Origin of the sequence: Streptomyces sp. SID11385, from assembly GCF_010548245.1 — a bacterium.
Taxonomy (GTDB): Bacteria; Actinomycetota; Actinomycetes; order Streptomycetales; family Streptomycetaceae; genus Streptomyces.
This window is the reverse complement of record NZ_JAAGLR010000308.1, coordinates 1-44,620: the sequence shown is the minus strand read 5'-3', so window position 1 is coordinate 44,620 and position 44,620 is coordinate 1. Positions and strand designations below refer to the sequence as shown.

Here is a 44,620-nt window from a genome sequence, read left to right as displayed (position 1 = left end):
CGGCCCGCGCTCCTGGCGACCGCCGCCACCGCCGCCGCCGCGCCGCCCGCCGCGCTCCGCGCCGATCTCGTCGTCGAGCCGCAGCGTCAGCGAGATCCGCTTGCGCGGCAGGTCCACGTCGAGGACCTTGACCTTCACGATGTCCCCCGGCTTGACGACCTCGCGCGGGTCCTTCACGAACTCCCGGGAGAGCGCCGAGACATGGACCAGACCGTCCTGGTGCACGCCGATGTCCACGAAGGCCCCGAAGGCCGCGACGTTCGTCACGACGCCCTCCAGGACCATGCCCGGCTCCAGGTCCGAGAGCTTCTCCACGCCCTCCTTGAAGGTCGCCGTGCGGAAGGCGGGCCGGGGGTCGCGCCCCGGCTTCTCCAGCTCCCGCAGGATGTCCGTCACGGTCGGCAGGCCGAAGGTGTCGTCCACGAACTCGTCCGGGCGCAGCGAGCGCAGCGTGCCCGTGTCGCCGACAAGCGCGGCCACGTCGCCGCCGGTCGCCTTCGCGATCCTGCGCACCACCGGGTACGCCTCGGGGTGCACGCTGGAGGCGTCGAGCGGGTCGCTGCCGCCCCGGATGCGCAGGAAGCCCGCGCACTGCTCGTACGCCTTCGGGCCGAGCCGCGCGACCTTCTTCAACTCCGCACGGGAACCGAAGGGGCCGTTCTCGTCGCGGTGGCGCACGATGTTCTCGGCGAGCGTCGCGCTCACGCCGGACACGCGCGAGAGCAGCGGCGTGGATGCCGTGTTGACGTCGACACCGACACCGTTCACGCAGTCCTCGACGACCGCGTCGAGCGAACGCGAGAGCTTCACCTCGGACAGGTCGTGCTGGTACTGGCCGACCCCGATCGACTTCGGGTCGATCTTGACCAGTTCGGCGAGCGGGTCCTGGAGGCGGCGCGCGATGGACACCGCGCCGCGCAGCGAGACGTCCAGCTCGGGGAGCTCCTGCGAGGCGAAGGCGGAGGCCGAGTAGACGGAGGCGCCCGCCTCCGAGACGACGACCTTCGTGAGCTTCAGCTCCGGGTGCGCGGCGATGAGTTCGCCCGCGAGCTTGTCGGTCTCGCGCGAGGCGGTGCCGTTGCCGATCGCGATGAGGTCGACGTGGTGCCGCTCGGCGAGCCGCGCGAGCGTCGCGAGCGCGTCGTCCCAGCGGTTGCGCGGGGCGTGCGGGTAGATCGTGTCGGTCGCGACGACCTTGCCCGTCGCGTCCACGACGGCGACCTTGACCCCCGTACGGAGGCCGGGGTCGAGGCCCAGCGTCGCGCGGGTCCCGGCGGGCGCGGCGAGCAGCAGGTCGCGCAGGTTCGCCGCGAAGACCGTGACGGCCTCGTCCTCGGCCGTCGTGCGCAGCCGCAGCCGCAGGTCGATGCCGAGGTGCACGAGGACGCGGGTGCGCCAGGCCCAGCGGACCGTCTCGCGCAGCCACGCGTCCCCGGGCCGGCCCCGGTCCGCGATGCCGAAGCGGTGCGCGATGACCCCCTCGTACGAGGAGGGCGTACCCGGCTCGGCGGGCGGCTCCTCGGGCTCCAAAGTGAGGTCCAGGACCTCTTCCTTCTCGCCGCGCAGGAGGGCGAGGACGCGGTGCGAGGGGAGTTTGGCGAAGGGCTCGGCGAAGTCGAAGTAGTCGGAGAACTTCGCGCCCGCCTCCTCCTTGCCCTCACGGACCTTGGAGGAGAGGCTGCCGCGCGTCCACATGCGCTCGCGCAGCTCACCGATGAGGTCGGCGTCCTCGGCGAAGCGCTCCGAGAGGATCGCGCGGGCCCCGTCGAGGGCGGACTGCGCGTCGGCGACGCCCTTGTCCGCGTCGACGTAGGCGGCGGCCACCTCGGCCGGCTCCCGCGAGGGATCGGCGAGCAGCCCTTCCGCGAGCGGTTCGAGCCCGGCCTCGCGGGCGATCTGCGCCTTGGTGCGGCGCTTGGGCTTGAAGGGGAGGTAGACGTCCTCCAGGCGCGCCTTCGTGTCCGCGCCGAGGATACGGGCCTCGACCTCCTCGGTGAGCTTGCCCTGCTCCCGTACGGAGTCGAGCACCGCGGCCCGCCGCTCCTCCAGCTCCCGCAGGTAGCGCAGCCGCTCCTCCAGGGTGCGCAGCTGCGCGTCGTCGAGGGTGCCCGTGACCTCCTTGCGGTAGCGCGCGATGAAGGGCACCGTCGAGCCGCCGTCCAGCAGCTCGACGGCCGACCTCACCTGCCGCTCCTGGACTCCGAGTTCCTCGGCAATGCGTCCCTCGATGGACGCTGATTCGGTGGACCCCGTGCGGGCTGTCGTCACGTTCCCGTACCGCCTTCTGACTTGCGAAGCTTGGGGCCATTCTGGCAGGCGGCACCCGGGCGGCGGGGCAGGACCGGCGGGCTCAGGCGCGGTGGGCGGTGCTGGAGGCGCCGCCGAAGAGGCGCGCGACGGCGCGGAAGGGCAGCGTGACGACGGTGGCGATCGCGGAGCCGATCTGTCGCAGGACATCGGCGATGGCGCGGAACATGGTGTTCTCCTTCCGGGGGTGTCGCCGGGGGAGTTCCCTTTCCGGCGTACGGAGCGGGTTGCCCCGCGCCGTACGCCTAAACCCGCCGTGATCAGCGGCGCCGTGCGCCCGGCTGGGAGCTACTCCTTGCCGAAGATGCCCGCCGGGAACGCTCCCGCCGCGATGCCCGCGCGGGTGAAGCCGATCGCGAGTTCGGTGAGGCGGGCGACGTCCTCGGCGCCGAGGTGCGCGTACGGGGCCGTGTCGAGCGCGTCCGTCTCCGCCTCGACCCGGGCCCGCAGGGCCTGCCCCGCCTCGGTCAGCTCGCCCTCCGCGTCGAGCAGCCCGCGCTCCCGCAGCCGGGCGACCGCCGCCTCCCAGTCCGCGCGGTGCCAGCCCCGGCTCGTGATGACGAAGCGCGGCACCATGCCGCGGCCCGTGGCGGTGTGCGTCACGAGCGCCTCCACCGGATCGAGCCCGGTCCGCAGCAGTACGTGCACGTGCGCGTCGCCCCGGTGCTCGCGCAGCAGCGTCGCCGCGTGCCAGTAGGCGAGGTGCGGCTCCTCGGGGACGGGGAGGTCCGCGTGCGCCGCGTAGAGCGGGCGCGCCTCGGGGCGGCACGCCTCGGCGGCCTTCAGGGCGAGCCGCGCGGCGTCCTTCATCTCCGCCGACTCCACGGCGGCGTCCCCGAGCAGGCGCCGCAGCGAGCGGTCGACGGTGCGCAGACGGGCCCGCAGCACGGCCTCGGGCGCGGCCGTCTCCCACACGGCGGGCACGTGGCGGGCGACGAGTTCCGGCGAGAAGTTGTAGAAGCTCGCCGTGACCGCACCGGCCCCCACCCGGCCGAAGGCGGCGGCGCGCGTGGCGAGATAGACGGCGGAGGAGTCGCCGAGCCCGATCTTGCCCATCTCGTCGGCGAGTTCGGGCGAGAAGTAGTGGAAGGAGTGCAGCGGATTCACGGCGTTGTGACAGCGGCGCGCGGCACGCTCGGGCAGCGGGGTGCGGGTCGGTTCGCTCATACCCGTACGTTACCCACTGGTAGGTCCGCGGCGGCAGGGGCCGGGGAGCGAAGGCCCCGTTATTGCCGGGCGGATGCCCCGCCGGCCACGTACCGTCGCGCCGTACCCGCACCGCCCGAGAACCGGGAGCCCCCGTGCCGCTCATCGCCCTCGTCCTCTTCGACGGCTTCACCGCGCTCGACGCGATCGGCCCGTACGAGATGCTGTGCCGCGTCCCCGGCGCGCGCACCGTCTTCGTCGCCGACCGGCCCCGGCCCGTCCTCGCCGACCGCGGCGAGGTGACGCTGGGCGCGACCCACGCGTACGGGGAGGTCCCGGCGCCCGACCTCCTGCTCGTACCCGGGGGCCCCGGGCAGAGCGCGCACATGACCGATCCCGCGCTCCTCGGCTGGCTGCGCGCCGCGGACGCGCACACGCGCTGGACGACGTCGGTGTGCACGGGCGCGCTGCTCCTCGCGGCGGCGGGTCTCCTGACCGGACGGCGCGCCACGACTCACTGGCTCTTCCCCGACGTCCTCGCGGAGTACGGGGCCGAACCCGTCGCCGAGCGCGTCGTCAGCGACGGCAAGTACGTCACCGCCGCGGGCGTCTCGGCCGGGATCGACATGGGCCTCGCCCTCGTCGGCGCGCTCGCCGGGCGGGCCCGCGCCGAGGAGGTGCAGCTCGCCACCGAGTACGACCCGGAGCCGCCCTACGACACGGGTTCCCCCGCGAAGGCCCCGGCCACGCTCGTGGCCCGGCTGCGCGCGGGCCGCAGACCGGCCGTGGACGACGGGACGTACAGTCCTGTGCGGGCGGCCCGGCCTGGGGCGGTGAGCGAGGGATGGCAGGATGAGTGAGGTCGCGGCGGGCCGTGGGTCCGCGGGGGTCGGCCGCGCGCCGCTCGGCGCGATGGTCGTGCGCGTGGCACGGCTGCACCGGGTGCTCGCCGGCCAGTTGCTGCGCGAGGTGGGGCTCCACGTGGGCCAGGAACTCGTGATGCTGGAGCTGTGGGAGCGCGGCACCCTGCGGCAGGTGGACCTCGCGGAGATCCTGGGCGCCGACGCGGCGACCGTGACCCGCACCGTGCGGCGCCTGGAGCGGGCCGGATTCGTCCGCAGGGCGCCCTCACCCACCGACCGGCGCTCCGTCCTCGTCGAGCCCACCGTGGCTTCGCTCGGCGTCCGGCGCCGGGTCGAGGAGCTGTGGGACGTCCTGGAGTCCTGGCTGACCGAGGACCTCGGCGAGGACGAGAAGGCCGAGGGCGTCCGCTTCCTGGAGCGGCTGGAGGAACATCTGGCGCGGCGGGTGGAGCCGGGCGGGACGTGCTGAGCGGTGCCGAGGGCCGTCGGCACCGCCGCGCAGTTTCCCGGCCGGCCGGATGGTCAGTCGCCGAGGGGCGGGTAGTCCGTGTAGCCGCGCGTGTCACCGCCGTAGAAGGTCGCCACGTCCGGCGTGTTGAAGGGGCCACCGGCCCGCAGCCGGGCCGGGAGGTCCGGGTTGGCGAGGAAGAGCGCGCCGAGGGCGAGGAGGTCCGTCGTGCCGTCCTCGACGAGCTTCAGGCTCTCGGGACCGGTCGGGGTCGCGCCCGTGTAGGGGTTGAGCACGAAGGCCCCCGGCCACTGCTTGCGCAACCGCAGCACGAGGTCGCGTGCCCCTTCCGCCTCCATCTGGTGCAGGTAGGCGAGGCCGAGTGGGGCGAGCGCGTCGACGAGCGCCGTGTACGTGGCCTCCAGGTCCGCCGGGTCGGTCTCGGCGATGCCGTTGAACGGGTTGCCGGGCGACATCCGGAAGCCGACCCGCTCGGGGCCGATCGCGGCGGCCACGGCCTTCGCGACCTCGACCGGGAACCGGATGCGCCCCTCGGGGCTCCCGCCCCAGGCATCGGCGCGGACGTTGGTGTTGGGCGCCAGGAACTGGTGGACCAGGTAGCCGTTGGCCCCGTGGATCTCGACCCCGTCGAAACCGGCCTCGATCGCCTTGCGGGCCGCATCCGCGAAGTCCGCGATCGTCTCCTCGACCTCCGCGCCGGTAAGGGCGCGCGGCTCCACGAAGTCCCGCGGGCCCTCGGCGGTGTACACCTGCCCCGCGGCACGCACCGCCGAGGGCGCCACCGGTGTGAGCCCGGTCAGGCTCGGGTGCCCGATGCGGCCCGTGTGCATGATCTGGAGGAAGATCACGCCGCCCTCGGCGTGCACCGCCTCGGTCACCCGGCGCCAGGCCGCGACCTGCTCGGCCGAGTGGATGCCTGGCGTGGCGGGGTAGCCCTGGCCCACCGGTGAGGGCTGCGTGCCCTCGGTGACGATCAGTCCCGCGCTCGCCCGCTGCGCGTAGTAGACGGCGGTCAGTTCGGTCGGGGTACGGCTCTCCGCGTCAGCGCGGCTGCGCGTCATGGGGGCCATGACGACGCGGTTGGCCAGCGTGGTGCCGGCGAGGGGGAAGGGATCGAAGACCAGGGACACGTGCTGCTCCTTCATTAATTACTGTTCGGACAAGTAAAACGCGCAGAACCATGGGGAGGCAAATGGGAGGAGGATGCCCCAGCCCGGCAAGTCGGCGCAGAGTGATAGAAGTTCTCGCATCGGGTCAAGAGGTGCCGATACGCGAAGCGAAAAGAGGGCCGGGCAAGTCAAGCCCCGGAATCGACAGAGGTCCCCGGGCGGCCGGGGCGGCGGGAGTGGCGGCCGGGTGATCTGGACCAGGCATCCTGCGGCCCGTTCCGTTCAGCGCGTGACCGAAGGCAGTCGAAAGCTGTCGATCCCCGGCCATTTGCGGTCAGTGCGGTGGTACGGACCTGAGAGGTCCCGACACTCGGGCGCGTGGTGACTACCGAACGCGACGACGAACCGGACAGGGACAGCGACGGGAACGACGGGGGTGCCGGGCCGCGGCCCTGGGAAGGGGTGTGGCGCTTCACCGCTCCGGCCGTCGACGTCTCCGTGCCGCAGGCCAGGCACGCCGTACGGGACCTGCTGCGCCGCCAGGGCGTCCCGCTCGCCCCCGACCTCGTCCAGGGACTGCTGCTCATCGTCTCCGAACTCGTCACCAACGCGGTCCGGCACGCGGCCGTCGTCTCGCCCGAGCTCGCCGTCGAGGTCGCCGCGGGAGCGGACTGGGTGCGGGTCGCCGTCGAGGACGGCCACCCCTACCGGCCCACCGCCCTGGAGGCCGACGCGGGACAGACCGGCGGTCGCGGGCTGCTCCTCGTCAGGGAGATCGTCCGCGAGGAGGGCGGCGCCTGCGACGTGGAGCACACGGCGGGGGGCGGAAAGGTCTGCTGGGCGGCCCTGCCGCTCTCGCCGCGCGTCTGAGGGCTGTCGGCGCGCGCCCCGCGGCAGCGGAGCCGCCGCCGCGGGGGCGGGCTCACCAGCCCGCCGTACCGCCCGTCAGCTCCCGCACCGCGGGCCGCACCGCGTCCAGGACGGTCGGGAACCACGTCGAGAAGGTGTCCCGCGCGTGCCGCTCGGCCAGTTCCCGCGGCGTCACGAAGACGGTCTCGGCGATCTCCTCGGGGTCCGGGGCCAGCTCGCTCGGCGCGAGCCCGACGAAGAGGTGGTTGTACTCCTGCTCCACGAGTCCGGAGAGCGGGTCGGGGTGGTTGTAGCGGACCGTGCCGGCCTCGGCGAGCAGCGTGGGCGCGATGCCCAGCTCCTCGAAGGTGCGGCGGGCGGCGGCGGCGAAGGGGGCCTCGCCCGGGTAGGGGTGGCCGCAGCACGTGTTCGACCAGACGCCGGGGGAGTGGTACTTGCCGAGCGCGCGGCGCTGGAGCAGCAGCCGCCCCTCGCGGTCGAAGAGGAAGACGGAGAAGGCGCGGTGCAACTGCCCCGGGGGCTGGTGGGCGGCGAGCTTCTCCGCCGTACCGATGGTGGTCCCCTTCTCGTCCACCAGCTCCAGGAGGATCTCCTCGGTGCTGGCGGAGGGGGAGGACTTGTCGGCCGCGGTGGCTGATGAGATCGGCATGCGCATCCTTCGCTTCTGGCTTGCCCCAAGTCTGCCGTACGCCGCACGCGCGTCCCGCAACCGGCCGCCCACGCGTCGTGCCCGCCCCCCGCCGCTTCCCCCAGGGCCGGGGACCCGCCTACAGGCAGCTACCGGCCTCGTGCTCCGCGTGCCCGGCGGGCTCCAGCTGGAAGGTGCAGTGCTCCACGTCGAAGTGGTGCCCGAGGCAGCCCTGGAGTTCGTGGAGCATCTTCTCGTGGCCGACCGAGTCGAGTACGGCGGAGTCGACGACGACGTGCGCCGAGAGCACCGGCATCCCCGAGGTGATCGTCCACGCGTGCAGGTCGTGCACCGCCCGTACCCCCGGCGTGCCCAGGATGTGCGCCCGCACCTCCGCGAGATCGACCCCGCGCGGCGCCGCCTCCAGGAGCACGTGGAGCGTGTCCCGCAACAGCCGCCACGTGCGCGGCACGATCATCAGCCCGATCAGCAGCGAGGCGATCGTGTCCGCGTACGGCCAGCCCGTGAGCCATACGAGGAGCGCCGAGACGATCACGGCGAGCGAGCCGAGCGCGTCGGCCATGACCTCCAGGAAGGCCCCGCGCACGTTGAGGCTCTCCTCCTGGCCGCGCAGCAGCAGCCCGAGCGAGACGCAGTTCGCGACGAGACCCACGACACCCACCACGAGGGCGAGCGAGCCGTCGGTCTGCGCGGGCTCCATGAAGCGCCGCACCGCCTCGTAGACGACGTACCCGCCGACCCCGAGCAGCAGCAGACAGTTCGCGAGGGCCGCCAGGATCTCGGCCCGCGCGTACCCGAACGTCGCCGTGTCGCTCGGCGGGCGCGCGGCGACGTGCACCGCGAGGAGCGCCATGCCGAGGCCGAGCGCGTCCGTCGCCATGTGCGCGGCGTCGGCGACGAGCGCGAGCGAGTGGGAGAGGAGGCCGCCGGCGATCTCGACGACCATCACGGTGAGGGTCAGCGCGAGGGCGAGGCGGAGCCGGCCGCGGTGGGCGTGCGTCGCCGTGCCGTGCGCGTGGTCGTGGCCCATGGGTGCCTCCCCTTCTCGCGGTCAGTGAACCCTTACCCGCCGGGGTGAGGCAACACGAGGGTGAACACCGTTGTCATTGCGCTGATCAGCGGCTTTCACGGAGCGCCGCCCAGGACCCCGTCCCGCGCCCCGTCGCACATCCCGTCCCGCACCCCGCTCCGCGGTCGCCGAAGGGGCCCGATCAACGGGACCCCGTTCGTCCGCATACGCCCCCGCAAGTTTGGGAACCCACGCCCCGATCGCGCATGATGATCACGCGCTTCGGCGGTCCTCGGGCCGTGAACGGGTGGTGAACCCCCGGTACACGGCATCCGATAACCTCAGCCGACGCCCGCCCACCACGCTCCCCCCGGTGTGGTCCGCGGTGCTGGTCACCCCCTTCGCTGCCCGGCCCTCGCCGGGCCGGCCCCCAAGGAGTGAGTTCCTCTGTCGACCGCCATCCTCACCGGTCCGCCGGTGCCCGGCTCGCCCCTGGAGGGTGAGCTGCGGGCGCTCGGCTTCGGGGTGCGGGTCGTCACCGAGCCGTCGCAGACCCCGAGCGTCCTCGCGAGTGTCCCCGCCGGGGAACGCGTCGCGCTCGTCGACTCCCGGTTCGTGGGCCACACGCATTCCCTTCGGCTCGGACTCACCGACCCCCGGTTCCCCGCCGCCGCGGTCCCCGGCGCCGTCACCGCGCGGCCCGAGGCCCGCCCCGCCCTCGCGCACGCGCTCGCCACCGCCGTCCGCGGAGCGGCCCCGGCCGGCCACGGCGCCCCTCTCGCCCCCGCCACCCACCCCCTGCGCCAGCCGATGCCCGCCGAGGGCGGAGCGCCCGGCACCGAGGTACTGCCCCAGACGGACACCGGCGGCGGCCCGCTGCCCGACCGGCTCGCGGGGCTCCTCGACGCGGACGGCACCGCCGTGCACCGCCCCGACCTCGGCTCGCTCGTCGCCGTCGTCCCCGCGAGCCCGCAGGAGCGCAACGAGGCGCGGCAGTCCGTCGAGGCGGTCGACGAGGAGGCGGTCCGGCTCCGCTCGGCGGTCAAGGCCCGCGACGGCTTCTTCACCACGCACTTCATCAGCCCGTACTCGCGCTACATCGCCCGCTGGTGCGCGCGCCGCGGCCTCACCCCGAACCAGGTCACGACCGCCTCGCTGCTCACCGCGCTCATCGCCGCGGCCTGCGCCGCCACGGGGACACGGTCCGGGTACGTCGCGGCCGGCGCGCTGCTCCTCGCCTCGTTCGTCCTGGACTGCACCGACGGCCAGCTCGCCCGCTACTCGCTCCAGTACTCGACGCTCGGCGCCTGGCTCGACGCGACCTTCGACCGCGCCAAGGAGTACGCCTACTACGCGGGGCTCGCGCTCGGCGCGGCGCGCGGCGGGGACGACGTGTGGGCGCTCGCCCTCGGCGCCATGGTCCTCCAGACCTGCCGCCACGTGATCGACTTCTCCTTCAACGAGGCCAACCACGACGCCGCCGCCAACACGAGCCCGACCGCGGCGCTCTCCGGCAAGCTCGACTCGGTCGGCTGGACGGTGTGGCTGCGCCGCATGATCGTGCTGCCCATCGGGGAGCGCTGGGCGATGATCGCCGTGCTCACCGCCTGCACGACGCCCCGCATCACCTTCGTCGTCCTGCTCATCGCCTGCGGCCTCGCCGCCTGCTACACGACCGCCGGACGCCTGCTGCGCTCGGTGACCCGCAGGGCCACCCGCACGGACCGCGCCGCCCAGGCCCTCGCCGACCTCGCCGACTCCGGCCCCCTCGCCCGCCTCTTCGCCCGCGTGCTGCGCCCGCTCGGCCGCGCGCTGCCGCGGATCGGCGTACCGCTGCTCGCGCTGCTCGGCGCCGCCGCCGTCACCGCCAGCGCCGCGTTCACCTCGTACGGCTCGGCCTGGCCCGTCCTCGGCGCCGCCGTCTACGTCGTGTCCTCCGCGCTCGCCGTCGCCCGCCCGCTCAAGGGCGCCCTTGACTGGCTCGTACCGCCCTTCCTGCGTGCCGCCGAGTACGGCACGATCCTGCTGCTCGCGGCGCGCAGTGACCCGCACGGCGCGCTTCCCGCGGCCTTCGGGCTCGTGGCGGCGGTCGCCTACCATCACTACGACACGGTGTACCGCATCCGCGGTGGCACCGGCGCTCCGCCCCGCTGGCTCACCCAGGCCATCGCCGGACACGAGGGCAGGACCCTGCTGGTCGCCCTCCTCGCGGCGGTTCTCGGCGGGAGCGGCTTCGCCACCGCGCTCACGGTCCTGGCCGTGCTCGTAGCCCTCGTGGTGCTCTTCGAGAGCATCCGCTTCTGGGTGTCCGCAGGGGCACCCGCCGTACACGACGAAGGAGAACCCGCATGATCGGCCTCGTGCTCGCGGCCGGCGCCGGAAGGCGTCTGCGCCCGTACACCGACACCCTGCCCAAGGCGCTGGTGCCGGTCGGGCCCGAAGGCCAGGAGGAGAGCCTCACGGTCCTCGACCTGACCCTCGGCAACTTCGCCGAGATCGGCCTCACCGAGGTCGCGGTCATCGTCGGCTACCGCAAGGAGGCGGTCTACGAGCGCCGGGAGGCCCTGGAGGCCAAGTACGGGCTGAAGATCACGCTGATCGACAACGACAAGGCCGAGGAGTGGAACAACGCCTACTCCCTGTGGTGCGGCCGTGACGCGATCAAGCACTCGGTGATCCTCGCCAACGGCGACACCGTCCACCCCGTCTCCGTCGAGAAGACGCTGCTCGCCGCGCGCGGCGAGGGCAAGAAGATCATCCTCGCCCTCGACACGGTGAAGAAGCTCGCCGACGAGGAGATGAAGGTCGTCGTGGAGCCCGGCAAGGGCGTCCGCAGGATCACCAAGCTCATGGACCCGGCCGAGGCGACCGGCGAGTACATCGGCGTGACCCTCATCGAGGGCGACGCGGCCGAGCAGCTCGCGGACGCGCTGAAGACCACGTACGAGCGCGACCCGCAGCTCTACTACGAGGACGGCTACCAGGAGCTGGTCAACCGCGGCTTCACCATCGATGTCGCCCCCATCGGCGAGGTCAGCTGGGTCGAGATCGACAACCACGAGGACCTGGCCAAGGGGCGGGAGATCGCGTGCCGGTACTGACGCGGCTGATTCCCTCGCCGCTCGCCGTCGACATCCGCCCCGGCGCCCTGGACGATCTCGCGACCGTCCTGTGCGACCAGCGGATCTCGGCGTCGGGCAAGCTCGCCATCGCGATCAGCGGCGGTTCCGGGGCCAGGCTGCGCGAGCGGCTGGCCCCGGCCCTGCCGGGCGCGAGCTGGTACGAGGTGGGCGGCGGCACCCTCGACGACGCGATCCGGCTCGCCGACGCGATGAAGTCGGGGCACTACGACGCGGTCGTGGGCCTCGGCGGCGGCAAGATCATCGACTGCGCCAAGTACGCCGCCGCGCGCATCGGGCTGCCGCTCGTCGCCGTCGCCACGAACCTCTCGCACGACGGGCTCTGCTCCCCGGTCGCGACCCTCGACAACGACGCGGGCCGCGGCTCCTACGGGGTGCCCAACCCGATCGCCGTCGTCATCGACCTCGACGTCATCCGCGAGGCCCCGGCCCGGTACGTGCGCTCCGGCATCGGCGACGTGATCTCCAACATCTCCGCGGTCGCCGACTGGGAGCTGTCCCACCGCGTCACCGGGGAGTCGATCGACGGGCTCGCCGCGGCGATGGCCCGGCAGGCGGGCGAGGCGATCCTGCGCCACCCCGGCGACGTGAGCCAGGACGACTTCCTCCAGACGCTCGCCGAGGGCCTCGTCATGACGGGCATCTCGATGTCGGTCGCCGGGGACTCGCGCCCCGCCTCCGGCGCCTGCCACGAGATCAACCACGCCTTCGACCTGCTCTTCCCCAAGCGCGCCGCGAGCCACGGCGAGCAGTGCGGGATGGGCGCGGTCTTCGCGATGCACCTGCGCGGCGCGGGCGAGCAGGCCGGCTACATGGCCGAGGTACTGCGCCGCCACCACCAGCCCGTACTGCCCGGTGACATCGGCTTCTCGGTGGACGAGTTCGTCCAGGCCGTCGAGTTCGCCCCGCAGACCCGCCCGGGCCGCTACACGATCCTCGAACACCTCAACCTGTCGACAGACCAGATCAAGGACGCGTACGCCGACTATGCCAAGGCCATCGGTAGCTGAACTCCGCCCCGTCGTCCACCCCGCCGGGGTCAAGGACCGACGCAGCGGCGAGCACTGGGCCGGCCGGCTCTACATGCGCGAGATCTCGCTGCGCATAGACCGGTACCTGGTGAACACCAAGGTCACGCCGAACCAGCTGACCTACCTGATGACGATCTTCGGTGTCCTCGCCTGCCCGGCCCTGCTGTGGCCGGGCGTGCCCGGGGCCGTGCTCGGGGCCGTCATGGCCCAGCTCTACCTGCTCTTCGACTGCGTGGACGGCGAGCTGGCCCGCTGGAAGAAGCAGTACTCGCTCCAGGGCGTCTGGCTCGACCGGGTCGGCGCCTACCTCGCCGACGCGGCCGTCCTCGTCGGCTTCGGGCTGCGCGGTGCCGACCTCTTCGGCACCGGCCGCATCGACTGGCTGTGGGCCTTCCTCGGCACGCTCGCCGCGCTCGGCGCGATCCTCATCAAGTCCGAGACGGACCTCGTCGGCGTCGCCCGCCACCAGGCCGGACTGCCCGTCGTCAAGGACGCCGCGGCCGAGCCGCGCTCCTCCGGGATGGCGCTCGCCCGCCGGGCCGCCGCCGCCCTCCAGTTCCACCGGCTGATCCTCGGCATCGAGGCCTCGCTGCTCATCATCGTGCTCGCGGTGATCGACCAGATCCGCGGCGACCTCTTCTTCACCCGTCTCGGGATCGCCGTTCTCGCCGCCATCGCGCTCGTGCAGACCCTGCTGCACCTCGTGTCGATTCTCGCCTCCAGCCGGCTGAAGTGAAGCGGTCCGTGACGGGCGAACACGTGCGACGAGCGATATGAGCGCCGCGTTCCGGGCACCGGGTCCGCCCGGGCTCCGGGGCGCAAGAAGGAAGAGGAAGCAGGCATGAGTCAGTCCGCGCCGACGGTGGGCGCCGTCATCATCACCATGGGCAACCGGCCCGAGGAGCTGCGACTGCTCCTCGACTCGGTCGCCAAGCAGGAGGGCGAGCCCGTCCAGGTCGTCGTCGTCGGCAACGGCTCCCCGGTGCCCGAGGTGCCCGAGGGCGTCCGCACCGTCGAGCTGCCCGAGAACCTCGGCATCCCCGGGGGCCGCAACGTGGGGATCGAGGCGTTCGGCCCGGCCGGGCGCGACGTCGACATCCTCCTCTTCCTCGACGACGACGGGCTCCTGGAGCGGACCGACACCGCCGAGCTGTGCCGTGAGGCGTTCACGCGGAACGAGAAGCTCGGCATCGTCAGCTTCCGCATCGCCGACCCCGAGACCGGCGTCACGCAGCGCCGCCACGTCCCGCGCCTGCGCGCCTCGGACCCGATGCGCTCCTCCGAGGTCACGACGTTCCTCGGCGGCGCCAACGCGGTCCGTACCCGGGTCTTCGCCGAGGCCGGGCTGCTGCCGGGGGACTTCTTCTACGCGCACGAGGAGACCGACCTCGCCTGGCGCGCCCTGGACGCCGGCTGGTCGATCGACTACCGGGCCGACATGGTGCTCCTGCACCCCACGACGGCCCCCTCGCGGCACGCGGTCTACCACCGCATGGTGGCCCGCAACCGGGTCTGGCTCGCGCGCCGCAACCTGCCGCTGCCCCTCGTCCCCGTCTACCTCGGCGTGTGGCTCCTGCTCACCCTCGCGCGGCGGCCGAACGGTGCCGCGCTGCGGGCCTGGTTCGGCGGTTTCCGCGAGGGCTGGTCGAAGGGCTGCGGTCCGCGCCGCCCGATGCGCTGGCGCACGGTGTGGCGCCTCACCCGGCTGGGCCGTCCGCCGATCATCTGACACGCTGTTCCGCAGACGCCGTACCACGGCGGTGCCGGTGCCCCGGGCGCGAGCGCGCCCGGGGCACCGGCAGACCGCAGTCCCGCAGTCCCGCGACCCCCGCAGACGAAGGTTCCCCCGTGAGTGACACAACGCAGGAGAAGGGCGCGACGGTGAGCACACCCACGCTCCCGCCCTCGCCCGACGAAGGGCTCAGCCGCCCCGAACTGGCGGCGAAGTACGGGCTGACGGTGAGCGGCGCCCGGCCAGGGCTGCTCGCGTACATCCGTGAGCTGTGGGGCCGGCGCCACTTCATCCTGGCCTTCTCGCGGGCGAAGCTCACCGCCCAGTACAGCCAGGCGAAGCTCGGCCAGTTGTGGCAGGTCGCGACGCCCCTGCTCAACGCGCTCGTCTACTTCTTCATCTTCGGGCTGCTGCTCGGGGCGCGGAAGGGCATCGACAAGGACATCTACGTCCCCTTCCTCGTCACCGGCGTCTTCATCTTCTCCTTCACGCAGTCCTCGGTGCAGGCGGGCGTACGGGCCATCTCGGGCAACCTGGGCCTGGTCCGCGCGCTGCACTTCCCGCGCGCCTCGCTGCCCGTCTCCTTCTCGCTCCAGCAGCTCCAGCAGCTGCTGTACTCGATGATCGTGCTGGTCATCGTGCTCTTCGCGACCGGCTGCTGGCCGAACATGCGCTGGCCGCTCGTCATCCCCGCGCTCGTGCTCCAGTTCGTGTTCAACACCGGGCTCGCGCTGATCTTCGCGCGCGCGGGCGCCAAGACCCCCGACCTCGCGCAGCTCATGCCCTTCGTGATGCGCACCTGGATGTACGCCTCGGGCGTCATGTTCAGTCTTCCGGCGATGCTCGCCGACAAGGACAACGTGCCCGGCTGGGTGGGCGACGTGCTCCAGTGGAACCCGGCGGCCGTCTACATGGACCTCGTGCGGTACGCGCTCATCGACGGCTACGGCAGCAGCTACCTGCCGCCGCACGTGTGGGCCTTCGCGCTGGGCTGGGCGGTCCTGATCGGGATCTGCGGGTTCGTGTACTTCTGGAAGGCGGAAGAGCGGTATGGCCGTGGCTGAGGGACGCAACGCGGGCCGGGAGCACATGCCCACGGTGATCGCGGACGAGCTGCACATCGTCTACCGGGTGCACGGGGCCAAGGGCGGCAAGGGCAGCGCCACGGCGGCGCTCAACCGCATCGTCAAGCGCGGCGACTCGCCCGGGGTGCGCAAGGTGCACGCCGTGCGCGGGGTCTCGTTCACCGCGTACCGGGGGCAGGCCATCGGGCTCATCGGCTCCAACGGCTCGGGCAAGTCGACACTGCTCCGCGCCATCGCCGGGCTGCTGCCCGCCGAGAGCGGCAAGGTCTACACCGACGGGCAGCCCTCGCTGCTGGGCGTCAACGCCGCCCTCATGAACGACCTGACGGGCGAGCGCAACGTGATCCTCGGCGGGCTCGCGATGGGCATGAGCCGGGAGGAGGTCAAGGCCCGCTACCAGGAGATCGTGGACTTCTCGGGGATCAACGAGAAGGGCGACTTCATCTCGCTGCCGATGCGCACCTACTCCTCCGGCATGGCGGCCCGGCTCCGCTTCTCCATCGCGGCGGCCAAGGACCACGACGTCCTCATGATCGACGAGGCCCTCGCGACGGGCGACCGCTCCTTCCAGAAGCGCTCCGAGGCGCGGATCAGGGAGCTGCGCAAGGAGGCCGGGACGGTCTTCCTCGTGAGCCACAACAACAAGTCGATCCGCGACACGTGCGACCGGGTGCTGTGGCTGGAGCACGGGGAGCTGCGGATGGACGGGCCCACGGCCGAGGTGATGAAGGAGTACGAGAAGTTCACCAGTAAGTAAATAGCTGAAATGCCGTAAGAGGGCTTTTCCTCCCTTCTTCGCGGCATCGGGAGCGAAAGCGGAACCCCTGTCGGACAAATCCGTCAGGGGTTCCGTCATGTCACGGCGCAGGGCGCCGATTATTCCCCGCGCGCGGCCGAGCGGGTCAAAGATCAGTCAACTAAGTCGCAGGTCGGGAAGGTTGACGGCAATCGGTGTGTTCTTGTGACGTGCTGAACACCCCGCCGTGAGCGGTTGAGTTGTACAACGTAAGCTGTGCCGGTGCCGAATCGCGACGAGTGGTGCGATACCGCACAGGGGGACATGCTGCACCGAAACGCCCGGGCGGCGGCCGGGCGGCGTGTCCGAAATAGTGAGTTTTGTGTGCGCAGTGTAGAACGGGAGATGTGACGGCATTGGCTACGGACGACCTCCGCCTCCACGCTGTACCCGCCGTCCCCGCGACGGGCGGTCGCCGATGAGCGCCCCCCGCGCCGCGGCGCCCGGTACCGGGACGGCGCACGCCACCGCGACGGAGAACGCCACGCTCGGCAAGGCCGGAGCGGAGAACTTCCCGGTGGCGCCGTTCTTCGTGCCCAGAGCCTGGCGCGCCGACCTCATGGCCGTCTACGGCTTCGCCCGTCTCGTCGACGACATCGGCGACGGCGACCTCGCCCCCGGCGGCGCCGACGCCCGCTACCTCGACGTCCCCGAGGACCAGGCCGGCGACCGCCTCGTCCTCCTCGACGCACTCGAAACCGACCTCGCCCGCGTCTTCCGCTCCACCGGCACCCCCCACCACCCCCTGCTGCGCGCCCTGCGGCCCACCGTGCGCCGCCGCGGCCTCGTCCCCGACCCGTTCGAGGCGCTCATCGGCGCCAACCGGCAGGACCAGAAGGTCGGCCGCTACGCCACCTGGGACGAACTGGCCGCCTACTGCGAGCTGTCCGCGAACCCGGTGGGCCGCCTCGTCCTCGGCCTCACGGGGACCGAGAGCGACGCGCGCGTGCGCCGCTCCGACGCCGTCTGCACCGGGCTCCAGCTCGTCGAGCACCTCCAGGACGTCGCCGAGGACCTGCGCCGCGACCGCGTCTACCTGCCCGCCGAGGACATGACGCGCTTTCACGTCACCGAGGCCGACCTCGCGGCCCCGCGCGCGAGCGCCCCGGTCCGCGCCCTCATCGCCTTCGAGGCCGACCGCGCCCGCGCCCTGCTCGACGAGGGACTGCCCCTCGTCGCCAGCGTGCGCGGCCGCCTGCGGCTCCTGCTCGCCGGCTTCGTCGCAGGGGGCCGCGCGGCCCTCGCCGCGATCGCCGAGGCGGGCAACGACGTACTCGCCACCACGCCGAAGCCCACCAAGGCCCGGCTGCTGCGCGAGATGGGAGCAGTACTGCGAGGAGAGGGGTGAGTCCGACGATGAAGGAGCAGGGCGTACTGCCCGCGGCCGTGAGTGCCGCCTACGGCTACTGCGAGACCGTCACCGGGTCCGAGGCGAAGAACTTCGCCTACGGCATCCGCCTGCTGCCCGGCGACAAGCGCCGCGCCATGTCGGCCGTCTACGCCTTCTCACGCCGCGTCGACGACATCGGCGACGGCACCCTGGCGCCGGAGGAGAAGACGCGCCGGCTGAACGAGTGCCGCGAACTCCTGGAGCGCGTCCGGGCCAAGGACGTCGCGGAGGACGACACCGACCCGGTCGCCGTCGCCCTCGCCGACACCGCGCGGCGCTTCCCGGTGCCACTCGGCGCCCTGGACGAGCTGATCGACGGCGTCCTGATGGACGTACAGGGCCGCGTCTACCGCACCTGGGACGAGCTCGCCGACTACTGCCGCTGTGTCGCCGGGGCGATCGGACGGCTCTCGCTCGGCATCTTCGGCGTACGGCCCGGCGCGCGCGACCGCGTACGCGCCCCCGAGTACGCCAACACGCTTGGCCTCGCGCTCCAGCTCACCAACATCCTGCGCGACGTGCGCGAGGACGCCGCGAACGGCCGTACCTACCTGCCCGCCGAGGACCTCGACAAATTCGGTTGCTCCGCGGGCTTCGCCTCGGCGACGCTGCCCGAGGGCGCGGACTTCCCGGGCCTCGTCCACTTCGAGGTGCGCCGCGCCCGCGCGCTCTTCGACGAGGGCTACCAGCTGCTTCCCATGCTCGACCGGCGTGGCGGCGCCTGCGTCTCGGCCATGGCCGGGATCTACCACCGCCTCCTGGACCGCATCGAGCAGGACCCCGACGCCGTCCTGCGCGGCCGGGTGGCGCTCTCGGCCGGGGAGAAGGCGTACGTCGCCGTGCGCGGCCTCGCCGGGGTGGACGCCAAGGCGGCCGCACGCCTGAGAACCGGGGGGCAACCGTGACGCGCGGGACCCCGCGGCCGGGCCGCACGAAAGCACACGTATCCGGTCACGGCCGGGCAACCTCCGGGCTGAGCTCCGCGTCCCTCACTGCGCACGCCGCCACCCCGGGGGCGGGCAGGGAGGACGTATGACCGATCAGGCCGATTCAGGCACCATCCCCCTCGGCGGCGGCACGGGACACGCCGTCGTCATCGGCGGCGGACTCGCCGGAGTGACCGCCGCGCTCGGCCTCGCCGACGCCGGTGTGCGCGTGACCCTTCTGGAGGGCAGGCCCCGCCTCGGCGGACTCGCCTTCTCCTTCCGGCGCGGCGACCTCACCGTCGACAACGGCCAGCACGTCTACCTGCGCTGCTGCACCGCCTACCGGCAGTTCCTGGAACGGATCGACGCCGCCCACCTCGCCCCCGTGCAGGACCGGCTCGACGTCCCCGTCCTGGACGCCGGCACCGGGCGTCTGGGCCGACTGCGACGTACCCAGGCGCCGGTCCCCCTGCACCTCGCGGGCGGACTCGCCCTGTACCCGCACCTGAGCGTGCGGGAACGTGCCTCCGTGGCACGCGCCGCGCTCGCGCTGCGCCGCCTCGACCCCGCCGACCCCGCGCTCGACGACCGCGACTTCGGCAGCTGGCTGCGCGCGCACGGGCAGAGCCCGCGTACCATCGCGGCGCTGTGGGACCTCGTCGGCGTCGCGACGCTGAACGCCCGCGCCGACGACTCCTCGCTCGCCCTCGCCGCCAAGGTCTTCAGGACCGGGCTGCTCACCGAGCCGGGAGCCGCCGACATCGGCTGGGCCCACGTCCCGCTCGGCGAACTCCACGACACCCTCGCCCGCCGCGCCCTCGACAAGGCCGGCGTCACCACGCGGCTGCGCGCCAGGGTGAGCGCCGTCGAGGCGGCCGACGGAGGCGGCTGGCGGGTGCGCACCGAGGACGGCGTGCTCGACGCGGACACCGTCGTGCTCGCGGTGGCCCAGCCCGACGCCCACCAACTGCTGCCCGCGGGAGCACTCGACCACCCCGAACGCCTCGCCGCGCTCGGCACCTCGCCCATCCTCAACGTCCACGTCGTCTACGACCGCAAGGTGCTGCGCCGGCCCTTCTTCGCCGCGCTCGGCAGCCCGGTGCAGTGGGTCTTCGACCGCACCGCGCCGTCCGGGCTCACCGGGCCGGGCCAGTACCTCGCCCTCTCGCAGTCGGCCGTCGGCGAGGAGATCGACGCGCCCGTGAGCACCCTGCGCGCGCGCTACCTGCCCGAACTGGAGCGACTCCTGCCCGCCGCGCGCGGCGCCGGGATCCGCGACTTCTTCGTCACCAGGGAACGCACGGCCACCTTCGACCCGGCCCCCGGCGGCAGGCGGCTGCGGCCCGGCAACACCACCCGCGCCCCCGGGCTCTACCTCGCCGGGGCGTGGACCGACACCGGCTGGCCCGCCACGATGGAGGGCGCCGTGCGCAGCGGCAGCGACGCGGCCCGCGCCGCGCTCGCGAGCCTCGGCCGTACCGGCGCGCACCTCTTCCACTTCCAGGAGGCGGCATGAGCACCGAGGTCCGGGCGGGCCGCGTGCCGCTCAGCACCCCCAAGACCAGCACCGCGAACAGAGGAGAGAAGAACGTGCCGACTGTGCCCTCGGCCGAAGCCGCCGCCGACGCCCCGGACGTGACCGCGCTCGTCGAGCGCAGCCGTGCCCTCGTCACGCCGGTGCTGCGGTCCGCCGTGGACCGGCTCGCGCCGCCCATGGACTCGGTGTCCGCCTACCACTTCGGCTGGACCGACGCCGAGGGCAGGCCCACGGCGGGCGACGGGGGCAAGGCCGTGCGCCCCGCCCTCGCGCTCATCTCCGCCGAGGTCACCGGCGCGAGCGCCGAGACCGGCGTGCCCGGCGCCGTCGCCGTGGAACTCGTGCACAACTTCTCCCTGCTGCACGACGACCTCATGGACGGCGACGAGCAGCGCCGTCACCGCGACACCGTCTGGAAGGTCCACGGTCCCGCGCAGGCGATCCTCGTCGGCGACGCGCTCTTCGCCCTCGCCAACGAGATCCTCCTCGAACTCGGCACCCCCGAGGCAGGCCGCGCCACCCGCCGCCTCACGCGCGCCACGCGCGCCCTGATCGACGGTCAGGCCCAGGACATCTCCTACGAGCACCGCGACCGCGTCACGGTCGAGGAGTGCCTGGAGATGGAGGGCAACAAGACCGGCGCCCTGCTCGCCTGCGCCGCCTCCATCGGCGCCGTGCTCGGCGGCGCCGACGAGGCCACCGCCGACACCCTGGAGCGCTACGGCTACCACCTCGGGCTCGCCTTCCAGGCCGTGGACGACCTCCTCGGCATCTGGGGCGACCCCGAGTCCACCGGCAAGCAGACCTGGAGCGACCTGCGCCAGCGCAAGAAGTCGCTGCCCGTCGTCGCCGCGCTCGCGGCGGGCGGGGCGGCCTCCGACAAGCTCGCCAAGCTCCTCGCCGCCGACGCCGCCGCCACCGGACCCGACTCCTTCTCCGAGGCGGAGTTCGCCGCCCGCGCCGCCCTCATCGAGGAGGCCGGGGGCCGCGAGTGGACCTCGCGGGAGGCGCGCCGGCAGTTCGACATCGCCATCGGGGCCCTCGACAGCGTCCCGATGCCTCCCCACGTGCGGGCGTCCTTCGTGGCGCTCGCGGACTTCGTCGTCGTACGAAAGAGATGATCACCATCAGACGGACATGCCAGCGATGACGCGCAGTCGCCGACCGGTGCGGCCCGCCCGACGTCCCCGCCCCCTGCCGGCGGACACCGGGCGGGCCGCGGCCCCGGCCGACGGCGGACCCACAGCAGATGATCGAGACTGCACGAAGGGGAAGCCATGACAGCGACGACCGATGGAAGCACCGGGGCGGCGACGCCCCCGGCTACCACGGCCAGTGCTCCTTTGCACCTCAGCCCCGAGGCGAGTGAAGCCCACGAGGCCACCGCCCGCGCCACCCGGCGAGCCGTGGATTTCCTCCTCGACCGGCAGAGCGACGAGGGCTGGTGGAAGGGCGACCTCGCCACCAACGTCACCATGGACGCCGAGGACCTCCTGCTGCGGCAGTTCCTCGGCATCAGGGACGAGGCAACGACCCAGGCCGCCGCGCTCTTCATCCGGGGGGAGCAGCAGGAGGACGGCACCTGGAACACCTTTTACGGCGGGCCCGGAGACCTGTCGGCCACCATCGAGGGGTACGTCGCGCTGCGCCTGGCCGGGGACAGCCCCGAGGCGCCGCACATGCGCAAGGCGTCCGCCTTCGTCCGCGCCCAGGGCGGGGTCGCCCGCGCCCGGGTCTTCACGCGGATCTGGCTCGCCCTCTTCGGCTGGTGGAAGTGGGAGGACCTGCCGGAGATGCCTCCGGAGCTGATGTTCTTCCCCAAGTGGGCCCCGCTCAACATCTACGACTTCGGCTGCTGGGCCCGCCAGACCATCGTGCCGCTCACCGTCGTGTGCGCCCAGCGCCCCGTGCGCCCCGCGCCCTTCGCGCTCGAAGAGCTGCACACCGACCCGGCCGACCCCAACCCGGCCCAGCCGGCACCGCCGGTGGCGAGCTGGGACAACGTCTTCCTCAAGCTCGACAAGATGCTCCACGGCTACCGCAAGGTCGCCCCGCGCCGCGTGCGCGAGGCCGCGATGCGCGCCGCCGCCACCTGGATCGTCGAGCGCCAGGAGAACGACGGCTGCTGGGGCGGCATCCAGCCCCCGGCCGTGTACTCGATCATCGCCCTGCACCTGCTCGGCTACGACCTCGACCACCCCGTGCTGCGCGCCGGGCTCGAATCGCTCGACCGCTTCGCGGTCTGGCGCGAGGACGGCGCCCGCATGATCGAGGCGTGCCAGTCCCCGGTCTGGGACACCTGCCTGGCCACCGTCGCGCTCGCCGACGCGGGCGTCCCCGGCGACCACCCGCAGATGATCAAGGCCGCCGACTGGATGCTCGCCGAGCAGATCGTGCGCCCGGGCGACTGGGTCGTGCGCCGCCCCGACCTGCCGCCGGGGGGCTGGGCCTTCGAGTTCCACAACGACAACTACCCCGACATCGACGACACCGCCGAGGTGGTCCTCGCGCTGCGCCGCGTCGCCCACCCCGACGCGACACGGGTCGACAAGGCGGTGCGCCGCGCCGTCGACTGGAACGCGGGGATGCAGTCGAAGAACGGGGCCTGGGGCGCCTTCGACGCCGACAACACCAGCCCGTTCCCCAACCGGCTGCCGTTCAGCGACTTCGGCGAGGTCATCGACCCGCCCTCGGCCGACGTCACCGCGCACGTCGTCGAGATGCTCGCCGAGGAGGGCCTCGCCCACCACCCGCGCACCCGGCGCGGCGTCGAGTGGCTGCTGAAGAACCAGGAGAGCGACGGTTCCTGGTTCGGCCGCTGGGGCGTCAACTACGTGTACGGGACCGGGGCCGTCGTCCCCGCGCTCGTCGCGGCCGGCCTGCCCGCCTCGCACCCGGCGATCCGCCGCTCCGTCGCCTGGCTCGGCCAGGTGCAGAACGAGGACGGCGGCTGGGGCGAGGACCTGCGCTCCTACCGGGACACCGCCTGGCACGGCCGCGGCCACTCCACCGCCTCGCAGACCGCCTGGGCGCTGCTCGCGCTGCTCGCGGCCGGTGAGCGGGACTCGGAGCAGGTGCGCCGCGGCATCGCGTACCTCGTCGAGACCCAGACCGAGGACGGCACCTGGGACGAACCCTGGTTCACCGGGACCGGCTTCCCCTGGGACTTCACCATCAACTACCACCTGTACCGGCAGGTGTTCCCCGTGACGGCGCTCGGCCGTTACCTCAACGGCACAGGGCCGGGGGAGAACTGATGGAACAGGCCCCCGGAACCGGGACCGATCCCGGATCAGCACCGCTGCTCGTCGCCTGCGCGCTCGGCATCGAGCACTTCGCGCTGCGCAGCGGCGGGGGCCGCACCCTGCGGCAGGGCGGCGGCGCGGTGTCCGTGCTGCGCACGGGCATGGGGCCGAAGGCCGCGGAACGCGCCGTCGAGCGCGCGCTGCGGTCCGCACCCCCCACGACCGCCGTCCTCGCCACCGGGTTCTGCGCCGGACTCGTTCCCGGGATGCACCCCGGCGACCTCGTGGTCGCCGAACGCACCGAGGACGCGGCCGGCTCGACCTCGTGTTCCGCGCCCGAGGCGCTCGCCGCCGCGCTCGCCCGTACGATCCCCGGCCGCACCGTGCACACCGGGGTGCTCGCCGGCTCCGACCACGTGGTGCGCGGCCCCGAGCGGGCCACGCTGCGCGCGACGGGCGCCGTCGCGGTGGACATGGAGTCCGCCGCGACCCTGCGCACGGCCCGCGCCGAGTCCACCACCGCCACCCGTCCGGTGGCCGCCGTCCGGGTGGTGGTGGACGCACCCGAACACGAACTCGTCCGTATCGGCACGGTCAGCGGGGGAATATCTGCCTTCCGCGTACTCCGTGCCGTCCTGCCTGCTTTCTCTGAATGGCACCGTACTTTTCTGCTCCCCAGGAGGTGAGCCAGATGGCCATGCCGCTTCGCCAGACCATCAGGATCGGGACGTATCTGATGGAACAGAAGCTCCGCAAGCGGGAGAAGTTCCCGCTCATCGTCGAGCTTGAACCGCTCTTCGCGTGCAACCTGAAGTGCGAGGGCTGCGGCAAGATCCAGCACCCTGCGGGAGTCCTCAAGCAGCGCATGCCGGTCGCCCAGGCCGTCGGCGCCGTTCTGGAGTCCGGCGCCCCGATGGTCTCCATCGCGGGTGGTGAGCCCCTCATGCACCCGCAGATCGACGAGATCGTGCGCCAGTTGGTGGCCAAGCGGAAGTACGTATTCCTCTGCACCAACGCGATGCTGCTCCGTAAGAAGATCGAGAAGTTCACCCCCTCGCCCTACTTCGCCTTCGCCGTGCACATCGACGGCCTCAAGGAGCGGCACGACGAGTCGGTCGCCAAGGAAGGCGTCTTCGACGAGGCCGTCGCGGCGATCAAGGAGGCCAAGCGCCGCGGCTTCCGGGTCACCACCAACTCGACCTTCTTCAACACCGACACCCCGCAGACGGTCATCGAGGTGCTCGACTTCCTCAATGACGAACTCCAGGTCGACGAGATGATGATCTCGCCCGCCTACGCCTACGAGAAGGCCCCCGACCAGGAGCACTTCCTCGGCGTGACGCAGACCCGCGAGCTGTTCAAGAAGGCGTTCGCCGGCGGCAACAGGCAGCGGTGGCGGCTCAACCACTCGCCGCTCTTCCTCGACTTCCTGGAGGGCAAGCAGGACTTCGACTGCACCGCCTGGGCGATCCCCAACTACTCCCTCTTCGGCTGGCAGCGCCCCTGCTACCTCATGAGCGACGGCTACGTGCCCACGTACCGGCAGCTCATCGAGGAGACCGACTGGGACAAGTACGGGCGCGGCAAGGACGAGCGCTGCGACAACTGCATGGCGCACTGCGGCTACGAGCCGACCGCCGTCATGGCCACCATGGGCTCCCTCCAGGCCTCGCTGCGCGCCGCCCGCGAGACGATCGCGGGCAACCGCTCCTGACCGTGACGGGCCGCGCCCGTCCCGACCGGCCCCCACGCGGCCCCGGCCTCGCACCCCTGCGAGGCCGGGGCCCCGTGCCTGCCGCTCCGATGTGCCGCGTGGCCCCGCTCACGTATCCCGCCGACCCGACCGGGCCGGACGTCCGAAGAGAGAGGGCCCGAACGTGACATTGCTCGAAAGCATCCGGGGGCCGCGCGACCTCAAGGCCCTTGGCAGCGACCGGCTGCCCGAACTGGCCGCGGAGATCCGGGAGTTCCTGATCCAGGCGGTCTCCAGGACCGGCGGCCACCTCGGCCCCAACCTCGGGGTCGTCGAGCTGACCATCGCCCTGCACCGGGTCTTCGACTCGCCGCACGACCGCGTCCTGTGGGACACCGGGCACCAGGCGTACGTGCACAAACTCCTCACCGGGCGGCAGGACTTCTCCAAACTGCGCTCCAAGGGCGGCCTCTCCGGCTACCCCTCGCGCGCCGAGTCCCCGCACGACGTCATCGAGAACAGCCACGCCTCGACCGTGCTCGGCTGGGCCGACGGCCTCGCCAAGGCGCGCGACCTGCGCGGCGAGCACACCCACGTCGTCGCCGTCACCGGGGACGGGGCGCTCACCGGGGGCATGGCCTGGGAGGCGCTCAACAACATCGCCGCCGCCAAGGACCGCCCCCTCGTCCTTGTCGTCAACGACAACGAGCGCTCCTACGCGCCGACGATCGGCGGCCTCGCCCACCATCTCGCCGCGCTGCGCACCACCGACGGCTACGAGAAGGTCCTCGCCTGGGGCAAGGAGGTGCTCGACCGCACCCCCGTCGTCGGCAAGCCGCTCTACGAGTCGCTGCACGGCGCGAAGAAGGGCTTCAAGGACGCCTTCGCCCCGCAGGGCCTCTTCGAGGACCTCGGCCTGAAGTACGTCGGTCCCGTCGACGGCCACGACATCGCGGCGCTGGAGTCGGCGTTCGCGACCGCCAAGCGCTTCGGCGGGCCCGTCATCGTGCACGTCATCACCGAGAAGGGCCGCGGCTACGAGCCCGCCCTCGCCAACGAGGCGGACCGCTTCCACACCGTGGGCGCGATCGACCCGCTCACCGCCGAGGCGCTGACGCCGGCCGCCGGGCCCTCCTGGACGGCGGTCTTCGGCGAGGAGCTGGTGCGCATCGCCGAGGAGCGGCACGACGTCGTCGCGCTCACCGCCGCGATGCTCGACCCCGTGGGCCTCACCCCCTTCGCCGCGCGCTTCCCCGACCGGATCTGGGACGTCGGGATCGCCGAGCAGCACGCGGCCGTCTCGGCCGCCGGGCTCGCGACCGGCGGACTGCACCCCGTCGTCGCCGTGTACGCGACCTTCCTCAACCGCGCCTTCGACCAGCTCCTCATGGACGTCGCCCTGCACCGGTGCGGGGTCACCTTCGTCCTGGACCGGGCCGGGGTCACGGGGACCGACGGCGCCTCGCACAACGGCATGTGGGACATGTCGGTGCTCCAGGTGGTGCCCGGGCTGCGCATCGCGGCGCCGCGCGACGCGAGCGAGCTGCGCGCCCAGTTGCGCGAGGCGGTCGCCGTGGACGACGCGCCGACCCTCGTGCGCTTCCCCAAGGAGACGGTGGGCGCGGACCTGCCCGCGCTGCGCCGCGAGGGCGGGCTCGACGTGCTCGCGGAGGACGCGGGGGAGGCGGAGGAGGCCGATGTCCTCTTCGTCTCGGTCGGTGTCATGGCGCCCGTGTGCCTCGCCGCCGCCGCGCTGCTGCGTGAGCGCGGCATCCGTTCGACCGTCGTGGACCCGCGCTGGGTCAAGCCCGTCGACCCCGCCCTCGCCCCGCTCGCCGCGCGGCACCGGGTGGTCGCGGTCGTCGAGGACAACAGCCGTACCTCCGGGGTCGGCGCCGCCGTATCGGTGGCTCTCGCCGACGCCGAAGTCGACGTCCCCGTTCGTCACTTCGGCATCCCCGAGCAGTTCCTGCCGCACGCCAAGCGCGGGGAACTCCTCGCCGACCTCGGCCTCACCCCGGTGGAGATCGCCGGAAGCATCGGGGCCCACCTGGCCCGTAAGGAGAAGACGCAAGGATGACCACCGGCACGACGGACGCAGCGGCTCCCGGGGGCGAGGGCACGCAGGGCAAGGGGTTCGATCTCAACGCCCTGCTCGCCGCACGCGGGCGCGAGCGCTACGAGCTGCACACGAAGCACCTCAACCACCAGCTGCCGCGCATGCTCCACACGATCGGCTTCGACAAGTACTACGAGCGCGGCGAGGGCGCCCACTTCTGGGACGACGAGGGGCAGGACTACCTCGACATGCTCGCGGGCTTCGGCGTCATGGGGCTCGGCCGCCACCACCCGGTCGTCCGCCAGGCGCTCCACGACGTGCTCGACGCCCAGCTCGCCGACCTCACCCGCTTCGACTGCCAGCCGCTGCCCGGGCTGCTCGCCGAGAAGCTGCTCGCGCACAGTCCGCACCTGGACCGGGTCTTCTTCGGCAACAGCGGCACCGAGGCGGTCGAGACGGCGCTGAAGTTCGCGCGCTTCGCGACGGGCCGCACACGCGTGCTTTTCTACGACCACGCCTTTCACGGCCTCACCACGGGCTCCCTCTCGGTGAACGGCGAGAAGGGCTTCCGCGACGGCTTCGCGCCGCTGCTCCCCGACACCGCGCTCCCCGTCGGGGACCTCTCCGCCCTGGAGCGGGAGCTGCGCAAGGGCGACGTGGCCGGGCTCATCGTCGAGCCGATCCAGGGCAAGGGCGTCACCGAGACCCCGCCCGGTTACCTCAAGGCCGCGCAGGACCTGCTGCGCAAGCACAAGGCGCTGCTCATCGCCGACGAGGTGCAGACCGGGCTGGGGCGTACCGGAGACTTCTACGCCTACCAGCACGAGGAGGGCGTCGAGCCGGACCTCGTGTGCGTCGCGAAGTCCCTCTCGGGCGGCTACGTGCCCGTGAGCGCGACGCTCGGCAAGGAGTGGATCTTCAAGAAGGTCTACTCCTCCATGGATCGCGTCCTCGTCCACTCGGCGAGCTTCGGCGCCAACGCGCAGGCGATGGCCGCGGGGCTCGCGGTGCTGCACGTCATGGAGGACGAGAACATCGTCGCGAACGCGCGCCGCACGGGGGACCACCTCAAGCGGCGGCTGACCGACCTGATCCCGAAGTACGAGATGCTCGCCGATGTCCGCGGGCGCGGCCTCATGATCGGCATCGAGTTCGGCCGTCCCGACTCGCTCAAGCTGCGCAGCCGCTGGGCGATGCTCCAGGCCGCGCGCAAGGGCCTCTTCGCGCAGATGGTCGTGGTGCCGCTGCTCCAGAAGCACCGCATCCTCACGCAGGTCTCCGGGGACCACCTCGAAGTCATCAAGCTCATCCCGCCGCTCGTGATCGACGAGGCGGACGCGGACCGTTTCGTGGACGCCTTCACGGCGGTCATGGACGACGCGCACAACGGCGGCCTCATGGGCGACTTCGCGAAGAACATCGTGAAGCAGGCGGTCGCTCACCGCTGACCTGGGAATTTGCCTCTCGGGCAATAAATTTGCCCGAGAGGCACGGCGGTGGCTGAATGGAGGCATGAGCACCGAGCCCGACAGCGGCCCGCCCGAAGAACTCGCCGTCGCCGTCGCCCCGCACCTGCGGGAACTGCGCCGCCGCGCGGGCCTCACGCTGGAGGCCGCCGCGCAGGCCGCGAGTCTCTCCCCGGCCCACCTCTCCAGACTGGAGACCGGCCGCAGGCAGCCGAGCCTGCCGATGCTGCTCGCCCTGGCCCGTACCTACGGTACGACGGTCTCCGAACTCCTCGGCGAGACCCCCGCCGGACCGGGCTCGGTCGTCCGCGCCGGCGCGATGGAGCCCACCGAGGCGGGCGGCTGGACGTACTGGCAGGCGGGCGGCCCCGGGCGCGCGATGCAGGCTCTGCGGGTACGGGTCCCGTACGGCAGCCAGGGCGACATCGTGCGCGTGCACCCGGGGGAGGAGTGGCTGCACGTCCTGACCGGTCGCCTGCGGCTGCGCCTGGGCGACAGCGCGCACCTGCTCGCTCCCGGAGACAGCGCCCACTTCGACTCGCTCACCCCGCACCGCATCGCCGCCGCGGACCCGGACGGCGCGGTGCTGCTCTTCGTCCACACGCTCTTGCAGAGCCCGCTGGGCGCGCTCTGCCTCGGCGACGTCCACCCAGGAGGCGCGTAATGCCCGAGCACGACAGCGGGACCAGGCCGGCGAAGGACGGCGAGCAGGCCGCACCGGCGAAGGACGGCGAGCAGGCCGCACCGGAGGGGAACGGCACCATCCGCCGCTTCGTCGAGGACAAGATCCCCACCGGGCTGTGGGTCCGTGTCTTCGTCTACGTCGTCGCTGCGCACGGCGTCGCCGCCTTCCTCTACCTGCTCTTCACCCTGGGCGCGAAGAACCAGTGACCGGCCGGGGCTACTCCACGAGCCGTTCGCGCAGCCGCTCGCGCAGCGCGTCGTCGAGCCCCAGGACCTCGCGGAAGTAGCGGTCCCTGCCGCCCCAGTGCGCGTCGATCGTCTCCAGCGCGGCCCGCAGGTAGCTCGCCCGCGCGGCGAAGAGCGGGTCGAGGAGTGCGGCGATCTCGGGGGCCGTGGGCGGGGTCGCGTCCTTGCCGCGCGAGACGCGGTAGCGGCGGTGGCGCGCGTTCGACTTGAGGTAGTCCTCCTCGATCGCCTCCTCCTCCACACCCACGGCGAGCAGCACGAGCGCGACCGAGGTGCCCGCCCGGTCCTTGCCCGCCGCGCAGTGCAGCAGCGCGGGCACGCTGTCCTCGGCGATCGCCCGCAGCAGCCGCCCGTGCTCGGCGGTGCGCTCCTTGATGAGCTGGCGGTAACTGGCCTCCATACGGGCCTCGGCGCGCCCCTCGCCGAGCGCGGCCCGCAACTGCTCCACCTCACCGTCCCGCACGATCCGCCAGAACTCCGCGCCGTCCGCCGGGTCGTTGAGCGGCAGGTGCACGTTGCGCACGCCGGGCAGCTCGACGTCGGGACCTTCGAGGGCCCGGTCGGCGGCGTTGCGGAAGTCGAAGACGGAGTGGAGGCCGAGGCCGGCGAGGTAGGCGGCGTCGGCCTCCGTCGCGTGCGCGAGGTGGCCGCTGCGGAACAGGACGCCGGTACGGGTGCGGCGGCCGTCGCGCGTGGGCAGCCCGCCCACGTCGCGGAAGTTGCGGACGGCGCTCAGCGCGGGCTCTTCCGGCCCGGCCGAGGCGACGACGACGGGCTCGGGGGCGGTCCCCGGGGGCGGTTGCGTCACGGGACTCCTTCCGGTGGGCCGCCGGCGCGGCTCGCCGACGGTGGCGCGAGGCCGAGACTGGCACGGACCGCGGGGCCGGGCAAGGTACCGGAGCGCGGGAGAACCCCGAGGTGAGCAGCGTCATAGCGGTGACGGACGGTGCCGGAGGCAGGCCCGGGGCCGGGTGGACCGTTTTGGCTGCACACGGCGTACGTCCGGTTCTGTCCGGATCGGGAGGTTTCCACGGAGAGTGACGGAAATCTTCGGAATGGATCACGAAATGTGATTCCTGACGCAAAAAGGCTGCTTGTCGGGCGTGTCGTGATGCCTTTACGGTCACCAGCAGTCCGGCCGGAACGCCGAATCCTGCCGCCGCCCCGGACTCTCACGCTCACTCACACCCGTACCGGCAGGAGCGGGGGACCCACACGCATCACGCCGCACCCGGTCCCCCCGGGACGGCTCGGGGTGAAGTCGCCGCGCGCACCGCGCCGGTGGCCGGGCAGCTCCAGCCCGAACCCGACAGCTCACCCCGCAGGCGACGGAGAAGGAATCCGCATGTCCGCCACGGCCAACCGCCGCTCGTTCACCCGTCGCCTCGCGCTGCTCGGCACCACCGGTGCCGCCGCCGTGGCGCTCCCGCTCACCGCCATCGGCGGCGCCCACGCCGCCAGCCCCGCGAAGGACACGACGTACACCGTCAAGGCCGGTGACACGCTCGTCCAGATCGCCAAGAAGGAGAAAGTCTCCGGCGGCTGGAAGAAGCTCTACGAGCAGAACAAGGGCACCATCGGCACCAACCCCGGCATCATCAAGCCCGGTTCGAAGCTCGTCGTGAAGAAGGCCGCGACCCCGGCCCCCGCCGCCAAGAAGGCCACCACGGGCTCCGGCTGGACCGCGCCCGTCGACGGCGTCAAGGGCAGCGGCTACGGCCGCAACGGCAGCCTGTGGTCGCACGGCCACACCGGCGCCGACTTCCCGGTCAACACCGGCACCCCGGTCAAGTCCGTCGCGGCCGGCACGGTCATCACGGCGGGCTGGGGCGGCGCCTACGGCAACCAGATCGTCATCAAGCACGCCGACGGCCACTACAGCCAGTACGGCCACCTCTCCGCGTTCAAGGTCTCGGCCGGCCAGACCGTCACCGAGGGCCAGCAGATCGCCCTCTCCGGCGCGACCGGCAACGTGACCGGGCCGCACCTGCACTTCGAGATCCGCACGGGTCCCGCGTACGGGAGCGACGTCAACCCGATCACCTTCCTCGCGCAGCACGGCGTCAACGCCTGAGCGCCGTAGCCCCGAAAGCCGTGGCGGCCCGCTCCCCGCAGGGGGCGGGCCGCCACGGCCGTGTGCGGGACACGACCGCCAAGGGGGCGCGTTTATTCCGGGGTTGGGGCTTTCTTGACCGGTAATCTTTCTCACTCCGTGTCACCCCCTCCCTACGGTGGCGTAAGTATGGCGTAAAGGTGAAGGATGCCGAGGTGGCACGAGAAGCGAGGATCCCCAGCAGCAAGGCCCTCCCCGTCGAGGGCACCGTGACGTCCTACGTGGCCGTGGGCGACAGCTTCACCGAGGGCGTCGGCGACCCCGGGCCCGACGGGCTCTTCACCGGCTGGGCCGACCGCCTCGCCGTACAGCTCGCCGACCGCCTCCCCGAGCGCTCCGCCTTCCGCTACGCCAACCTCGCCGTGCGCGGCAAGCTCCTCGACCAGATCGCCGAGGAACAGGTCCCCCGCGCGGCGGCGCTCGCCCCCGACCTCGTCTCCCTCGTCGCCGGCGGCAACGACGTGCTGCGCCCCGGCACCGACCCGGACGACCTCGCCGCACGCTTCGAGAAGGCGGTCGCCACGCTCTCCGGCGCGGCGGGCACCGTCATGATCGCGACCGGCTTCGACACACGCGACACGCCGGTCCTGCGCCACCTGCGCGGCAAGATCGCCACGTACAACGCGCACGTACGGGCCGTCGCCGACCGCCACGGCTGCCTCGTCCTGGACCTGTGGGCCCTGCGCTCGGTCCGCGACCGCCGCGCCTGGGACAGCGACCGCCTCCACCTCGGCCCCGAGGGCCACACCCGCGTCGCCCTGCGCGCCGCCCAGCTCCTCGGCCTCGACGTCCCCGCCGACCCCGAGCAGCCCTGGCCCCCGCTGCGCCCGCGCGGCACCTTCGAGGAGCGCCGCGACGACATCGCCTGGGCCCGTGAGTACCTCGTCCCCTGGATCGGCCGCCGCCTGCGTGGCGAGTCCTCGGGCGACCACGTCCACGCGAAGCGGCCCGACCTGCTGCCGCTGTAGCCACCGGGAACCGAAATCCGGCCTGTCCGGCGGAACCAACATCGGCCCCTTGGGCGTTTGAGGGGCGGGGGCTCGGGGGCGGAGCCCCCGCAAGGCCCACCCCGGCGGGCGCCGAGCCGGCGGACCGGCCGAGTATTGACACGTACCGCCCCGGACCTTCCGCACCCGAGGAGACACCCGTGCCCCCCACCCGCCGCCTCCCCACTCCGCCGGCCTTCGGGGCCGATCCGCGCGGCGCCCGCATGGCCCGCATCCGCCGCTCCCCGCACTTCGACCCGGCCAAGGGCGTCTTCACCAACCCCGAGGGCCCCGCGGGCGAGACGGCGGGCGGCGCGCCCACGCCCGACCGCAAGGAACTGCTGCGCACGTACTTCCGCTCCGAGGAACGAGCCCGGCGCGCCCCCGCAGGCGTCCTCCCCGTGCACCCCACGACCCTCGCCGACCTCGCGCGGCCCGCGCGCGGCGGCCTGCGCGTCACCTGGACGGGGCACTCCTCGGTGCTCACCGAGATCGACGGCGCCCGCATCCTCTTCGACCCGGTGTGGGGCGAGCGCTGCTCCCCCTTCTCCTTCGCCGGGCCCAAGCGCCTGCACCCCGCCCCGTTCCCGCTCACCGCGCTCGACCGCGTCGATGCCGTGGTGATCTCGCACGACCACTACGACCACCTCGACCTGCCCTCGATCCGCACGCTCGCGGCGAGCGGCACCACTTTCGTCGTCCCGCTCGGCATCGGCGCGCATCTGGAGCGCTGGGGCGTGCCCGACGCGCTCGTACGCGAGCTGGACTGGCACGAGTCGACGGAGCTGGCCGGGGTGCGGCTGACCGCGACGCCCGCCCGGCACTTCTGCGGCCGCGGCCTGCGCAACACGCAGCACACGCTGTGGGCCTCCTGGGTCGTCGCGGGGCCCGGGCACCGCGTCTTCCACAGCGGGGACACCGGCTACTTCCCCGGCTTCGCCGACATCGGCCGCGCACACGGCCCCTTCGATGTGACGATGATCCAGCTCGGCGCCTACAGCGAGTACTGGCCCGACATCCACATGACCCCCGCCGAGGCGCTGCGCGCGCACGGGGACCTCGGCGGCGGGGTCCTGCTGCCGATCCACTGGGGCACCTTCAACCTCGCCCCGCACCCGTGGGCCGAGCCCGCCGAGTGGACGAAGGACCTCGGCGACGCCTCCGGCACCCGCATCGCCTTCCCGCGCCCGGGCCAGCCCTTCGAGCCCGCGGGCGAGCTGCCGACGGAGCCGTGGTGGCGTGCGGTGTCCCACCCGATCACGCGTCCGTGGCGGCGTCCCGTCGGTACCACGCGGGTGGTGCGGGTGCCCGGCGACGACCTCGACCTCGCGGGCGAACGCTGAGACCGGCGCCCGCACCGGGCACCCCTGCTCGCGGGGCACCCGGTGCGGGCGGCACAGCGCGGTGCCGGGCTGGGAGCCCGGCACCGCGAGGGGTTCCGTCCTGCCGACGGTCTTACTTGAAGGCGGGCAGGTTGCGCGCGACCCAGTCGCTGAACGGACGGGCCGGACGCCCCAGAACCGTGTGCACATCCGGGCTGACCTGCTGCTCGACGGGGAGCGGCGAGCCCAGGACGTCGAGCGTGCCGCTCACGACGTCCTCCGGCATGAACTGCGACATGGCGGCGTGCGCGTCCTCGCGGGACAGCTCCACGAAGGTCACGTCCTCGCCCAGCACCTCGGCGATCATCTCGGCCTGCCGGCGCGGGCCGATGGCCTCGGGACCGGTCAGGACGTAGGTCTGCCCCGCGTGATCGTCCTCGCGCAGCACGACCGCCGCGACGTCCGCGATGTCCGCCGGGTCGATCACGGGCAGCGCCACGTCGGCGAAGGGCGAGAAGACCGTGCGGTTCGTGCGCACCGACTCGGACCACGCGTACGCGTTGGAGGCGAAACCGCCCGGACGCAGGATCGTGTACTCCAGGCCGGAGGCGCGGACGGCGGCCTCGAACTCGCGCAGACGGTTGTGGGAGGGGGTGTCCGAGCGCGTGCCGGAGAGCTGGGAGGAGACGAGGACGACGCGCTTCACCCCGGCACGCTTCGCGATGTCCAGGAGGTTCGTCGCGGCCTCGCCGGGCCCGTTCAGCTCGCCCGCCAGGAGGATGAAGAACGCGTCGGCACCTTCGAGGACCGGCGCGATGCTCGCGAAGTTCCCGAGGTCGGCCTGGGCGACGCGGACACCCCCGGGGAGTCCGGCGGGCTGCGCGCTGCGCGAGACGGCCACGACCTCCTCGCCGGCCTGGGCGAGCGCCGCGACCAGCGGACGGCCGATGTTCCCCGTGGCTCCGGTGACAACAATCATGAACAGCTCCCTGATCAATGGGGGTCGGGTCATTGGGCGTTGGGTGAGATCGCCGCTGACGGGCGAAGGCGCGGCATCGGCAGCACGCGCTCTCCGCCGTCAGGTCCGGGACGCTAGCATCCGCGGCATAGTAGGTACCTAGAGGAAAGTGACTCTCGCGCGGGACGCTGCCGTAGGTGGCGGCAGGCTGGCCAGGGACATGCGCATTTCCATGCGTTGCGTCAACTCGGCCCATGCCAATAGCAGTTCGAAGTTCTCGGGCCGGACGACCGGCTCACCCGTCGGGATCGCGGAGTCGATCCTGCTGAGCCGGAAGGTGCGCGGTCCGCCGGTACCCTCCTCCGCCCGCGGCCAGACCTGGACGTCCACCAGTGCAGGCCTGGCGGCGGCCTCGGCCTGTGGCCGCATCGGCTCGGGCATCCCCCGCTCGGCCGCGGCGCCCAGGGGTGGGTACGGTCGGAAGGCCGCTGCGAGGGCGGGCAGGCAACTCCTCGGCAGTTGTGGTCACTTCGGGGCGGTGCGGATGGTGCGGAGTCGGGATGCCGACGGGTTTCGAGAAGCTATTGCCGTCGATATATTGAGTACCCAGGGGAAAGTGACTTCCCGGAAGGCGAGCGACGTGCTGAAGAGTCACCCGGACACCCCCGCAGCCCTCACCAACGGAACGCCGCGCGTCAGCGGGGAGCAGGCGTGCCCGATCGCCCCCGTGGTCGACATCGTCTTCAGCCGGTGGACCACACCGATCCTGTGGACGCTCAACGCCTACGGTGTCCAGCGTTTCGTCGAGCTGCACCGCAACATCGGCAGCATCACGCCCAAGGTGCTGACGCAGCGCCTGCGGCAGCTTGAGCGGGACGGCCTGGTGGTACGCACGTATTACCCGGAGGTGCCACCCCGGGTGGAGTACGAGATCAGCGATCTGGGCAAAAGCCTGGCCCCGCTCTTCGCCTCGCTCGCCGTATGGGCGGGCGAGCACCTTCCCGCCGTGGAGCGGGCGAGGAAGGCGTTCGACACGGCGGACGCGGCGACCGGTCGCTGACCGGCGCCCCGTGGCGCCCGATGTGCCGCGGGGCGCCGGGTCGCGCGTCGACAGGTGAGGCGGCACCTCTCGGGCGCATCTTTTGGGCGCACCTCTCAGGCGCATCTCTCGGACAGGCGCACCTCTTCGGCGCCCCTCTCAGCCGGCACCGGATTCGCCGAGAGCGTGCATGGAGCCCTGGAAGAAGATCAGCGGATGCCGCCCGGCGGCGGGGAGCCGGTGCTCCGCCCCGGCTCAGCCGAGCGGTGCTGGGAAGGTCGGGTACTCGACGCCCGAGACGTGCTGGACGACGCGTACGACCTGGCACGAGTAGCCGAACTCGTTGTCGTACCAGAGGTAGAGGATCGCGTTGTCGCCGTCGACCTTGGTCGCCCCGGCGTCCACGATCGAGGCGTGGCGCGAGCCGACGAAGTCGCTGGAGACGGCGTCGGCCGAGGTGGTGAAGTCGATCTGGCGGCGCAGCGGTGAGGTGAGGGAGACCTCGCGCAGGTGGGTGAGGACTTCCTCGCGGCTCGTCTCGCGGCTCAGCTGGAGGTTGAGGATCGCGATCGAGACGTCCGGGACGGGGACGCGGATCGAGCTGCCGCTGATCTTCGCCTTGAGGTCGGGCAGGGCCTTCGCGACCGCCGAGGCGGCGCCGGTCTCGGTGAGGACCATGTTGAGCGGCGCGGACCGGCCGCGACGATCGGACTTGTGGTAATTGTCCAGCAGGTTCTGGTCGTTGGTGAAGGAGTGCACCGTCTCGACGTGGCCGCGCTCGACGCCGAACTCGTCCGCCATCGCTTTGAGCGGCGGCACGATGGCGTTCGTCGTGCAGGAGGCGCAGGAGATGATCCGCTCGTCTGGCTTGATCGACTCGTGGTTCACGCCGTGCACGATGTTCGGCACGTCGCCCTTGCCGGGCGCGGTGAGGACGACCTTCGCGATGCCCGGGCGCAGGTGCTGCGAGAGGCCCGCGCGGTCGCGCCAGCGGCCCGTGTTGTCGATGAGGATGGCGTCGTCGATGCCGTACGCGGTGTAGTCCACGGTCGCCGGGTCGTCGCAGTGGATGAACCGGATCGCGTTGCCGTTCGCGATGAGGGTGTCGTTCTCCTCGTCCACGATGATCGTGCCCTGGAACTGGCCGTGCACGGAGTCGCGGCGCAGCAGCGAGGCACGCTTGACGAGGTCCTGACCGCCGGCCTTGCGGACCACGACGGCGCGCAGGCGCAGGCCGTTGCCCGAGCCCGCCTTCTCGATGAGCAGCCGGGCGAGCAGCCGCCCGATCCGCCCGAAGCCGTAGAGGACGACGTCGCGCGGGGCGCCGCGCTCGATCTTCCGCTCGCCGGTCGCTCCCTCGACGGCCCGGGCGGTGAACTCGGCGACGCTCAGGCCCCGGTCGTCGCTCTTGTACGTCGCGGCGAGCATGCCGATGTCGATCTGCGAGGGGCCGAGATCGAGCGTCGTGAGCGCCTGGAGGAAGGGCATCGTCTCGGTGACCGACAGCTCCTCGCCGGCGATCTGCCGGGCGAAGCGGTGGGTCTTGAGAATCCCGACCACCGACTTGTTCACCAGCGAGCGGCTGTGCAGCAGCACGGTGACGTCCCGTTGCCGCTGGAGCCTCCCGATGACGGGAATCATCGCTTCCGCGATTTCCTCGCGGGTCTTCCAGTTGGTGAACGAGTCCTCGTTGACAGTCACAGATCCATCTTTCGAGCTAGGCGGCGCTCATATGTTAACCCGATGGGTGTGACCATCTGCCGGGCGTGGGTGTGATGTACGACCAGTTCGGGACGGGTACGGGACGCGGGGACGGGGCAAGCGGGCACGTACGGCGGGGCGGGTGCCCGTCGCAGGCGCCCGCCCCGCCCTCCCGCGCCGTTCAGCCCGCGTACGTCCGCACGTACCCGAACCGCGCCGTCGCGCCCGCCGTGCCGAGCGCCACCAGCCCGATCCGCAGTGGCGCCGACGTGTCCGGGAGCGTCCACGTACCGGTCCACGTCCAGTGGACGCCGTCCGTGCTGCTCGCGGCGCGCACCTCGTGCAGAGCGCGCGCGGCGTCCACGCGGTGGGCGAGCCGCAGCCACGTCGTCTGCCCCGGGGCCCCGCCGAACATCGGCCCGTACGCGTTCGCCGCCGGTGGCCGCGCCGCCGGGAGCGCGCCCTCGCGCGCGAACTCGGTGACGTGCGTGACCTGGCCGTCCTTGTGGCTCAGCGGCAGTACGGCGTGGACGAGCTTCACGTACCGGTCGTCGTCCCCGTACAGGACGAGGCCCGCCTGCTGGTTGCCGGGCCCGTTGTCGAGCCGGAGCTTCGTCTCGACGACGAAGTCCCCGCTCGGCGCGGGCCTGGTGAGGACGGACGCCGTGTTCGTGCCGAGGTACAGCTCGGCGTTCTGCGTCGGGAACACGAGATCGCCGCCGCCCGTGCCCGCGCCCGCCGCCGGGCCGCGTACCCAGCTCCAGCCCGGGCCGGGCGCCGAGCCCTCGAACTCGTCGCCGAAGGCATCGAGCCGCGCGCCCGTCCGCGGATCGGGCACGCGGGCCGTGACCGGCGTGTACAGCCGTACGCCGCCGACGTTGTCCGCCTGTGCGCCCGCGCCGCGTGCGGCGATCCCCACATGTCCCGCCCGGGCGGCGGCGGCCGGCACGGTACGGGTCTGCGTCGCCACCGCGTCGTGCAGCCGGTCCGCGCTGACCTCGACGGTGAGCCGGGTGCCGCGCAGCTCGGCGGCGACGTTGCGCCAGGCACCCCACTGGTAGCCGGAGGGCAGCGGCGTCGACTGCCGCCCCGTGCTCCTCCCGTCCACGAGGACGTCGGTGACCAGGCTCCGGGTGGGCCGGTCGAGCCAGGCGAGGATCTGGTCGCCCGCGTCCTGGTGCGCGAGGACGAGGCCCGCCGAGCCCTCCTCCGCCGTCACGCGCAGGTCGGCCTCGGCCCGTACGCGCGCGGGCGCCGTGCCGGGCGACATGAGGTAACCGGCCGCCCGGTCCCCGCCCGTACGGCTGACGAGACCGCCCGCGTCCCGGTCGTTCCCGAGGCTCCACGCCCCGGTGTCCGCGCCGCTCGCCCGCCAGCCGTCGAGCCCGCCGCTCGCGAAGGTGCTCCCGGTGTCCCACGCGGTGACCGGGGCCGGCTGTGCGTCGTGCGAGGGGCCGGCACCCGCGCGGACGACGGGCCAGCCGTCGATCCAGTCGAGCCGGTCGATGAGCAGCGGGCGCCTGCTGAGCGTGCGGTCGATGCCGGGGACGCGCGCCAGATCGGGGTCGGCGGCGGGGATCGCGTGGTAGACGAGCCAGTCCTGCCCCGACAGGTCGGTGTGGAGCGCGTTGTGCCCGGCGCCGATCCAGCGCCCGTCACCGCCCACCACGACGGTGCCCTTGCTGCTCGCCGCCATCAGCGGGACGCCCTGGTCGTCGCTGAAGGGGCCCGTGGGGCTCGTGGACCGGCCCACCTTCACCTGGTAGCCGCTCGCGCCGCCGTCGCAGCACCCGGCGTCCGAGTAGAAGAGGTAGTAGAAGCCCTCGCGGCGCACGACGAACCCGCCCTCGACGCGCCGCCCTTGGGCGACCTCGGTCACCTCGCCCTCGATACGGGTGCGGTCGCCGTTGAGGCGGGCGACGCAGATCGTGTCGTAGCTGCCCCAGTAGAGGTACGGCTGCCCGCCCACGTCGGTGAACTGCGCCTGGTCGATGTTCCCGCTCGCGCAGCCGCTCGGGCTCGGCAGCACGGCGCCCCGGTCGGTCCACGGCCCGGTCGGCGTCGGCGCGGTCGCCACGCCGACGGTGTTCCGGTCGGGCACCGAGTAGTACAGCGTGTACTGCCCGTCCGTGTACCGGATGTCGGGCGCCCACAGCCGCGAACCGCCGTGCCAGGCGGGCTGGTCGGCGGGGGTGAAGACCTCGCCCGCGTACGTCCAGTGGGTCAGGTCGGCGGAACGCAGGATCGGCAGCGTGCGCTCACCGGTCTCGCCCTTGCTCTGGAAGACCGGGTTCTGCGTGCCGTAGGCGTACCAGTAGCCGTCCTTGCCCCGGATCATCGCGGGGTCGGGGAAGGTGTCCACGGCCTGCCCGGAGACGGGGTTCGTGTACGTGGCCGGGGCCGCCCCGCGCGCGTCCGGTTCCGCCGCGTGCGCGCGGCCCGCCGGGGGCAGTGCGCCGAGCAGGAGCGCGGCGAGGACGACGAGGAGGAGGTGGTGCCGTTGGAGTGCGGGTCTGCGCTGCACGGCGGGGAGAGCCCTTCTGCGAGTGAAGCAGGCAAGCGGAAAAGGTTGTTCAGCCGCGCTCGAAGGCGCTCAGCGTCGGGTCGTGGTCCGGGTCCCCGATGTCCGCCATCGAGGTCATCCAGTGGTAGAAGTTGTCGCCGCGCTCGCGCAGCAGCTCGTACAGTCGCTGCGACAACCTGCGGCGTACGGCGGCCAGTTCGTGGTCCTCGTAGCGGTTCACCAGCTCGTGCGGGTCGGTCTCCAGGTCGTACAGCTCGTTGCACGAGTCCGGATTGACGACGAGTTTGAAGCGCCTCTCGCGCAGCATGCGCTGCGGGTAGGGGAAGTGGTGGCCGTGGAACTCGGCGAGCACCTCGGCCGGCCACTCCGGGTGCTCCCCGCGCAGCAGCGGGAGCAGGCTGCGGCTGTCGGTGGCGTCCGTGGTGTCGCAGCCCGCGAGGTCGAGCAGGGTCGCGGTGCAGTCGGTGAGCGAGACGAACTCGTCGCGCGCCTGGGCCGGTTGACCGGGCACCCGGACGATCCCGGGGATGCGGTAGATGTCCTCGTACATCGCCGGGCCCTTGTCGTGGAGCCGGTGCGCGCCCGTGAACTCGCCGTGGTCGGCGGTGAAGAAGACGGAGGTGCTGTCGGCGAGACCCAGCTCCTCCATGCGGGTCAGGATGCGCCCGATCTGCTCGTCGACGAGGCTCACGTACCCCCAGTAGACGGCGACGAGCTTGCGGCTCACCTCCTCGGGCATGGTGTCGAACGCCCAGTGCGCGCTGTAGTTGCGCTGCACGGGGGGTTTGCCCTCGAAGGTCTCGGCGACCGAGGGCGGCAGCTCGACGAGCGCGGGGTCGTAGCGGTCGTAGTAGGCGTCGGGCAGCAGGTACGGCAGGTGCGGGCCGAAGAAGTGCGTCGCGAGGAAGAACGGCCTGCCGTCGCGGGCCCCCTCGGCCGCGTACCGCTCCAACCGCTCGATGGCGCGCGTCGCGAGGTAGTGCTCGAAGGTCGCCTCGACGGGCTGGTCGAGGCGCGCCGCGAGCAGGTTCCCCGGACTTCCGTTGGGCGCCGTGCCGCGCACCGGCTCGCTGATGCGGTACGGGGGCAGCCCGCGCTCCGCGAGATAGGCGAGGTAGTCGGGGTGGTCCACCGGGTTGTGCCAGCCGGCCAGGTCGGGCCCCTCGAAGCCGTACGAGGCCGCGTCGCGCCGGGTGCCGACGTGCCACTTGCCGATGAGCCCGAGCCGGTAGCCGCGCGCGGCGAGCGCGGCCGGGAAGGTGAAGGCGTCCGCGGCCAGGTCCTCCAAGTACCCCACGTTCCGCTCCTGGTTGGCGAGCAGCCGGTGCCTGAAGGGCGCCTGGCCGGTGAGCAGGCTCGCCCGGGCCGGGGTGCAGATCGCCGTCGGCGTGTAGAAGCGGTCGAAGCGCGTACCGCTCGCCGCGAGCCGGTCCAGGTGCGGGGTCGCGACGTGCGGATTGCCGTACGCGCCGAGGGTGTCGACGCGGTGCTGGTCGGTCATGAGGAACAGGAAGTTCACTGGCCCGCCTTCACGAACGTCTCGCCGGCGTAGAAGGACGACGCCTTCGGCGCCTTCTTCAACTGGCCTGTGCCGACGAAGAATTCGCTCATCGCGTCGAGCCAGCCGTCGACCGTGCCGTCCTGCGTGCGCGCCACGAGCTCCTTCGTCGTGAGCGCCTTGACGTGACTCGCGTCGGCCTTCACCTTCGCCTCGTCCACCTTGAGCAGCTTCGCGCTCAGCGCCACCGACTCCTTGGGGTGCGCGGCCCGCCAGTCGTTCGCCTCCTTGAGGACCGCCACGACCTTCGCCTCGGCCGCTTCGTCCGTCTTCGGCCCGGCGACGAACGCGGTGGGGAAGCTCCCGCCGATGTCCTCCGTGCTCGCGACCTCCACGAGCTTCGGCACCTTCTCCTTGATCGTGTCGATGAGCGGGTAGTTGATGCCCGCGCCGTCGATACGGCCCGAGGAGAAGGCCGCGACGATCGTCGGCGCGTCCATGACGACCTTCTGGATGTCGTCCATCGTCATCCCGGCCTTCTTGAGCGCGAGCCGCAGCACCATCTCGCCCGAAGTCCCCTCGGGGACACCGACCTTGCGGCCCTTGAGCCCCTGTATCGAGGTGATGCCCGGCTTCGCGATGACGCGGTCCGCGTAGGTGAGCGTGTCGATCGCGACGATCCGGGCCTTGCCCGAAGCGGGCAGCCACATCGCGCCGGGACCGATGTACCCGTAGTCGAGATCGCCGGTGCCCAGCGCCTGGATCTGCACGGGGCCGTTGACGAAGACGCGGTACGAGGCGGTCAGGCCGTGCTTCTTCCACAGCCCCCGCTCCCGCGCGATGGCGAGGAGGCTCGCCCCGTTGTAGTCGGCGATGTAGCCGAAGCGGACGTCCCGCGTGCCGCCCGGCGAACCGCCGCCCGAGGAGTCGTCGGAGCAGGCGGACACGGCGAGTGCCAGTGGTGTCGCGGAGAGTGCCGTGAGCAGGGCGCGGCGGGAGAGGGGCATGAGGGCGGGGGCCTTTCGGGTGGAGGGGTGGTGGGAGGGGTGAAGGGGACTCGCACGAAGGGGAGTTGAGGTCAGGCGTCCGGTGTCGCGGCTTCCTGGTGGTACACCGCGTGCCACACCTCGTTGCGCACTTCGGCGAACTCCCGCGACAGCCGCAGCTCCTCGGTGCGCGGCCGGGGCAGCGGCACCTCGACGACGCGGTGGACCCGGCCGGGGCGGGCCGCCATCACGACGACACGCCCGGCGAGGTACACCGCCTCGTCCACGTCGTGCGTCACGAACAGCACCGTGCGCCGCTCACGCGTCCACGTCGCGAGCAATTGCTCCTGCGAACGGACCCGGGTGAGCGCGTCGAGCGCGCCGAAGGGCTCGTCCATGAGCAGGACCGCCGGATCGACCGCGTACGCCCTCGCGAGCGCGCACCGCTGCTTCATGCCGCCCGACAGCGTGCGGGGCAGCGCGTCGGCGAAGTCGTCCAGCCCGACGAGGGCGAGGGCGTGGTCGGCGCGGCGGCGGCGCTCCGCGGCCGGCAGCCGGGTCAGGCGCAGCCCGAACTCGACGCTGCCGCGCACGGTGAGCCACGGGAACAGCGCGTACTGCTGGAAGACGACACCCCGGTCGGGCCCGGGCCCGCGCACCGGCACCCCGTCCACGAGGACCTCGCCGCCGCTCGGTGTGTCGAGACCGGCCGCGAGGTTGAGCAGCGTCGACTTGCCGCACCCCGAGGGGCCGACGACCGCGACGAACTCGCCCTCGGCGATGTCGAGCGAGAGCCGGTCGAGCGCGGTGAACACGCCGCCCTTGACGGGGTGGTGGCGGCTCACCTCGCGGAAGGAGATCTTCGCGCGGTCCAGCGCGGGCGCGCGCGTGAGCGGAGCGCGTGTCTCGTCGCGGGCTTCATCGCGCGTCTCGTCGCGCGTTCCGTACGGGGGCCGTGTCATCGTCGTTCCTGCCAGGAGGTGAGGTGCCGCTCCGCCCGCAGCAGCAGGTGGTCCATCACGAGTCCGACGACCCCGATGGTGAGCAGACCGACGAAGATCGTCGGCAGGTCGTAGTAGGTCTGCGCGTGCGTCATCTCGTAGCCGAGTCCCTTGTCGGCGGCGATGAGTTCGGCCGCGACGAGCGTCGCCCACGAGGAGCCGAGCCCGATCCGCGCCCCCACGAGCAGGAAGGGCGTCGACGCGGGGATCACCACCTTGAGGAAGATCACCCGGTCCGGGGCGCCGAGCACCCGCGCCGCGTTGATGAGCGTGCGGTCCGTCGCCGTGACGCCCTGGAGCGCCGCGACGACGGTCGCGAGGAAGGAGGCGAGGAAGATGACGAACACCTTCGGCGTCTCGCCGATCCCCAGCAGCACGATCGCGAGCGGGATGGTCGCGAGCGGCGGCACCGCGCGGAAGAACTGCACGTACGGTTCGAGCAGCGCCCGCACCGGCGGGTACCAGCCCATCAGGAACCCGACCGGGACGGCGAGCACGACGCCGAGCACGAAGCCGATCAGCACCCGGCGCAGGCTCGCCAGCGTGTCGGTGAGCAGCGAGCCGTCGGCGATCATCTCGCCGGCCCGCCGCGCCACGGGCCAGGGCCCCGGCACGTCCACGAGCCCGGTCGCGGCGAGCAGCCACCACACCCCGAGCCCGAGCACGAGCGCGAGCAGGTTCAGGAGCGGGGCGGGCGGTCGCCACCGCGACCGCACGGGTCCCTTCTCGGGGACGGTGGCGCGGTCGGGGGCGGGGATCACGGCCACGACGGCCTCCCTCGGGACGGGACGGGCACGGTTGCTCCCTGACGCCGCGCGGACGCGGCCGGACGGCGGACGGCGGACGGATCGGGCACGGCGGCCGGAACGGCGCCGGTGGGCGAACGGGGTACGGAGGTCGCTCCGGGTACGGACGCCGCTCCGGGTACGGGGACGGCGGGGCCCGTCGGCGGCGGGGACTCGCGCAGGACGAGGGCGAGCGCGCCGAGCGCCCCGCCCGCGTCGCCGAGCAGCGCGGGACGTACGTCGGGGGCGGGGCGC

General features: G+C 72.6%; 39 protein-coding genes, 1 pseudogene and 1 riboswitch. Of the genes and pseudogenes, 25 read left to right on the top strand and 15 right to left on the bottom strand.

From position 1 onward, the window contains the following. The 3 genes from G3I42_RS09285 to G3I42_RS09280 all read right to left on the bottom strand — a co-directional run. Window positions 1–2,268 (bottom strand): Tex family protein (locus G3I42_RS09285; protein WP_343244497.1); only part of this gene is annotated, 2,268 nt, incomplete at its 3' end. Between the two features lie 82 nt (window positions 2,269–2,350). After that, entirely contained in the window at window positions 2,351–2,476 is a 126-nt protein-coding gene (locus G3I42_RS38200; RefSeq protein WP_010266821.1) for an LPFR motif small protein, read from the bottom strand. Between the two features lie 119 nt (window positions 2,477–2,595). Continuing rightward, a complete protein-coding gene (locus G3I42_RS09280; RefSeq protein WP_164284158.1) occupies window positions 2,596–3,474 on the bottom strand; it encodes a hypothetical protein in 879 nt (292 codons plus the stop codon). 134 nt (window positions 3,475–3,608) lie between these two features. Here G3I42_RS09280 and G3I42_RS09275 point away from each other — a divergent pair, with 134 nt between their 5' ends. Then, window positions 3,609–4,313 carry a DJ-1/PfpI family protein gene (locus tag G3I42_RS09275; protein ID WP_164284157.1) on the top strand — a complete coding sequence of 235 codons (705 nt, stop codon included), beginning with the start codon at window positions 3,609–3,611 and terminating at the stop codon, window positions 4,311–4,313. A 52-nt stretch (window positions 4,314–4,365) separates the two neighbouring features. Next, a complete protein-coding gene (locus G3I42_RS09270) occupies window positions 4,366–4,785 on the top strand; it encodes a MarR family transcriptional regulator (protein WP_164284173.1) in 420 nt (139 codons plus the stop codon). A 53-nt stretch (window positions 4,786–4,838) separates the two neighbouring features. On the opposite strand, the gene G3I42_RS09265 is transcribed toward G3I42_RS09270, so the two are convergent. Further along, window positions 4,839–5,915, bottom strand: coding sequence for an alkene reductase (locus G3I42_RS09265; protein ID WP_164284156.1), 1,077 nt, complete (start codon window positions 5,913–5,915; stop codon window positions 4,839–4,841). Window positions 5,916–6,356: 441 nt separating this feature from the next. Here G3I42_RS09265 and G3I42_RS09260 point away from each other — a divergent pair, with 441 nt between their 5' ends. Continuing rightward, entirely contained in the window at window positions 6,357–6,764 is a 408-nt protein-coding gene (locus tag G3I42_RS09260; protein ID WP_164284171.1) for an ATP-binding protein, read from the top strand. 52 nt (window positions 6,765–6,816) lie between these two features. On the opposite strand, the gene idi is transcribed toward G3I42_RS09260, so the two are convergent. Continuing rightward, window positions 6,817–7,413: an isopentenyl-diphosphate Delta-isomerase gene (gene idi / locus G3I42_RS09255; protein WP_164284155.1), complete on the bottom strand. Its 597-nt coding sequence runs from the start codon at window positions 7,411–7,413 to the stop codon at window positions 6,817–6,819. A gap of 118 nt (window positions 7,414–7,531) precedes the next feature. Next, the gene (locus tag G3I42_RS09250; RefSeq protein WP_164284154.1) at window positions 7,532–8,443 is read right to left on the bottom strand and encodes a cation diffusion facilitator family transporter; all 912 of its coding nucleotides are present in this window, start codon (window positions 8,441–8,443) and stop codon (window positions 7,532–7,534) included. A 426-nt stretch (window positions 8,444–8,869) separates the two neighbouring features. On the opposite strand from G3I42_RS09250, the gene G3I42_RS09245 reads away from it, so the two are divergent. From G3I42_RS09245 to G3I42_RS37460, 18 genes are all read left to right on the top strand, one after another. Further along, window positions 8,870–10,774, top strand: coding sequence for a DUF5941 domain-containing protein (locus G3I42_RS09245; protein WP_164284169.1), 1,905 nt, complete (start codon window positions 8,870–8,872; stop codon window positions 10,772–10,774). Further along, entirely contained in the window at window positions 10,771–11,523 is a 753-nt protein-coding gene (locus G3I42_RS09240) for a phosphocholine cytidylyltransferase family protein (protein WP_164284153.1), read from the top strand. Before G3I42_RS09245 ends, G3I42_RS09240 begins: the two co-directional genes overlap by 4 nt. Beyond that, a complete protein-coding gene (locus G3I42_RS09235) occupies window positions 11,511–12,572 on the top strand; it encodes an iron-containing alcohol dehydrogenase family protein (protein WP_164284152.1) in 1,062 nt (353 codons plus the stop codon). Before G3I42_RS09240 ends, G3I42_RS09235 begins: the two co-directional genes overlap by 13 nt. Beyond that, complete coding sequence (locus tag G3I42_RS09230; protein ID WP_164284151.1) at window positions 12,550–13,329, top strand: CDP-alcohol phosphatidyltransferase family protein; 780 nt, start codon at window positions 12,550–12,552, stop codon at window positions 13,327–13,329. Before G3I42_RS09235 ends, G3I42_RS09230 begins: the two co-directional genes overlap by 23 nt. 105 nt (window positions 13,330–13,434) lie before the next feature. After that, a complete protein-coding gene (locus G3I42_RS09225) occupies window positions 13,435–14,322 on the top strand; it encodes a glycosyltransferase (protein ID WP_164284149.1) in 888 nt (295 codons plus the stop codon). 119 nt (window positions 14,323–14,441) lie between these two features. Then, window positions 14,442–15,389 (top strand): ABC transporter permease, encoded by a 948-nt coding sequence (locus tag G3I42_RS09220; RefSeq protein ID WP_164284147.1) that lies wholly within the window; start codon window positions 14,442–14,444, stop codon window positions 15,387–15,389. Beyond that, window positions 15,376–16,167 (top strand): ABC transporter ATP-binding protein, encoded by a 792-nt coding sequence (locus G3I42_RS09215; protein ID WP_010266784.1) that lies wholly within the window; start codon window positions 15,376–15,378, stop codon window positions 16,165–16,167. Before G3I42_RS09220 ends, G3I42_RS09215 begins: the two co-directional genes overlap by 14 nt. Before the next feature lie 457 nt (window positions 16,168–16,624). Next, window positions 16,625–17,554, top strand: coding sequence for a squalene synthase HpnC (gene hpnC, locus G3I42_RS09210; RefSeq protein ID WP_164284145.1), 930 nt, complete (start codon window positions 16,625–16,627; stop codon window positions 17,552–17,554). Window positions 17,555–17,562: 8 nt separating this feature from the next. Beyond that, window positions 17,563–18,501: a presqualene diphosphate synthase HpnD gene (gene hpnD, locus G3I42_RS09205; RefSeq protein WP_164284167.1), complete on the top strand. Its 939-nt coding sequence runs from the start codon at window positions 17,563–17,565 to the stop codon at window positions 18,499–18,501. A gap of 127 nt (window positions 18,502–18,628) precedes the next feature. Then, entirely contained in the window at window positions 18,629–20,038 is a 1,410-nt protein-coding gene (gene hpnE / locus G3I42_RS09200) for a hydroxysqualene dehydroxylase HpnE (protein WP_164284143.1), read from the top strand. Continuing rightward, window positions 20,035–21,180, top strand: a complete 1,146-nt coding sequence (locus G3I42_RS09195; protein ID WP_164284141.1) for a polyprenyl synthetase family protein — start codon at window positions 20,035–20,037, stop codon at window positions 21,178–21,180. Before hpnE ends, G3I42_RS09195 begins: the two co-directional genes overlap by 4 nt. 156 nt (window positions 21,181–21,336) lie before the next feature. After that, window positions 21,337–23,316 carry a squalene--hopene cyclase gene (shc, locus tag G3I42_RS09190; protein ID WP_164284139.1) on the top strand — a complete coding sequence of 660 codons (1,980 nt, stop codon included), beginning with the start codon at window positions 21,337–21,339 and terminating at the stop codon, window positions 23,314–23,316. Continuing rightward, on the top strand, window positions 23,316–23,990 hold the full coding sequence (locus tag G3I42_RS09185; RefSeq protein WP_164284137.1) for a 1-hydroxy-2-methyl-2-butenyl 4-diphosphate reductase: 675 nt from the start codon (window positions 23,316–23,318) through the stop codon (window positions 23,988–23,990). Before shc ends, G3I42_RS09185 begins: the two co-directional genes overlap by 1 nt. A gap of 5 nt (window positions 23,991–23,995) precedes the next feature. Then, on the top strand, window positions 23,996–25,018 hold the full coding sequence (hpnH, locus tag G3I42_RS09180) for an adenosyl-hopene transferase HpnH (RefSeq protein ID WP_007819823.1): 1,023 nt from the start codon (window positions 23,996–23,998) through the stop codon (window positions 25,016–25,018). Between the two features lie 163 nt (window positions 25,019–25,181). Further along, window positions 25,182–27,077 carry a 1-deoxy-D-xylulose-5-phosphate synthase gene (gene dxs, locus G3I42_RS09175; protein ID WP_164284134.1) on the top strand — a complete coding sequence of 632 codons (1,896 nt, stop codon included), beginning with the start codon at window positions 25,182–25,184 and terminating at the stop codon, window positions 27,075–27,077. Beyond that, window positions 27,074–28,504 (top strand): aspartate aminotransferase family protein, encoded by a 1,431-nt coding sequence (locus G3I42_RS09170; RefSeq protein ID WP_164284132.1) that lies wholly within the window; start codon window positions 27,074–27,076, stop codon window positions 28,502–28,504. The genes dxs and G3I42_RS09170 overlap by 4 nt, the downstream gene beginning before the upstream one ends. Before the next feature lie 64 nt (window positions 28,505–28,568). Next, window positions 28,569–29,186 (top strand): XRE family transcriptional regulator, encoded by a 618-nt coding sequence (locus tag G3I42_RS09165; RefSeq protein WP_164284130.1) that lies wholly within the window; start codon window positions 28,569–28,571, stop codon window positions 29,184–29,186. Beyond that, a complete protein-coding gene (locus tag G3I42_RS37460; protein WP_239096346.1) occupies window positions 29,186–29,413 on the top strand; it encodes a DUF6126 family protein in 228 nt (75 codons plus the stop codon). The genes G3I42_RS09165 and G3I42_RS37460 overlap by 1 nt, the downstream gene beginning before the upstream one ends. A 10-nt stretch (window positions 29,414–29,423) precedes the next feature. Here the strand turns inward: G3I42_RS37460 and G3I42_RS09155 are convergent, their stop codons facing one another. Then, window positions 29,424–30,260 carry a tyrosine-protein phosphatase gene (locus tag G3I42_RS09155; protein WP_164284128.1) on the bottom strand — a complete coding sequence of 279 codons (837 nt, stop codon included), beginning with the start codon at window positions 30,258–30,260 and terminating at the stop codon, window positions 29,424–29,426. A 357-nt stretch (window positions 30,261–30,617) separates the two neighbouring features. Beyond that, window positions 30,618–30,795: riboswitch (cyclic di-AMP (ydaO/yuaA leader) on the top strand. 2 nt (window positions 30,796–30,797) lie between these two features. Here G3I42_RS09155 and G3I42_RS09150 point away from each other — a divergent pair. The 3 genes from G3I42_RS09150 to G3I42_RS09140 all read left to right on the top strand — a co-directional run bounded on the left by G3I42_RS09150 (window position 30,798) and on the right by G3I42_RS09140 (window position 33,894). Beyond that, window positions 30,798–31,526 carry a M23 family metallopeptidase gene (locus G3I42_RS09150; RefSeq protein ID WP_164284126.1) on the top strand — a complete coding sequence of 243 codons (729 nt, stop codon included), beginning with the start codon at window positions 30,798–30,800 and terminating at the stop codon, window positions 31,524–31,526. A gap of 194 nt (window positions 31,527–31,720) precedes the next feature. Then, on the top strand, window positions 31,721–32,533 hold the full coding sequence (locus G3I42_RS09145) for an SGNH/GDSL hydrolase family protein (RefSeq protein WP_343244496.1): 813 nt from the start codon (window positions 31,721–31,723) through the stop codon (window positions 32,531–32,533). A 242-nt stretch (window positions 32,534–32,775) separates the two neighbouring features. Continuing rightward, window positions 32,776–33,894 carry an MBL fold metallo-hydrolase gene (locus G3I42_RS09140; RefSeq protein ID WP_239096349.1) on the top strand — a complete coding sequence of 373 codons (1,119 nt, stop codon included), beginning with the start codon at window positions 32,776–32,778 and terminating at the stop codon, window positions 33,892–33,894. 112 nt (window positions 33,895–34,006) lie between these two features. On the opposite strand, the gene G3I42_RS09135 is transcribed toward G3I42_RS09140, so the two are convergent. Further along, window positions 34,007–34,852: an NAD(P)H-binding protein gene (locus tag G3I42_RS09135; RefSeq protein WP_164284122.1), complete on the bottom strand. Its 846-nt coding sequence runs from the start codon at window positions 34,850–34,852 to the stop codon at window positions 34,007–34,009. A 622-nt stretch (window positions 34,853–35,474) separates the two neighbouring features. Between G3I42_RS09135 and G3I42_RS09130 the strand changes: the two genes are divergently transcribed. Next, window positions 35,475–35,891 carry a helix-turn-helix domain-containing protein gene (locus G3I42_RS09130; protein ID WP_239096348.1) on the top strand — a complete coding sequence of 139 codons (417 nt, stop codon included), beginning with the start codon at window positions 35,475–35,477 and terminating at the stop codon, window positions 35,889–35,891. 234 nt (window positions 35,892–36,125) lie between these two features. Here G3I42_RS09130 and G3I42_RS09125 read toward each other — a convergent pair whose 3' ends face one another. From G3I42_RS09125 to G3I42_RS09095, 7 genes and pseudogenes are all read right to left on the bottom strand, one after another. After that, a complete protein-coding gene (locus tag G3I42_RS09125; protein ID WP_164284121.1) occupies window positions 36,126–37,571 on the bottom strand; it encodes a glyceraldehyde-3-phosphate dehydrogenase in 1,446 nt (481 codons plus the stop codon). A 181-nt stretch (window positions 37,572–37,752) separates the two neighbouring features. Then, window positions 37,753–40,095, bottom strand: coding sequence for a family 43 glycosylhydrolase (locus tag G3I42_RS09120; protein WP_164284119.1), 2,343 nt, complete (start codon window positions 40,093–40,095; stop codon window positions 37,753–37,755). Window positions 40,096–40,144: 49 nt separating this feature from the next. Further along, entirely contained in the window at window positions 40,145–41,614 is a 1,470-nt protein-coding gene (locus tag G3I42_RS09115) for a sulfatase-like hydrolase/transferase (protein WP_164284117.1), read from the bottom strand. Beyond that, window positions 41,611–42,600, bottom strand: coding sequence for an aliphatic sulfonate ABC transporter substrate-binding protein (locus tag G3I42_RS09110; protein ID WP_164284115.1), 990 nt, complete (start codon window positions 42,598–42,600; stop codon window positions 41,611–41,613). Before G3I42_RS09110 ends, G3I42_RS09115 begins: the two co-directional genes overlap by 4 nt. 71 nt (window positions 42,601–42,671) lie before the next feature. Then, a complete protein-coding gene (locus G3I42_RS09105; protein WP_239096345.1) occupies window positions 42,672–43,541 on the bottom strand; it encodes an ABC transporter ATP-binding protein in 870 nt (289 codons plus the stop codon). Next, window positions 43,538–44,347 carry an ABC transporter permease gene (locus G3I42_RS09100; protein ID WP_164284113.1) on the bottom strand — a complete coding sequence of 270 codons (810 nt, stop codon included), beginning with the start codon at window positions 44,345–44,347 and terminating at the stop codon, window positions 43,538–43,540. The genes G3I42_RS09105 and G3I42_RS09100 overlap by 4 nt, the downstream gene beginning before the upstream one ends. After that, a pseudogene (locus tag G3I42_RS09095) lies at window positions 44,338–44,620 on the bottom strand (hypothetical protein); the annotation flags it as partial. The gene G3I42_RS09100 and the pseudogene G3I42_RS09095, both read right to left, overlap by 10 nt.

Bases quoted from the DNA above. Each gene is read 5' to 3' on its own strand.
- G3I42_RS09105 (WP_239096345.1), bottom strand. From the start codon at position 43,541: ATGACACGGCCCCCGTACGGAACGCGCGACGAGACGCGCGATGAAGCC.
- hpnD (WP_164284167.1), top strand. From the start codon at position 17,563: ATGAAGGAGCAGGGCGTACTGCCCGCGGCCGTGAGTGCCGCCTACGGC.
- G3I42_RS09240 (WP_164284153.1), top strand. From the start codon at position 10,771: ATGATCGGCCTCGTGCTCGCGGCCGGCGCCGGAAGGCGTCTGCGCCCG.
- G3I42_RS09185 (WP_164284137.1), top strand. From the start codon at position 23,316: ATGGAACAGGCCCCCGGAACCGGGACCGATCCCGGATCAGCACCGCTG.
- G3I42_RS09215 (WP_010266784.1), top strand. From the start codon at position 15,376: ATGGCCGTGGCTGAGGGACGCAACGCGGGCCGGGAGCACATGCCCACG.
- G3I42_RS09110 (WP_164284115.1), bottom strand. From the start codon at position 42,600: ATGCCCCTCTCCCGCCGCGCCCTGCTCACGGCACTCTCCGCGACACCA.
- hpnE (WP_164284143.1), top strand. From the start codon at position 18,629: ATGACCGATCAGGCCGATTCAGGCACCATCCCCCTCGGCGGCGGCACG.
- idi (WP_164284155.1), bottom strand. From the start codon at position 7,413: ATGCCGATCTCATCAGCCACCGCGGCCGACAAGTCCTCCCCCTCCGCC.
- hpnC (WP_164284145.1), top strand. From the start codon at position 16,625: ATGAGCGCCCCCCGCGCCGCGGCGCCCGGTACCGGGACGGCGCACGCC.
- hpnH (WP_007819823.1), top strand. From the start codon at position 23,996: ATGGCCATGCCGCTTCGCCAGACCATCAGGATCGGGACGTATCTGATG.
- G3I42_RS09230 (WP_164284151.1), top strand. From the start codon at position 12,550: ATGCCAAGGCCATCGGTAGCTGAACTCCGCCCCGTCGTCCACCCCGCC.
- G3I42_RS38200 (WP_010266821.1), bottom strand. From the start codon at position 2,476: ATGTTCCGCGCCATCGCCGATGTCCTGCGACAGATCGGCTCCGCGATC.
- G3I42_RS09165 (WP_164284130.1), top strand. From the start codon at position 28,569: ATGAGCACCGAGCCCGACAGCGGCCCGCCCGAAGAACTCGCCGTCGCC.
- G3I42_RS09250 (WP_164284154.1), bottom strand. From the start codon at position 8,443: ATGGGCCACGACCACGCGCACGGCACGGCGACGCACGCCCACCGCGGC.
- G3I42_RS09170 (WP_164284132.1), top strand. From the start codon at position 27,074: ATGACCACCGGCACGACGGACGCAGCGGCTCCCGGGGGCGAGGGCACG.
- shc (WP_164284139.1), top strand. From the start codon at position 21,337: ATGACAGCGACGACCGATGGAAGCACCGGGGCGGCGACGCCCCCGGCT.
- G3I42_RS09140 (WP_239096349.1), top strand. From the start codon at position 32,776: ATGGCCCGCATCCGCCGCTCCCCGCACTTCGACCCGGCCAAGGGCGTC.
- G3I42_RS09280 (WP_164284158.1), bottom strand. From the start codon at position 3,474: ATGAGCGAACCGACCCGCACCCCGCTGCCCGAGCGTGCCGCGCGCCGC.
- G3I42_RS37460 (WP_239096346.1), top strand. From the start codon at position 29,186: ATGCCCGAGCACGACAGCGGGACCAGGCCGGCGAAGGACGGCGAGCAG.
- G3I42_RS09135 (WP_164284122.1), bottom strand. From the start codon at position 34,852: ATGATTGTTGTCACCGGAGCCACGGGGAACATCGGCCGTCCGCTGGTC.
- G3I42_RS09195 (WP_164284141.1), top strand. From the start codon at position 20,035: ATGAGCACCGAGGTCCGGGCGGGCCGCGTGCCGCTCAGCACCCCCAAG.
- G3I42_RS09150 (WP_164284126.1), top strand. From the start codon at position 30,798: ATGTCCGCCACGGCCAACCGCCGCTCGTTCACCCGTCGCCTCGCGCTG.
- G3I42_RS09225 (WP_164284149.1), top strand. From the start codon at position 13,435: ATGAGTCAGTCCGCGCCGACGGTGGGCGCCGTCATCATCACCATGGGC.
- G3I42_RS09270 (WP_164284173.1), top strand. From the start codon at position 4,366: ATGGTCGTGCGCGTGGCACGGCTGCACCGGGTGCTCGCCGGCCAGTTG.